44 protein-coding genes and 1 pseudogene (1 of these 45 cut by a window edge) are annotated in these 46,020 nt (G+C 70.9%); 17 read left to right on the forward strand and 28 right to left on the reverse strand.

Going from position 1 to position 46,020, the window contains the following annotated elements; all coding sequences use genetic code 11:
- From ABTX62_RS15345 to ABTX62_RS15355, 3 genes are all read right to left on the reverse strand, one after another.
- On the reverse strand, nt 1-733 hold the start of the coding sequence (locus ABTX62_RS15345) for a hypothetical protein (protein ID WP_352116617.1). It extends 1,427 nt beyond the left edge of the window; the window shows 733 of its 2,160 coding nt (coding positions 1-733); the start codon lies at nt 731-733; its stop codon lies beyond the left edge, outside the window.
- Nucleotides 730-1,500 (reverse strand): hypothetical protein, encoded by a 771-nt coding sequence (locus tag ABTX62_RS15350; RefSeq protein WP_352116618.1) that lies wholly within the window; start codon nt 1,498-1,500, stop codon nt 730-732. Before ABTX62_RS15350 ends, ABTX62_RS15345 begins: the two co-directional genes overlap by 4 nt.
- Nucleotides 1,501-1,640: 140 nt before the next feature.
- Nucleotides 1,641-2,138, reverse strand: a complete 498-nt coding sequence (locus ABTX62_RS15355; protein WP_352116619.1) for a Pycsar system effector family protein — start codon at nt 2,136-2,138, stop codon at nt 1,641-1,643.
- Between the two features lie 104 nt (nt 2,139-2,242).
- Between ABTX62_RS15355 and ABTX62_RS15360 the strand changes: the two genes are divergently transcribed.
- Complete coding sequence (locus tag ABTX62_RS15360; RefSeq protein WP_352116620.1) at nt 2,243-2,695, forward strand: nucleoside deaminase; 453 nt, start codon at nt 2,243-2,245, stop codon at nt 2,693-2,695.
- 298 nt (nt 2,696-2,993) lie between these two features.
- Here the strand turns inward: ABTX62_RS15360 and ABTX62_RS15370 are convergent, their stop codons facing one another.
- From ABTX62_RS15370 to hemL, 9 genes are all read right to left on the reverse strand, one after another.
- Nucleotides 2,994-3,431: a hypothetical protein gene (locus ABTX62_RS15370; protein ID WP_352116621.1), complete on the reverse strand. Its 438-nt coding sequence runs from the start codon at nt 3,429-3,431 to the stop codon at nt 2,994-2,996.
- Nucleotides 3,432-3,639: 208 nt separating this feature from the next.
- Nucleotides 3,640-3,855, reverse strand: a complete 216-nt coding sequence (locus ABTX62_RS15375) for a hypothetical protein (RefSeq protein ID WP_352116622.1) — start codon at nt 3,853-3,855, stop codon at nt 3,640-3,642.
- A 260-nt stretch (nt 3,856-4,115) separates the two neighbouring features.
- The gene (gene ccsB / locus ABTX62_RS15380; RefSeq protein ID WP_352116623.1) at nt 4,116-5,195 is read right to left on the reverse strand and encodes a c-type cytochrome biogenesis protein CcsB; all 1,080 of its coding nucleotides are present in this window, start codon (nt 5,193-5,195) and stop codon (nt 4,116-4,118) included.
- Nucleotides 5,192-6,934, reverse strand: coding sequence for a cytochrome c biogenesis protein ResB (gene resB, locus ABTX62_RS15385; protein WP_352116624.1), 1,743 nt, complete (start codon nt 6,932-6,934; stop codon nt 5,192-5,194). The genes ccsB and resB overlap by 4 nt, the downstream gene beginning before the upstream one ends.
- Nucleotides 6,935-6,937: 3 nt before the next feature.
- Entirely contained in the window at nt 6,938-7,711 is a 774-nt protein-coding gene (locus ABTX62_RS15390) for a cytochrome c biogenesis CcdA family protein (protein WP_352116625.1), read from the reverse strand.
- 58 nt (nt 7,712-7,769) lie between these two features.
- Complete coding sequence (locus ABTX62_RS15395; protein ID WP_352116626.1) at nt 7,770-8,417, reverse strand: TlpA family protein disulfide reductase; 648 nt, start codon at nt 8,415-8,417, stop codon at nt 7,770-7,772.
- Between the two features lie 66 nt (nt 8,418-8,483).
- A complete protein-coding gene (locus tag ABTX62_RS15400; RefSeq protein ID WP_352116627.1) occupies nt 8,484-9,782 on the reverse strand; it encodes a polysaccharide deacetylase family protein in 1,299 nt (432 codons plus the stop codon).
- A 1,019-nt stretch (nt 9,783-10,801) separates the two neighbouring features.
- Nucleotides 10,802-11,500, reverse strand: coding sequence for a histidine phosphatase family protein (locus tag ABTX62_RS15405; RefSeq protein WP_352116628.1), 699 nt, complete (start codon nt 11,498-11,500; stop codon nt 10,802-10,804).
- Entirely contained in the window at nt 11,497-12,813 is a 1,317-nt protein-coding gene (gene hemL / locus ABTX62_RS15410) for a glutamate-1-semialdehyde 2,1-aminomutase (RefSeq protein ID WP_352116629.1), read from the reverse strand. Before hemL ends, ABTX62_RS15405 begins: the two co-directional genes overlap by 4 nt.
- Before the next feature lie 508 nt (nt 12,814-13,321).
- On the opposite strand from hemL, the gene ABTX62_RS15415 reads away from it, so the two are divergent.
- Nucleotides 13,322-13,759, forward strand: a complete 438-nt coding sequence (locus ABTX62_RS15415) for a hypothetical protein (protein ID WP_003974483.1) — start codon at nt 13,322-13,324, stop codon at nt 13,757-13,759.
- Between the two features lie 120 nt (nt 13,760-13,879).
- Here the strand turns inward: ABTX62_RS15415 and ABTX62_RS15420 are convergent, their stop codons facing one another.
- Nucleotides 13,880-14,023 (reverse strand): hypothetical protein, encoded by a 144-nt coding sequence (locus ABTX62_RS15420; protein WP_352116630.1) that lies wholly within the window; start codon nt 14,021-14,023, stop codon nt 13,880-13,882.
- 702 nt (nt 14,024-14,725) lie between these two features.
- Nucleotides 14,726-15,085 (reverse strand): hypothetical protein, encoded by a 360-nt coding sequence (locus ABTX62_RS15425; protein ID WP_352116631.1) that lies wholly within the window; start codon nt 15,083-15,085, stop codon nt 14,726-14,728.
- Nucleotides 15,086-15,763: 678 nt separating this feature from the next.
- On the opposite strand from ABTX62_RS15425, the gene ABTX62_RS15430 reads away from it, so the two are divergent.
- The 3 genes from ABTX62_RS15430 to ABTX62_RS15440 all read left to right on the forward strand — a co-directional run bounded on the left by ABTX62_RS15430 (nt 15,764) and on the right by ABTX62_RS15440 (nt 17,473).
- Nucleotides 15,764-16,123 (forward strand): helix-turn-helix domain-containing protein, encoded by a 360-nt coding sequence (locus ABTX62_RS15430; protein WP_352116632.1) that lies wholly within the window; start codon nt 15,764-15,766, stop codon nt 16,121-16,123.
- Nucleotides 16,124-16,242: 119 nt separating this feature from the next.
- A complete protein-coding gene (locus ABTX62_RS15435) occupies nt 16,243-17,043 on the forward strand; it encodes a GNAT family N-acetyltransferase (protein WP_352116633.1) in 801 nt (266 codons plus the stop codon).
- Between the two features lie 100 nt (nt 17,044-17,143).
- Nucleotides 17,144-17,473 (forward strand): hypothetical protein, encoded by a 330-nt coding sequence (locus tag ABTX62_RS15440; RefSeq protein ID WP_352116634.1) that lies wholly within the window; start codon nt 17,144-17,146, stop codon nt 17,471-17,473.
- On the opposite strand, the gene ABTX62_RS15445 is transcribed toward ABTX62_RS15440, so the two are convergent.
- The 3 genes from ABTX62_RS15445 to ABTX62_RS15455 all read right to left on the reverse strand — a co-directional run bounded on the left by ABTX62_RS15445 (nt 17,448) and on the right by ABTX62_RS15455 (nt 20,780).
- A complete protein-coding gene (locus tag ABTX62_RS15445) occupies nt 17,448-18,866 on the reverse strand; it encodes a sensor histidine kinase (RefSeq protein WP_352116635.1) in 1,419 nt (472 codons plus the stop codon). The genes ABTX62_RS15440 and ABTX62_RS15445 overlap by 26 nt on opposite strands.
- Nucleotides 18,867-19,586 carry a response regulator transcription factor gene (locus tag ABTX62_RS15450; RefSeq protein WP_352116636.1) on the reverse strand — a complete coding sequence of 240 codons (720 nt, stop codon included), beginning with the start codon at nt 19,584-19,586 and terminating at the stop codon, nt 18,867-18,869.
- 117 nt (nt 19,587-19,703) lie between these two features.
- Nucleotides 19,704-20,780 carry an LLM class flavin-dependent oxidoreductase gene (locus tag ABTX62_RS15455; protein WP_352116637.1) on the reverse strand — a complete coding sequence of 359 codons (1,077 nt, stop codon included), beginning with the start codon at nt 20,778-20,780 and terminating at the stop codon, nt 19,704-19,706.
- A 581-nt stretch (nt 20,781-21,361) separates the two neighbouring features.
- Between ABTX62_RS15455 and ABTX62_RS15460 the strand changes: the two genes are divergently transcribed.
- Entirely contained in the window at nt 21,362-21,697 is a 336-nt protein-coding gene (locus ABTX62_RS15460; protein ID WP_352116638.1) for a YnfA family protein, read from the forward strand.
- Nucleotides 21,698-21,713: 16 nt separating this feature from the next.
- Here ABTX62_RS15460 and ABTX62_RS15465 read toward each other — a convergent pair whose 3' ends face one another.
- Nucleotides 21,714-22,148 carry an ester cyclase gene (locus tag ABTX62_RS15465; protein WP_352116639.1) on the reverse strand — a complete coding sequence of 145 codons (435 nt, stop codon included), beginning with the start codon at nt 22,146-22,148 and terminating at the stop codon, nt 21,714-21,716.
- Between the two features lie 125 nt (nt 22,149-22,273).
- On the opposite strand from ABTX62_RS15465, the gene ABTX62_RS15470 reads away from it, so the two are divergent.
- The gene (locus ABTX62_RS15470) at nt 22,274-23,050 is read left to right on the forward strand and encodes an SDR family NAD(P)-dependent oxidoreductase (protein ID WP_352116640.1); all 777 of its coding nucleotides are present in this window, start codon (nt 22,274-22,276) and stop codon (nt 23,048-23,050) included.
- A gap of 10 nt (nt 23,051-23,060) precedes the next feature.
- On the opposite strand, the gene ABTX62_RS15475 is transcribed toward ABTX62_RS15470, so the two are convergent.
- The gene (locus ABTX62_RS15475; protein WP_352116641.1) at nt 23,061-24,254 is read right to left on the reverse strand and encodes an RtcB family protein; all 1,194 of its coding nucleotides are present in this window, start codon (nt 24,252-24,254) and stop codon (nt 23,061-23,063) included.
- A 171-nt stretch (nt 24,255-24,425) separates the two neighbouring features.
- On the opposite strand from ABTX62_RS15475, the gene ABTX62_RS15480 reads away from it, so the two are divergent.
- The 3 genes from ABTX62_RS15480 to ABTX62_RS15490 all read left to right on the forward strand — a co-directional run bounded on the left by ABTX62_RS15480 (nt 24,426) and on the right by ABTX62_RS15490 (nt 27,677).
- Nucleotides 24,426-25,244 carry a DUF3558 domain-containing protein gene (locus ABTX62_RS15480; RefSeq protein WP_352116642.1) on the forward strand — a complete coding sequence of 273 codons (819 nt, stop codon included), beginning with the start codon at nt 24,426-24,428 and terminating at the stop codon, nt 25,242-25,244.
- Between the two features lie 119 nt (nt 25,245-25,363).
- Nucleotides 25,364-26,260 carry a DUF3558 family protein gene (locus ABTX62_RS15485; RefSeq protein ID WP_352116643.1) on the forward strand — a complete coding sequence of 299 codons (897 nt, stop codon included), beginning with the start codon at nt 25,364-25,366 and terminating at the stop codon, nt 26,258-26,260.
- Nucleotides 26,261-26,375: 115 nt separating this feature from the next.
- The gene (locus ABTX62_RS15490) at nt 26,376-27,677 is read left to right on the forward strand and encodes a DUF2637 domain-containing protein (protein ID WP_352116644.1); all 1,302 of its coding nucleotides are present in this window, start codon (nt 26,376-26,378) and stop codon (nt 27,675-27,677) included.
- Between the two features lie 120 nt (nt 27,678-27,797).
- Here the strand turns inward: ABTX62_RS15490 and lysS are convergent, their stop codons facing one another.
- Nucleotides 27,798-29,543, reverse strand: a complete 1,746-nt coding sequence (lysS, locus tag ABTX62_RS15495) for a lysine--tRNA ligase (RefSeq protein ID WP_352116645.1) — start codon at nt 29,541-29,543, stop codon at nt 27,798-27,800.
- Nucleotides 29,544-29,692: 149 nt separating this feature from the next.
- Here lysS and argS point away from each other — a divergent pair, with 149 nt between their 5' ends.
- On the forward strand, nt 29,693-31,456 hold the full coding sequence (gene argS / locus ABTX62_RS15500; RefSeq protein ID WP_352116646.1) for an arginine--tRNA ligase: 1,764 nt from the start codon (nt 29,693-29,695) through the stop codon (nt 31,454-31,456).
- A gap of 188 nt (nt 31,457-31,644) precedes the next feature.
- Here the strand turns inward: argS and ABTX62_RS15505 are convergent.
- Nucleotides 31,645-31,935 (reverse strand): annotated as a pseudogene (locus tag ABTX62_RS15505) (PLP-dependent aminotransferase family protein); the annotation flags it as partial.
- Between the two features lie 126 nt (nt 31,936-32,061).
- The gene (locus ABTX62_RS15510) at nt 32,062-32,964 is read right to left on the reverse strand and encodes an SAM-dependent methyltransferase (RefSeq protein WP_352116647.1); all 903 of its coding nucleotides are present in this window, start codon (nt 32,962-32,964) and stop codon (nt 32,062-32,064) included.
- 76 nt (nt 32,965-33,040) lie between these two features.
- On the opposite strand from ABTX62_RS15510, the gene ABTX62_RS15515 reads away from it, so the two are divergent.
- Both ABTX62_RS15515 and ABTX62_RS15520 read left to right on the forward strand, forming a co-directional pair.
- On the forward strand, nt 33,041-33,406 hold the full coding sequence (locus tag ABTX62_RS15515) for a hypothetical protein (RefSeq protein WP_352116648.1): 366 nt from the start codon (nt 33,041-33,043) through the stop codon (nt 33,404-33,406).
- Nucleotides 33,407-33,485: 79 nt separating this feature from the next.
- Nucleotides 33,486-33,788, forward strand: a complete 303-nt coding sequence (locus ABTX62_RS15520) for a DUF4232 domain-containing protein (RefSeq protein WP_352116649.1) — start codon at nt 33,486-33,488, stop codon at nt 33,786-33,788.
- On the opposite strand, the gene hemB is transcribed toward ABTX62_RS15520, so the two are convergent.
- Nucleotides 33,782-34,780, reverse strand: a complete 999-nt coding sequence (hemB, locus tag ABTX62_RS15525) for a porphobilinogen synthase (protein WP_352116650.1) — start codon at nt 34,778-34,780, stop codon at nt 33,782-33,784. The two genes, ABTX62_RS15520 and hemB, sit on opposite strands and share 7 nt — an antisense overlap.
- A gap of 191 nt (nt 34,781-34,971) precedes the next feature.
- Here hemB and ABTX62_RS15530 point away from each other — a divergent pair, with 191 nt between their 5' ends.
- Nucleotides 34,972-36,360, forward strand: a complete 1,389-nt coding sequence (locus ABTX62_RS15530; RefSeq protein ID WP_352116651.1) for an FAD-binding oxidoreductase — start codon at nt 34,972-34,974, stop codon at nt 36,358-36,360.
- Between the two features lie 24 nt (nt 36,361-36,384).
- On the opposite strand, the gene ABTX62_RS15535 is transcribed toward ABTX62_RS15530, so the two are convergent.
- The 5 genes from ABTX62_RS15535 to ABTX62_RS15555 all read right to left on the reverse strand — a co-directional run bounded on the left by ABTX62_RS15535 (nt 36,385) and on the right by ABTX62_RS15555 (nt 42,196).
- Entirely contained in the window at nt 36,385-38,091 is a 1,707-nt protein-coding gene (locus ABTX62_RS15535; RefSeq protein WP_352116652.1) for a bifunctional uroporphyrinogen-III C-methyltransferase/uroporphyrinogen-III synthase, read from the reverse strand.
- A complete protein-coding gene (gene hemC, locus ABTX62_RS15540; protein ID WP_352116653.1) occupies nt 38,088-39,083 on the reverse strand; it encodes a hydroxymethylbilane synthase in 996 nt (331 codons plus the stop codon). The genes ABTX62_RS15535 and hemC overlap by 4 nt, the downstream gene beginning before the upstream one ends.
- Nucleotides 39,080-40,852 carry a glutamyl-tRNA reductase gene (locus ABTX62_RS15545; protein ID WP_352116654.1) on the reverse strand — a complete coding sequence of 591 codons (1,773 nt, stop codon included), beginning with the start codon at nt 40,850-40,852 and terminating at the stop codon, nt 39,080-39,082. The genes hemC and ABTX62_RS15545 overlap by 4 nt, the downstream gene beginning before the upstream one ends.
- Nucleotides 40,849-41,613 (reverse strand): redox-sensing transcriptional repressor Rex, encoded by a 765-nt coding sequence (locus ABTX62_RS15550; protein WP_283973282.1) that lies wholly within the window; start codon nt 41,611-41,613, stop codon nt 40,849-40,851. Before ABTX62_RS15550 ends, ABTX62_RS15545 begins: the two co-directional genes overlap by 4 nt.
- A gap of 313 nt (nt 41,614-41,926) precedes the next feature.
- Nucleotides 41,927-42,196 (reverse strand): glutaredoxin family protein, encoded by a 270-nt coding sequence (locus ABTX62_RS15555; RefSeq protein WP_352116655.1) that lies wholly within the window; start codon nt 42,194-42,196, stop codon nt 41,927-41,929.
- 173 nt (nt 42,197-42,369) lie between these two features.
- On the opposite strand from ABTX62_RS15555, the gene ABTX62_RS15560 reads away from it, so the two are divergent.
- From ABTX62_RS15560 to ABTX62_RS15570, 3 genes are all read left to right on the forward strand, one after another.
- Nucleotides 42,370-43,287, forward strand: a complete 918-nt coding sequence (locus tag ABTX62_RS15560; protein WP_283973280.1) for an HAD family hydrolase — start codon at nt 42,370-42,372, stop codon at nt 43,285-43,287.
- 349 nt (nt 43,288-43,636) lie between these two features.
- Nucleotides 43,637-44,407 carry an ECF subfamily RNA polymerase sigma factor, BldN family gene (locus tag ABTX62_RS15565; protein WP_030840376.1) on the forward strand — a complete coding sequence of 257 codons (771 nt, stop codon included), beginning with the start codon at nt 43,637-43,639 and terminating at the stop codon, nt 44,405-44,407.
- Between the two features lie 236 nt (nt 44,408-44,643).
- Entirely contained in the window at nt 44,644-45,891 is a 1,248-nt protein-coding gene (locus ABTX62_RS15570; protein ID WP_352116656.1) for a DUF5667 domain-containing protein, read from the forward strand.
- Nucleotides 45,892-46,020 lie beyond the last annotated feature (129 nt).

The following is a 46,020-nucleotide window of genomic DNA, read 5'->3' on the forward strand; positions in this document are numbered from 1 at the left end:
GGTTGCGCAGCAACCTGGCCCCTTCGGGGCGTTCATCCACGGGGACCGTCCACGCCGCCGTGTCCGCCGGTGCAGCGGAGGCGTCGTCGACGGTCAGGACCAGATAGGACCTGCGGTCGGTGAAGACGCGCGACAGCCGAGCCAGCTCGAATCCGGTCAGGGCACGCTCCACGGTTTCCGCACTGGCCGTCAGTACGTACGCACAGCCGGGTTTCACATCACCCGCCACGAGAGCGTCCGGGCCGGTTCCCGGATGCAGAAACCGGCACTGCCCGCCCGGCTGCACGACCGTCATCGCGATGGCGGTGGCGAGGAAGCGGCGACCGCTGTGCCGAGGACCGCGCAGGACAAGCACATGGTGATGACGAAGCGTTCGCTCCGCCGCCTCCGCGCACGACGGTCGGACGTAGACCTGCTCCATCTCCATCTGTTCGGCGCCGGTGAGGCAGTACCAGCTGGGGCGGCGAGCGGTACCGCCGGACATGTTGAGGATGAACTGGTCGCCGCCGACGATCGACTCTGCCTTCACCCTGCGCCGGAAGGTCATCGAGCCGGTGCTGTCGAAGCGGCCCACGTCGCTGTCCAGTTCGGAGCGCAGGCGGTGCATCTCGCCCGGCTCGAAGTGGTCGTCGAGGGAAGCGTCGGTCAGGTCACCGGTGGCACCCGGCTCGCCGCTCGGAGCGTCTTCACTCTCGGACTCGTCGGCGGCCTCCGCCCGCCCGGCAGGGCTCACCGGATGTTCCATTGGTCACCGCTGACCACGTTCTTCGCCTTGACCCGGCCCTGGAACGTGATGCCGCCCCGGCCCGCTTGCTCCGCCTGACCAGGTGAGCCGGTTCCAGTGGTGTCCCTGGGATGCGGTGCCGCCGTCGTCCGCGCGGAGGCCCCGTCGTCCTGCGGGTGACCGCGGAACTCCGGGCTCAGCCAGGCGGTCACCGTCGCTCCGCCCTTGACCGTCAGGCACGCCGGTTCGAAGGCAGCCGGGTCGAGGTCGCCGTGGCCGTGCCGCACGACGCCGTTCCAGATCTCCTCGGATACGGCCAGCACATACGGTGCACCGCTGTCGGCCAACGCTGAGCGCAACTCCTCGGCGTCCAGCATGCCGTGCAGCAGGTTGACGTCCGCGCCGTCCGCGTCGCCGCCGTCCGGAGCGGGGACGAGGTATCCACCATGCGTTACCAGACGCAGGCCGAGTTCGAGAGCCTCCGACGACTGCTTATTGTGGCGTCTCAGCAAACTGGGCAGGGGGCCTGTCAGGGCCTCCACCACCGGCACTGGTGAAACACCCGGAAGGAATTCGTAGCGGCCGCCGTCTCCGCGGCTGCGCAGCACATAGGCGTCCTGGTCCACGCCCTGCTGCCGAAGGGCTGCAGCGACAAGGCCGGTCTGCGCCGTCCGAAGAGCCGGCAGGAGGCTGTCGTCGCGGAACCGCGCCGAGGAACCCCGCACGTCGACGCCGAGCATGACGTGATGAACGGGTAAAGGCCGGGAAGCTGTCACGCGGCTCGTCCCCCCAAGGTCAAGCGCCACAGTTGCCCCCCCTTGATGCGCCGCGGCCACCCCGTGGCTCGGTCGCACCTCAGGAAAGGATGCCCAGAGGGTAGCCAGGATCACATATATTTCGCCAATGGATCATCAGATCATACCCAAACGGTCACCATCAGCAGCACGAGCAGAGTGCCGCCTGCCGCCACCGCGCAGTGCAACGCCCTGCGGAAGGCGACGAATTTCCGCTCCGCGACAGCGGCCAGGTCGACGGCGTGCTGCCACGCCTCCGCACGCGCCCGCCCGGGTTCGGCGGAAGGCTGTGGAGCGTGGGCCCTGCGCGCGAGCGTCGGCCAGCCGTACCTCGTGGGGGTGCTCGACACCGCCCTGGGCGTCAGCGTGCGCACGATGAACCACCCGGAGGCGGTCAGCGAGATCACCACAAGATGTACGAGAACGAGGGTCAGGAACTCCCGAAACGTGTGCGGCGGTGCCATCGACCGCAAGTCGCCCGCCCGGGTCAGCAGCCCGGCCACCATCACGCCCAGACCCGCCGCGAGCAGACCGGCCTTGGTGTCGGCCGAGACGATCCACGCACTCACCTGATTGATCGCCAGCGTTACATCCGTTCCGGGCTCCCACTCGTCCGCCATCGACGCCCCTCCCCCATCCGGTACGGAATTACCAACTTTATGACCTCAGGGCGACTTTGTACGCACCCAGGGGCGGCGGAGGGCGGCCCTGCGAGAGTGACTCCATGGATCACGCACAAGCACACGCATGGCTCACCCTCGCCCTTGAAGAGGCCCGTTCCGGGCTCTCCGAGGGCGGTATCCCGATCGGCGCAGCGCTGTACGGCGCCGACGGCGCCCTGCTGGGCCGCGGCCGCAACCGCCGCGTCCAGGACGGCGATCCGTCCCTGCACGCGGAGACGGCGGCCTTCCGCGCGGCCGGGCGGCGGCGCTCCTACCGGGGCACGACGATGGTGACGACGCTGTCGCCGTGCTGGTACTGCTCCGGTCTGGTGCGGCAGTTCGGCATCTCCCGGGTGGTGATCGGCGATGCGGCCACCTTCCACGGCGGTCACGACTGGCTCGCCGAACACGGAGTGCGGATCGTGCTGTTGGACGACGCCGAGTGCGCTGGGCTGATGCGCGAGTTCATCGCGGAACACCCTGCGCTCTGGAACGAGGACATCGGCGTCAACTGAGCACACCGGACAGACCCCGGGGCGGGCCCCGCAACGCCGTTCGAGACGCCATCCGTTCCTCTGAAATGTGCCGCCGCGTTCGAGGCGTACTGCCGCCCCTACGGCGGTTTCCTGGTCGGCCTGCTGGCGGCCACCGCTCTCATCGTCCACGAGATCGGTGGCGAGCCGGTCTACCGGACGGTGGTGCCCTTCCACACCCGGGCGAAGTCCGCGTACTCGGACTCGGTGGGCTGGTACGCGGCGGCGCCCCGATCGAGGTGCCGTCGCCGAGGCGCCCGACTTCCCCGCCTTCGCGCGGCTACTCGCGGCGGCTCTCGAGGTACTCCTCGACCACATCGGGATTGCGCCTCATCGCCGCCAGCAACTGGCCGCGCCGATAGCGATTGCGCCCCTCCTCGACGCGCTTCTCCCAACCCTCGCGGCCGTCGGCCAGCCGTTCGGTGATCAGGAACTCGATGACATCCTCGATGCAGGGCCGAAAGCGTCTTCCCCCTACCGGGATGTGGAGCTTGTCCAGGGACCGCTTGTGATCGTTGTTCCTGTTGAGCGCCTCCAGTGCGGGCGACGTGCCGTACACCTGGACGTGCGCACTGGTGTACTTGTCCTTCTCGCGTTCGTAGTCCCAGTGGAGCAGACAGGTCTCCAGAGCCTCATCGGTGAAGATGCCGCAGTAGGACGAATGGACCGTCAAGAAGTCGGCCTCGTCGTCCAGACGGACCTGGAACGAGAGGTTCATCCACGATCGCGGCTTCTTCTGATCGACGCGGAGCGGGAACGCTGTCGGTTGGGTGGGATTGGCGGCGGACAGGCCATGTCCGAGAGTGAAGACAGGACCGACTGCGGAACGTGGACGCAGTACGGCGGCGATCCGCACATGCTGGCACACGGTCCCGTTGAGGGTCTCCTGTAACTCCCTGGCGAACTTGTAGGCCTGTTTCGACAGGTCAGAGGTCAACCGTGCCGCCGATGGACACCCACAGAGCATGTGCCTGCGACGAGGTGAAGTTCCCCTCCCTCGCCTGCTCTTCGAGCTCGGCGTAGGTGAGTCCGAGCTCGTCCAGGGCACGCTGCGCGGCGTCCCGGTAGTCGGCGTCGGACACGACGATGACAATGTCGTCCTCGTGGTCCGAAATCGCCCGCTCGTCAATCGTCACACTCATCGTCTACCCCCCAGATGGTTGTGGCGTGCTGCGTGACGTACACAGCATCGCGTATTCAACCGCTCGCCGACAGTTACATACCCCGGATGGCTGAATCTACTGATCGGCAGGGCTTGTCGTCGCAAACCTGTCCGTAACAGATGACGTGCCACGTCGAGATGACGTTCAGCTGTACACGCCGGTCTGGTTCGGCGGCCCGGCTCACCCGTCACGCGCGGCTCCCGTACACCGAAGGAGAGGTCGATGTACGGGAGGAGGGTTCAGACGCCCGCGTACGAGTGCTTGCCGGAGACGAAGATGTTGACGCCGTAGTAGTTGAACAGCCAGCAGCCGAAGGCGATCAGGGCCAGGTAGGCGGCCTTGCGGCCCTTCCAGCCGGCGGTCGCGCGGGCGTGCAGGTAGCAGGCGTAGGCGACCCAGGTGATGAAGGACCAGGTCTCCTTCGGGTCCCAGCCCCAGTAACGGCCCCAGGCGTCACCGGCCCAGATCGCGCCCGCGATGATCGTGAACGTCCACAGTGGGAAGACGGCCGCGTTGACGCGGTAGGAGAACTTGTCGAGGGAGGCGGAGGAGGGCAGCCGCTCCAGGACGGAGGTCGCGAAGGTGCCGGGCGTGCCGCCGCTCGCGAGCTTGTTCTCGTAGGAGTCCTTGAAGAGGTACAGGATCGTGCCGACCGCGCCCACGTAGAAGACCGCGCCACAGAAGATCGCCGTCGAGACGTGGATGTACAGCCAGTACGAGTGCAGGGCCGGGACCAGCTGGTCGCTGGCGGTGTAGAGGACCGTGACCGCCAGACCCAGGTCGAGCAGGACCGAGGTGATCAGGAACAGGCCGAGCCAGCGCACGTTCTTCTTCAGGGCCAGCAGCCCGAGGTACACGCCGACCGCGACCGTGGAGAACGTGATGTTGAACTCGTACATGTTGCCCCACGGCGCGCGCTCCACCGACAGGGCGCGGGTCAGGACACCGCCGAACTCGATCACGAAGGCGAGCACCGTGAGGGAGATGGCGATCCGGCCGTACAGGTCGCCCTGCTCGTCCCCGCCGTGCGCCCCGGGGCCGTCCGGCACGTCGCGCCGACCGGCGGCGGCCCGCACGGTGACCTTCGGCCGCTCCAGCACGGCGGTGCCGCCGGCCTGGTTCACGGTGACGGCCGGTGCCCGCTCGGCGTCCGCCTTGGTGGTGAGCGCGGCCGCGGTACGGGCGACCTTGCTGCGGCTGCCGAAGAGCCATTCGGCGATGTACGCGAAGAAGGCCAGGGTGTAGACGGCCATCGCGGAGTAGATCAGCACATTGCTGATGCTCGCGAGGTTTTCGTTGGTGGCGGCGGCGAGAGTCACTTCTCAGCCCCTTCGGCAGGTACGGGGGTTGTGGTACCCGGCTCCTGAGCGGTGTCGGGGGAATCTGCGGGGTCGTCGGCGCCGGGCGCGCCCGGTGCCTGGTCGTACAGGACTCCGGCGAGGTCGCCGAGCTCCTCGGGGACCTTGGCGGACTCGCTGCGGCCGAGGCCGGCCATCTCGACGACGGTGACGCCGTCGGCGCCCCTGACCGCGCGCACCCACACGCGGCGGCGCTGGATGAACAGGGAGGCGGCGAGGCCGCCGATCGCGGCGAGGGCACCGGCGAGGGCCCAGCCGCTGCCGGGCTGCTGGACGACCTGGAAGCCGGCCCACTCCTTGATGTCCTTGCCGAAGGTGACCGAACCGGCGCCGTTCGGGAGCGTCATGGTCTCGCCGGGCTTCAGCAGCTTCTTGAACAGCTTGCCCTGGGAGTCCTTGAACTCCTTCATGTTGCTGCGGTCCATCTGGTACACGCTCTGCGGGATGCCCGAGTCGGCCCCCAGGTCGCCGTGGTAGGCGGACAGCGCGAGCACCGGATTGTCCAGCGCGGGGAACTGCGACAGCATCGTGCCGCTGGCGGAGCCGCCGAACGTCGGCACGAAGAACGCGTTGAAGCCGAGCTGCTCCTTCTTGCCCTGCCGGTCGCGGTAGCCGTCGAGGACCTTGACGACACCGGAGGAGGTGACGTTGGCGTCCAGCGGCAGCAGCGGTACGGCGTCGTCGAAGACGACCTTGCCCTTGCCGTCCCGGACGGTGATCACGGGCGCGTAGCCGTGGCTGACGAGGTACACCTTGGAGTCGCCGATCTCCAGCGGGTGGTTCACCTCGACGGTGTCCTTCTCCTCCTTGCCGTAGGCGCCCGCGCTGTAGGTGATGTCGGACTGGAAGAGGCGCGGGGTGCCCTTGTTGGGGCCGGTGCGCTCGTAGGTGCCGGTGAACTTCTTCAGGTTGAAGCTGAACGGCACCAGGTCGTCGGACGCGAAGAGGTTGCCGGACCTGAAGTCGTCGTACTGGGTCAAGGTGTTGGAGAACCCGTCACCCTCGACGATCAGCTTGTTGCCCTCCGCCTTGTACAGCTGGCCCCAGGCGAAGGCGACCAGCATCACGATCAGGGCGATGTGGAAGACGAGGTTGCCCGTCTCGCGCAGGTAGCCCTTCTCGGCGGCGACGGCGTCCCCGGTGAGGTGGGTGCGGAAGCGGCGCTTCTTCAGCAGGGTCAGGGCGGCCTGATGGACCTGCTCGGGTTCGGCCGTGGTGCGCCAGGTGGTGTGGGCGGGCAGTCGGTTCAGCCGCCGGGGCGCGCCGGGCGGCAGACCGCGCAACTGGCCCACGAACTGCCAGGTGCGGGGCACGATGCAGCCGATGAGGGAGACGAACAGCAGGATGTAGATCGCGGAGAACCACACCGAGCTGTAGACGTGGAACATGCCGATCTTGTCGTAGACGTCCCCGAGGGTCGGGTGGGCCTTGCGGAAGGCGGCGACCTTCGTCTCGTCCTGGCCGGACTGCGGGATGAGCGAGCCGGGGATCGCGCCGAGGGAGAGCAGCAGGAGCAGCAGCAGGGCGACCCGCATGGAGGTCAGCTGCCGCCAGAACCAGCGGGCCCAGCCGATGACGCCCAGGGCCGGGAGGTTGGGCGCGTCCTCCTTGGGGGCGGTGGACAGCTGGGATCCGGCGTCACCCAGCTCCCGGTCCTCGGCGGCGGACGGGGCCGGGTCGGAGGCGGTGGTCTTGCTCATCGATCAGATCCCCACAGTGAAGCCGTCGGACCAGACCTGCATCTCCTGCACGATGCGGTCCCACGCGCCGGTCAGCAGCAGCAGACCGGTCACGATCATCATGGTGCCGCCGACCCGCATCACCCAGACGTAGTGGCGTTTGATCCAGCCGAAGGCTCCCAGGGCCTTGCGGAAGGCGACCGCGGCGAGCACGAAGGGCACGCCCAGGCCCAGACAGTACGCGAAGGTGAGTATCGCCCCGCGACCGGCGGTTCCCTGTTCCAGGGCGAGTGTCTGCACGGCGGACAGCGTGGGGCCGATGCAGGGCGTCCAGCCGATGCCGAAGAGGGCACCGAGCACGGGGGCTCCCACCAGGCCGGTCGCCGGCCTCTTGTGGAAACGGAACTCGCGCTGGGTGAGCCACGGCATCATGCCCATGAAGAAGACGCCCATGAGGATCATGAGGACGCCCAGCACCTTGGTCAGCACGCCCCGCTGCTCCTGGAGCGTCTGGCCGAAGTACCCGAAGAGGGCCCCGCCGGAGACGAACACCGCCGTGAAGCCCAGGACGAACAGCGAGGCCCCGGCGACCATCCGGCCCCGCCGGGCCTCGGCCAGGTCGGTACCGCTGACGCCGGTGACGTAGGAGAGGTAGCCGGGAACCAGGGGCAGGACGCACGGCGAGAAGAAGGAGACGAGACCGCCGAGCAGCGCTATCGGCAGAGCCACCAGCAGGGCGCCGTTGAGCACCGTGCCGTTGGGGTCCGTGACCGCGGCGAGCGTGGTGACCGCGCTCACGTCACTGCTCCGCCCACTGCCCCTGCGCCCACTGCGACTCCGCTCACTGCCACTCCGCTCACTTCTCGGCGACGACGGGCTTGAGCATCTTCAGCAGCCGTTCCTCGCTGAGCGCGGAGAGCGAGCGGGCCGCGATCTTGCCGTCCCGGTCGAGGATGAGCGTGGAGGGGATCGCCTGCGGGTTGAGCGTGCCCTTCTTGAAGCGCAGCAGCAGCTTGCCGGTGGGGTCGTAGAGGCTGGGGTAGGTGATGCCCCAGTCCTTCTCGAAGGCGAGGGCCGCGCCGGTGGAGGTGTCCCGGGTGTTGATGCCGATGAACTGCACGCCCTTGCCGGAGTAGTCCTTGGAGACCTTCGCGAAGTACTTGGCCTCGGCGCGGCAGGGGTTGCACCACGAACCCCACACGTTGAGGACGACGACCTTGCCCTTGTAGTCGGCGACGTCGAGCGTCTTGCCGGCGATGGTCTTGCCGGACAGGTCGGGTGCCGGGGTGCGCTCGCCCTCGGCGACCGTGGCGACGCCGTCGGTGCCGGTGACGAAGTTGGTGTTGCCGCCCCCGCCGGAGGTGCCGCCGGAGCCGCACGCGGAGACGAGCAGCGCGGTCGCGGCGAGACCCGCGGTCAGGGCGGCGCTGCGGCGGACACGGCGGGTGCGCTCGGTGGCACGGGTCGTGCGGTTCGAACGCTGGGGGGCGCTGTCGGCACTCATGTGAAAAGTTTCGCATGCCCGTTCTGGGGGTCTCGCCCACCCCCCTTGCGGGCGGAAAACCGCATTTCAGGCGGCGTTTTGCGAGGCGTCGCCGCCGGGTGCGGAGGCCTTGCCGGTGAACTCCCGCCAGCCACCGGCCGGCTGCTGTCCCACGCCGAGCGTGCGGAGCTTGTCCAGCACTTCGGGCTTCTGCACGTCCAGCCAGTCGGTGAACTGCCGGAAGGAGACGAGACGCACATCCGCGCCCTTCTCCTTCTCCCGTGCCATGTGCTTGAAGGCCTCTTCGACGGCGTCCATGTAGAGGCCGCCGTTCCACTGCTCGAAGTGGTTGCCGATGAAGAGGGGCGCCCGGTTTGTCTCGTATGCCCGCTTGAACCCCTGGATGTACGCCTGGGCCGACTGCTTCCGCCAGCCCGGGTAGTTGTGGGCCGGGGCCTTGGTGGAGTTGAGGGACTGGTTGGCCAGCATGTTGTAGTCCATCGACAGGACCTCGAAGCCGCGCCCGGGGAAAGGTATCTGCTGAAGGGGCAGGTCCCATATGCCCTGGCGCTTGCGCGGCCAGACCTGGAGGCCGCCGGGCGAGGAGGCGTCGTAGCGCCAGCCGAGCTCGCGGGCGGTGGGCAGCAGGTTGTCCTGGCCGAGCAGACAGGGCGTACGGCCGCCGACGAGCTCCTTGTCGTAGTCGAACGGCAGCGACGGCAGGTCGGTCCAGCCCGTGTTGGTGCGCCACTCCTTCACGAAGGACTTCGCCTGGTCGATCTCACTGCGCCACTGCTGGGGCGTCCAGTTCTTGACCGAGCCGTGGGACTCACCGCAGAAGTGCCCGTTGAAGTGGGTGCCGATCTCGTGGCCCTCCAGCCAGGCGCGGCGGACGTTCTTCAGCGTGTCCTTGACGTGCTCGTCGGTGAGATAGCCGATGTCGGAGGCGCCGCGCGGGTTGTTCGGCGGGTCGTAGAGACGCTTCTTCGACTCGGGCAGCAGATACAGCCCGGACAGGAAGAAGGTCATGCTCGCGCCGTGCTCCTTGGCGAGGTCCAGGAAGCGCGGGAAGAGGCCGTTGCCGACCTCCCCGGCGCCGTCCCAGGAGAACACGACGAACTGCGGCGGGGTCTGGCCCGGCTCCAGCGGCTCGGGCTTCGCGGGCTGGTGCGGCTGCTTGCCGGTGTGGGCGGTGGAGCCGTCACCGATGGGGCGGGCGGCGGGCTTGGGCTTCGGCTTCGATCCGTCCCGGGCGGAGTCGCCGCCGGAACCGTCGGCGTGGCCGGAATCGTCCGAGCCCGTGAGAGCGCCGCAGCCGGCGAGCGAGACAGCGGCGGCGGCTCCCGCGCCGATTCCGAGCATTCCCCTGCGGGAGAGAGCGCGCATGGCATCCCCGATTCGTCACGTCGTGCTGGTCACCCAGTGAGAGGTCGTGAAGCACGGGGAGGTTCCGCCGATATGCGCAGATTCCGTAACGAAAGAGTCGCAAACGATCATAAGGTGCCGAACGGCAGGCGCTTTCACGCCTCTCCAACGCCCCGCGCGGGGCGCCCCGCCCGCACCGACCACTCGGGCGACGAGCCCGCGAGCTTACGCGCTTACGCCGCCTCCGCGGACGCGGGTACGCCTCCGCGCGACGACGCCTCACGCCACCTCCCCGGACGCGGATACGCGTCCGCGCGACGACGCCTCACGCCACCCCCGGACGCGGATACGCCTCCGCGCGACGACGCCTCACGCCCCCCGGACGCGGATACGCCTCCGCGCGACGACGCCTCACGCGCCTCCCATCGCCTACCCGGACGCACGTACGCGTCCGCGACGCGCGACGACAGCCGGGCACCCGGCCCGCTTCCGAACACCCACGGCCGCCGTTCCCGGCAGCGGGCGCGGGGTGCCCGGGTCGCGCGCGGGAAGCCGGACCTAAAGCTGTGCGGATGGCACGGGCAGGACCCGCCAGGCGTCGAGGCCGCCAGGTCATGGGTTTCCGCCGCCGCCCCGGCCGCCGCCGGTGCGCGTTCTCCGTAACCGGGGCCGGGGGTGTCCAGCCCAGGCCTGGCAGGACCCCCCAGGCCGCCAGGCCGCCAGGCCGCCAGGTCGCCAGGCCGTGGGTTTCCGCCGCCACCCCGGCCGCCGCCGGTGCGCGTTCTCCGTAACCGGGGCCGGGGGTGTCCAGCCCAGGCCTGGCAGGACCCCCAGGCCGCCAGGCCGCGAGGTCATGCGCTTCTGCGGCCGCCCCGGCCGCCGGTGCGCGCGTCCGAGACCGGAGCTGGGGGTGTCCAGCCCCGGTACCGGACCGCATGCTGACGACTCGCGGGCCGACGACCGTCGGCCGTGGACGGCCCGCGAGTCGGCCGCTCCGGCGGCCGCCCGCGTGCCACGCGCTGCGCGCTACGCGCTACGCGCTACGCACCGAAGGCCTTGCCCTGGCCCTTGGCCGGCTTCGCACCCGCGAGGAGGTGCGCGGGGACCAGGTCGCGGGCCGGCTCGGTGTAGCCGACGGAGACGATGCGGTCACCTCGGTACGTGAACGTCGTCAGCGAGGCGAGCGTGCACTGGCGCTTGCGCGGGTCGTGCCAGAGGCGGCGGCGTTCCACGTACGACCGGACGATCCAGATGGGCAGCTGGTGGCTGACCACGACCGCCTCGTGCCCGCGGGCCTTGTCCTTCGCCGCGCCCAGCGCGCTCATCATGCGGACGACCTGGTCGACGTACGGCTCACCCCAGGACGGCCGGAACGGGTTGACCAGGTGCTTCCAGTTGCCGGGCTTGCGCAGCGCCCCGTCCCCGACGCCGAACGTCTTGCCCTGGAAGATGTTCTCGGCCTCCAGCAGCCGCTCGTCTGTCGCGAGGTCCAGCCCGTGCGCCTTGGCGATCGGCTCGGCCGTCTCCTGCGCACGTTCCAGCGGCGAGGCGACGACGTACGTCACGTCCCGGGGGGCCAGGTGCTCGGCGACCCGGTCTGCCATGCGGCGGCCCAGGTCGGAGAGGTGGTAGCCGGGCAGACGGCCGTAGAGGATGCCGTCCGGGTTGGCGACCTCGCCGTGCCGCATGAGGTGGACGACGGTGAGGTCCTCGGCGCTGTTGTTCTTCCCGTCGCTCATGCCGTCGCCTCCGCCGCCGCACGGGCCGCCGCCGGGACGGCGTCGGCGATCCGCTGCACGGCCCGTTCGTCGTGCGCGGTGGACACGAACCAGGACTCGAAGGAGGACGGCGGCAGGTAGACGCCGTTCGCGAGCAGCGAGTGGAAGAAGGCGGTGTAGCGGAAGGACTCCTGCGCCTTGGCGTCCTCGTAGTCGCGCACGGGCCGGTCGGTGAAGAACACGGAGAACATGTTGGAGGCGGTCTGCAACCGGTGCGGGACGCCCTCCTTGGTCAGGGCCCCGGTGACGAGCCCCTGGATCTCCTTCGACACGGCGTCGACCTTGGCGTACGCGGCGGCGTCGAGGAGCCGCAGCTGGGCGAGCCCGGCCGCGGTGGCGACGGGGTTGCCGGAGAGGGTCCCGGCCTGGTAGACGGGCCCGGCCGGGGCGAGGTGGGTCATGACGTCCGCGCGTCCACCGAAGGCCGCCGCGGGGAAGCCGCCGCCCATGACCTTGCCGAAGGTCATCAGGTCGGGGACCACGCCGTCGACCCCGAACCACCCGGCGCGGCTGGTCCGGAAGCCGGTCATGACCTCGTCGGAGATGTAGAGGGCGCCGTTCTCGGAGCAGATGTCCTTCAGGCCCTGGTTGAAGCCGTCCGCGGGCGGTACGACGCCCATGTTGCCCGGGGAGGCCTCGGTGATCACGCAGGCGATCTCGCCCGGGTGGGCCCGGAAGGCCTCGCGCACGGCGTCGAGGTCGTTGTACGACAGGACGATGGTGTCCCCGGCCTGGGCGCCGGTGACGCCCGGGGTGTCGGGCAGCGCGAAGGTCGCGACGCCGCTGCCGGCCGCCGCGAGCAGCGAGTCGACGTGCCCGTGGTAGCACCCGGCGAACTTGATCACCTTGGTGCGCTGCGTGAACCCGCGCGCGAGCCGGATCGCGGACATGGTCGCCTCGGTCCCGCTGGACACGAGCCGCACCTGCTCCAGCGGCGCGACGCGGGAGACCATCTCCTCGGCGAGCGCGACCTCGCCCTCACCGGGCGTCCCGAAGGACGTGCCGCGGGCGACGGCGTCCTGCACGGCGGCGATGACCTCGGGATGCGCGTGCCCGAGGATCATGGGCCCCCAGGAGCAGACGAGATCGACGTACTCCCGCCCGTCCGCGTCGGTCAGATAAGGGCCGGTGCCGGACACCATGAACCGCGGTGTGCCGCCGACGGCTCGGAAGGCCCGCACCGGTGAGTTCACGCCGCCGGGCGTGACAGCCTCCGCGCGGTCGAAAAGAGCCTGCGAGGCCGGTGCTTCATACGGATATGCCAGTTCGCTCATGAGCTGCGACTTCTCCGACCTTCTCCGACATAGTCGGGCTCCGGGTGCCAGTGACTTGTTCAGGGTAGGCCAGGGGGGTGGGCGGACGGGGCGTGGGACAACCGCCCCCCGGCGCCCGTCGTCTGCGAGACTGGTACCTGATACACACAGCTCAAGCGGCCAGGGGTGGTCGGAGGCTGCGAAGCTCCCGCGGTCAGATGTTTCGGCGCACGTTTCGGCGGGCGGCCGTGGGGGAGGTCACTGACACGATGATCGGGTTGCGCGGCAGGGGCGACGCGTCCTAGAAAAGCAGTCGGGTGGAGATATGCATCGCGGTGGCGGACTGGGCGAGGGGACTGACGACCTCGGTCCTCGGCGTGCCCGGCGGGGAAGGCACCGGCGCGAGGCGGAGGACGCTCCGGAGCCGCGTCAGACCCAGGGTCCACCGAGTGAACCGGAGCGGGCCGCCGGACGTACTGAACGGCGGGTGGACGATCTTCGGGCCGGGAGCAGCGGGAATGGTGGTCGGGTGGGGGTGACGTACAAGTACTTCGGCGCCCCCGACGGTGCGACCGCGGCCCGCGTCCCGATCTCGATGCGTCCCGAGGAACTCGGCGGCGACGAGCTCGGTATGAACGGCATGTTCACGAAGATAAAGCCGGAGACCATGGCGGCGATGGTCCTCACGGGCATCGAGGGCGTCCCCCTGCACAAGGTCCCGCCCCTGGAACTGGTCGTCCTACACCCCGACTACGCGGTGGTCAAGCTGCCCATGACGGTCGTCGACCCCCTGCGCGGCATCGGCGAGGAAGCGGTGGGCGCGGCGGCCTTCATCTGGTCGACGGTCCCGGACCGCGGCGGCCCCCGCGACGCGTTCAACGTCTACCAACTGCTGCACGAGTGGCAGGACTTCAGCCACCGGCTGCATGAGGCGGGACACCAGCCGTACTGCCTGGTGTGGCCCTGAGCCGGGGTTTCGAGGGCGTCGGGCGGGGTCTTCGGGCCTCGCCCTTTTGCGTGCCGGGGAGGGGCCGTCAGGCGGCCAGGGCACGTTGAGGGAACTGGCGGCGTGTGCCTGCCGTAGAGGTCAAGGCCGGTAAATCATTTCGATCAGGCCTGCGGCGATCAGCGCCCAGGCACCGATGCCCAACAGCCAGAACGTGTCGCTGATGACACCGGCGGTGCCCAGAAGGGCGGCGGCCAGGAACAGGGTGTACTCGATGCGCCGCATGGCATGGTCGAATACCGGCCCTTTCACTTGGCCGCCTTCAGGGGAGACGGGAACCGCTGCGGATACGTGGAACGGGGGCCGCGTGGTGGGCGCATGGCGTAAGCGTAGACACCGCAGAGAACTCAAGGCAGGGCCCGGCCCTCGATACGCGGTCAAGGTTGTCCATCGTCTCCCAGTGCGAAAAATCGTGGTGCCCTTCCGTGGAGCCGAGGGCTTGGTGTGGTGAGGCTGCGGTGGCCGCGCCTGCGGCATCCGGCGCAGGTGGTCGTGGCCGGCTTCGCCGCCGCGGTCGCCGTCGGGACCGGCCTGCTGATGCTGCCGGTGGCCAAGGCCGGGCAGCCGTTGTGGCCGATCTCGCTGCCGAGCAGCAGGCCGCGCAGGGTCTCGATGGCGGTCAGGATGTTCTTCACCAGGCGGCCGCGAGGGCACAATCCAGGGCACATCACCGGCCGTCGGGCCGGGATGTCCCTCCGTCCACGGCTGCACCTGCGCCGGCCCGCCGGCGCCCGGCGGACCGGCGGCCCTGCTCATTCCCCGGCCCACGGCCGGTGCCGAGCGGTGGGGCGAGGCGCACACCCCCGGCGGGACCTCGGAGTCCCATGCCAAGGCCTGGCCGTTCCCCGCCTCTTGAAGGGTGCGCCAGAGGACATCCACGCGGGTACGGGCTGCTCCCGCATGGATGTCCGCTGCCGGGTCGGTGGCTCAGTGGTCGGAGTAGCTGAAGTCCCCCACGGTCCAGGCGCTGACGTCCTCGATGGCGACGCGGTACATCCCGCCCGTCTCCGGGATCCCCACCGTGCCCTGGAGGATGCGGGCGACATGGAAGTGCAGATGCGTGGGCGGACCGTCCTTCTTCACTGGGGTGTCGAAGACGGTGGAGAACTCGCCGAGTCGGGCGGAGTTGGTCAGCACCTCCGAAACCCTCTGCCTCCACACGGCTTCTGGGGCCAGCCGACCGGTGATGACAGCACCACCGGCGACCACGGTCAAGGACATCTGGTTGCTCTGCCCCGACTCCACAAGGGCAGCGATGTCAACGATCAGCTCGTCAGGCTTCCGCATGGGACCGGATTCTATGCACCGGCCCGCCCGGGCGCTTCGGGCGGTGGCACTTCCGAGACGTAACGGGCGGCCCCGGTGGCGCCGCCGGAAGCCCGGATCTTCCGGGCGTCGCGGGCGGCCCCTCGGCGCGCGGAGATCGGCCGAGCCGGAACCTCACCGCCGAGCAGACCAAAATCTGTGCTCGCCAGAGTAGACATTCTTCATTCGACTCTTTATCGTTTCTCTCGTAGCCGAGATCCAGTGAGGCCCGGCAGACACGAACTGCCGGGCAGCAGTACCCGCATGACGGTGCGGTGGCGGAGTTTCGAAGCCAGGTGGTTGCACGACGGCGACGGAGCTGGCGACCGGACCGGGTGGCCCGCAGGACGAGGGGCCGCCATCAGCAGTACGCAGTTCCCGTTTGGCAAGTGATCGATTCAGAGGGAAGAACGGAGGACTCGAGCGCCATCAGGATCGCCCGGGCGCAAGACATGAGTCCGGGTGCCGCAGGACATCGATAGGCAGGTGGTCTCCGGTCACGCATTCGCGATCCCCGCACCCCCGTCGCAGTACCGGACGGCAGGGCGGAAACAGAAGGCCGGCGAGGTATTGGGGCCGGCAGATGGTGTAGCAGTCCCTTCGGGGCCCTGGTGCCGTACGGCGCCAGGGCCCCTCTACGCGTTCCACCAGAGAGGTGAGATGACAGCAGACGAGACACTGAGCCGTCTCGACGACGACCACTATCCCGCCTACACGACCGGCCGGGCCGCCGCGCTGCTCGGCACCACTCCCGGCTTTCTCCGCGCCCTCGACGAGGCCTCCCTGATCACACCCCTGCGCTCCCGGGGCGGCCACCGCCGCTACTCCCGCCACCAACTCCGCACCGCCGCCCGCGCCCGCCGGCTCGTCGACCAGGGCACGCCGATCGAGGCCGCCTGCCGGATCATCATGCTCGAAGACCAGCTCGAAGAAGCCCGGCGCCTCGACTCCGCACAGCGCCGCCCCGGCGGATCGCCCCGTCCCTCACCCGCCGCCCGAGGCGTGATGGCCGGAATGTGACGCGCAGAGCCCCTCCCCCGAAGGGCAGGATCTACGCGTCGTGGAGTCACACCGAGGCATCCCGCGACGGACGGGACGAGTACGGCGGCCGTCGCCGACCGTGATCTGAGGGGGCCCTTGTGCGCGATCTCGCGGACTCGATCGAGTCGATGGAGCAGCTCGCCACCGTCTGGCGGACCATGGTGCTCGACCGGGACCCGCAGGCCGATGTGCGGGACCTGCCCGGCATCGCCGTGCGGTGGGCCGACTGCCGGTTCGCCTTCTGGAACTGCGTGACCCTGACCGATGTCGGCGCGGACGCCGGGCTGCTGAAGCAACGGCTGAACGAGACCGCCGGGATCATGCGGTCCAAGACCCACGCCGGGTTCCTGTGGGTCTTCGAGGACCTGCTCGACCCGCAGGCACGCGCCGGGCTCGGGGAAGCCGCCGAACAGGCCGGCCTGCGCTACGCCTTTCCCGGTACCGGCATGGCGGGAGACCTGCTGCCGATCCCCGACCCCGTCCATCCCGAACTGACCTTCGTACGCGTGACCGACGACGACCTGCTGCGGGCCTACGCGGACATCAACGCGCGGGCCTACGGATTCCCGCTGGAGGACGCGCGGGACGGGCTCGCCGGGTCCGCGTTGTGGAAGAGCCGGCTGTTCGCGTACCTGGGCCTGCGGGACGGGGTCCCCGTCACCTGCGCCGCCGCGATCGAGGCCGACGGACGGCTCTTCGTCGCGCTCGTGGCCACCGATCCGGCATGGGAACGGCGGGGGTACGGCGAGGCCGTGACCCGCAAGGCGCTCCACCAAGGGGCCCGGGCCACCGGGCTGACCCGGGCGACGCTGCACGCGACCGCCGCCGGAGCGCCCGTGTACCCGCGGATCGGGTTCCGGCCCAACTCCCCGCTGCGGTTCTACGCCCTCGGTGACTGACCGGCCCACCGTGCCCACGTCCAAGCCCCCGCCCCGCTCAACGCCCCGGGGCGGGCCAGGGGATCGCGGGGGACGACCAGGAACCGCCGTACGGCAGGCGATGCCCGACTGCACAGCGCGGCTCACCCAGGGCCCGGAGGAGCCGCGCCACCGGGCCACCCGGATCGGCACCCGCTCCATGGGCGAGGCCCTGACCGGACCGTACGGCGAGCGCGATTCCGTGCCGGGCGGGTACCTGGTGCGGGCGCCCGTGCACGTGTTCACGTACCTGTGCCTGCGGGACGGGGTCCCCGTGACCTGCGCCGCCGCGAAGGTCGCCGCGTACGGATGGCCGCCCCAGCACGCGGGCGGAGTCGACGCGGGCGGGATCGCGGACAGGGACGTGATGTTCGGGGCCCGCCGAGTCAGTCGAGCCCTCCGCCCACCGTGAACCCGATCACCGTCCCGCCGCCCTCCCGCCGGAACGCGAAGGGCGCTCCCCCGTGTGCGAGGGCGACCTCGCGGACGATGGACAGGCCCAGTCCGGAACCCGGGAGGGAGCGGGCGTCGGCGGCGCGATAGAACCGGTCGAAGATCCGGGTGAGGTCGCTGTCGGCGATGCCCGGCCCGCGGTCGAGGACCTCGACCCGGATCCGGCCGGGCCGGGCCGGGCCGGAGACGACGATCTCGATGGGGGCCCGGCCTCCCTGGTCGAACTTCACCGCGTTCTCGACGAGGTTGGACAGCGCCCGGGTCAGCATCCCGGCCCGCCCGTCGGTCGTGGTGTCACCGCTCGCGCGCAGCATGATCCGCCGGCCGCTGCGGCGCCGGGCCACCCCCGCCACCTCCTCGGCGATGTCGGCGACGTCCAGCCGGCGCGGCGGCTCGGTGTCGGACTGCCCGGCCGCGAGATCCACCAGCTCGTTGACCAGGTCGGTCAGTTCCCGGGCCTCCTGGCCCAGGTCGGCGACGAGTTCCTCCCGGGTCCCGGGCGGGAGTTCGTCGATCCGGCGCAGCAGGGAGATGTTCGTGCGCAGCGAGGTGAGCGGCGTGCGCAGCTCGTGCCCCGCGTCCTGCACCAGGCGGCGCTGGTCCTCCTCGGACTGGGCGAGCCGGCCCAGCATGCGGTCGAAGGCGCGGCCGAGGCGGCCCACCTCGTCGTGGCCGGCCACCGGCACCTGGATGCCCAGCCGGCGGGTGCGGGCGACGTCCTCGGCGGCGTCGGTCAGCACGACCAGCCGGCGGGTGATCCGCCGGGCCAGCCACCAGCCGAACAGCCCCGCGCCGACCACCACGGCGGCCATCAGCAGCAGGGTCCGCTGCTGGAGCGCCCGCAGCAGGTCCTCGACATCGCTGAACTCCTGCGCCACCTGCACCGCGCCCCGGCCGTCGCCGAGGGAGACGGTCGCGACGCGGTAGACGTCGTCACCCACGTCGACGTCCTCGTGCTCGACCACCCGCCCGGAGTCGGCCGCGGCGGCGATCCGCACGTCGGCGCCGGTGACCGGCAGCCCCGGGCTGCCCGCGTCGACGACGTGCCCGTCCGGGCCGAGCACCTGCACGTCCGTGCGGGCCGGACGCACCAGGTCGTGGCCGGGCGCGGCGGACGAGAAGTCGCCGGGTGTCATGCGGTTCTGGCGCACCTCGTCGCGCAGGTCCTGCACGACCTCGTCGAACACCGTCTGCTGGTCCACCCGCACCAGCCGGGCGGCGGCGCCGTAGGACAGGATGCCGACCAGGATCGTCACAGCCGCCGTCACCGCCGCGAACGACACCGCGAAAGTGGTGCGCAGCGAGACCAGCTTCGGCCGCCGCCCGCTGAAGCGTCGGCGCGGGCGGCCCACTCAGTCCGCCCGCAGCACGTAACCCACGCCACGCACCGTGTGGATCAGCTGCGGGGCGTCCGGCTCGTCGAGCTTGCGGCGCAGATAGCCGACGTAGACGGCGAGGTTCTTGGAGCCGGGCCCGAAGTCGTAGCCCCAGATGCGGTCGTAGATCGTCGAGTGGTCGAGGACGATGCCCGCGTTGCGGACCAGCAGTTCGAGCAGCTCGAACTCGGTGCGGGTCAGCTCCAGCTCGCGCGCCCCCCGCCAGGCCCGGCGCGCCTGCGGGTCCATGCGGACGCCGGCCGCCTCGACGAACCGCTCCGGGAGCGGCCCGGGCGCCTCGGCCGCCGGTGCGCTCCCGACGCCCACCGGGCTGGTGCGGCGCAGCAGGGCGCGCAGCCGGGCGAAGACCTCCTCCACGTCGAAGGGCTTCACCACGTAGTCGTCGGCACCCGCGTCCAGGCCGGCGATCCGGTCGGCGGTCTCCACGAGGGCCGTCAGCATGAGCACCGGCGTCCGGTCGCCCTCGGCGCGCAGCACCCGGCACACCTGGAGCCCGTCGATGCCGGGCATCATCACGTCCAGGACGAGGACGTCCGGACGGTTGCGGTGGGCCTGCGCCAGCGCCTCGACGCCGTCGGCGACCGCCATGACCCGGTAGCCCTCCAGCGTCAGGGCACGCTCCAGGGCGTGGCGGATGGCGCGGTCGTCTTCGGCGAGCAGCACGGTGTGGGGCACGCGTCCAGTGTGCCAAGCCGCCGGGCCCCGGGGGCCGCATGCGCTGCGCCGGAGCGTCCTTCTTACTGCCCTCTCACCAGGGCCCACGCGACCGGGGAGCCGGGCCCTGCCGTCCTCTCACCCCCGGGCGGAGGCGAGCCGGGCCGCGTGCGTCGGGGCGTCCGGCACATCCGCCGGGCGGCCCACGGCGAACTCCTTGCGCAGCACCGGCACGACCTCCTCGCCGAGCAGGTCGATCTGCTCCAGCACGGTCTTCAGCGGCAGCCCGGCGTGGTCGACGAGGAACAGCTGCCGCTGGTAGTCGCCGGCGTACTCGCGGAAGGCCAGCGTCTTCTCGATGACCTGCTGCGGGGAACCGACGGTCAGCGGCGTCTGGTCCGTGAAGTCCTCCAGCGACGGCCCGTGCCCGTACACCGGCGCGACGTCGAAGTAGGGACGGAACTCGCGCACCGCGTCCTGGGCGTTCCTGCGCATGAACACCTGGCCGCCGAGCCCGACGATCGCCTGCTCGGGCGTGCCGTGGCCGTAGTGCGCGTACCGCTCCCTGTACAGCTCGACCATGCGCTTGGTGTGGTCGGCCGGCCAGAAGATGTTGTTGTGGAAGAAGCCGTCGCCGTAGAAGGCGGCCTGCTCGGCGATCTCCGGCGAGCGGATCGACCCGTGCCAGACGAACGGCGGTACGCCGTCCAGCGGGCGGGGCGTGGCCGTGAAGCCCTGCAGGGGCGTACGGAACGTCCCCTCCCAGTCGACGACGTCCTCGCGCCACAACCGGTGCAGCAGGGCGTAGTTCTCCACGGCGAGCGGGATGCCCTGCCGGATGTCCTGCCCGAACCAGGGGTAGACCGGGCCGGTGTTCCCGCGCCCGAGCATCAGGTCCACCCGGCCGTCGGCCAGGTGCTGGAGCATCGCGAAGTCCTCGGCGATCTTCACCGGGTCGTTGGTGGTGATCAGAGTCGTGGCCGTGGAGAGGATCAGCCGCTCGGTGCGGGCCGCGACATAGCCGAGCATCGTGGTCGGGGACGACGGCACGAACGGCGGGTTGTGGTGCTCACCGGTCGCGAAGACGTCGAGCCCCGCCTCCTCGGCCTTCAGAGCGATGGCGACCATGGCCTTGATCCGCTCGCGCTCGGTCGGTGTCCGGCCGGTGGTCGGGTCGGGCGTGACGTCGCCGACGCTGAAGATCCCGAACTGCATGGTCGCTCACCTTCCAGGTTGTTTACGGTTCAACCATACCGGGGAACGGTGACCCCTGTGGGGCTGTTCCAGGTGCGCGGCCCTGCGCGGGCCCGGCACCGGCAGCCGCCCCACCCGGGGAACGGTGACCCCCGTGGGGCTGTTCCAGGTGCGCGGTCCTGCGCGGGCCCGGCACCGGCAGCCGCCCCACCCGGGGAACGGCGACCCCCGTGGGGCTGTTCCAGGTGCGCGGTCCTGCGCGGGCCCGGCACCGGCAGCCGCCCCACCCGGGGAACGGCGACCCCCGTGGGACTGTTCCAGGTGCGCGGCCCTGCGCGAGCCCGGCACCGGCAGCCGCCCGAACACCGACGCTCACCGACATGGCGCTCACAGGCCCTCTCCACATCCTCGTCGGAAGCCCGGCTGCCGGTGCCGTGCGGCGCCTCGGCCACCAGGTCGTGCGGGCGCCCGGGCAGCCGCTCGCGCCGGCTCGCCGGACCCGCCCGCCTTCCGGGCGGTCGGCGGCGGCTCCCGCACCGCGCCGGCCGGCTCCGCCGCCTCGTCGGCGCCCGGGAAGGGGCACGCATGCCAAGCTGGCCGCCATGTCCGTCCTCCGCTCCGCCGCCCTCTTCGTCCTGGCCGCCCTCTTCGAGATCGGCGGCGCCTGGCTCGTCTGGCAGGGCGTGCGCGAGCACAGGGGCTGGCTCTGGGCGGCCGGCGGCGTCCTCGCGCTCGGCGCCTACGGCTTCGTCGCGACGTTCCAGCCCGACGCGCACTTCGGCCGCGTCCTCGCCGCCTACGGCGGGATCTTCGTCGCCGGTTCGATCCTGTGGGGCGTGGTCGCCGACGGCTACCGCCCGGACCGCTGGGACATCACGGGCGCGCTGGTCTGCCTAGCGGGCATGGCCGTCATCATGTACGCCCCACGGGGAAACTGACCGGCCCCCCGGAGCCTCAGAACGGCTCGTCGGGCAGCAGCCCCAGCTGCCCGAGGAAGTCCATCTCGTCGAAGTACAGCCGGTAGTCGACGATCCGCCCGTCCTTGACCGTGGCGATGTCCACCCCGCGGATGCGGATCTCCTTCTGCGTCGGCGGCAGCGTCTCACCGTTGGGCAGCTCCAGCGGCCCGGTGTTGCGGCCGCGGTAGATCCCCTCGTCGATGGCCGTGTCACCGGCCTCGTAGGAGTGCAGCACCTCGAACGTCGCGCCGGGAACCGCCTCCGTCATCGTCCGCCAGTACTCGACGATGCTGTCGCGCCCGCGCAGCTCGCCCTCGTCGGGCGTGAAGGCGACCGCGTCCTCGGCGTAGAGCTCGCCGACGACCTTCAGATCGGTGTGTGCGGTGACCGCGTCCGTGAGCCGGTCCATGACCTCACGTGCCTCGCCCATGATCGCCTCCGGGAGAATCAGGGGACCACCCAGCCCCATTCTCCCACCGCGGGGCCCGCCTATCCTGGCCGCGGGCCCGACGCGCACGCCGGGCCGCCGCACGCCCGAGGACCCGAGGAGCACCCATGGCCACCGCAGCCCCGCCCGCAGCCTCCCGCATCGCCGTCGTCACGGGTGCGAGCAGCGGAATCGGCGCCGCCACGGCCCGGCAGCTCGCCGCGGCGGGCTACCGCGTCGTCCTCACCGCACGCCGCAAGGACCGCATCGAGGCCCTGGCCGAGGAGATCACCGAGGCCGGCCACCAGGCCACGGCGTACGCCCTCGACGTCACCGATCGCGCCGCCGTCGACGAGTTCGCCACGGCGTTCAAGACGATCGGCGTGCTGGTCAACAACGCGGGCGGCGCGCTGGGGGCCGACCCGGTCGCGACCGGCGACCCGGCCGACTGGCGCCGGATGTACGAGACGAACGTCATCGGCACCCTCAACCTCACCCAGACCCTGTTGCCCAAGCTGATCGCGAGCGGCGACGGCACGGTCGTGGTCGTCTCCTCCACCGCCGGCCACGGCACCTACGAGGGCGGCGGTGGCTATGTAGCCGCCAAGCACGGCGCTCACGTCCTCGCCGAGACCCTCCGCCTGGAGATCGTCGGACAGCCGGTCCGCGTCATCGAGATCGCCCCCGGCATGGTCAAGACGGACGAGTTCGCCCTGACCCGCTTCGGCGGTGACGAGAACAAGGCCGCCAAGGTCTACCAGGGCGTCGCCGAGCCCCTCACGGCCGACGACGTGGCCGAGACGATCACGTGGGCGGTCACCCGCCCCGCCCACGTCAACGTCGATCTCCTGGTCCTGCGCCCCCGCGCCCAGGCGTCGAACACGAAGGTGCACCGGGAGGCGTAGAGCCGGCCGGTCAGCCCTTCACGCAGACGACCTGCTTCAGCTTCGCCACGACCTCCACCAAGTCCCGCTGCTGGTCGATGACCTGCTCGATCGGCTTGTAGGCGCCGGGGATCTCGTCGACGACACCGGAGTCCTTACGGCACTCCACCCCCTGGGTCTGCTGCTCCAGGTCCTTCGTGGTGAACCGGCGCTTGGCCGCGGTGCGGCTCATGCGCCGGCCCGCGCCGTGCGAGGCCGAGTTGAAGGACTTGGCGTTGCCCAGGCCCTTCACGATGTACGAACCCGTGCCCATGGAGCCGGGGATGATCCCGTACTCGCCGGAGCCGGCCCGGATCGCGCCCTTGCGGGTCACGAGCAGGTCCGTCCCGTCGTAGCGCTCCTCGGCCACGTAGTTGTGGTGCGCGCTGATCTCCGGCTCGAAGGTGGGCTTGGCCTTCTTGAACTCCTTGCGGACCACGTCCTTCAGGAGCGCCATCATGATCGAGCGGTTGCGCTTCGCGTACTCCTGAGCCCAGAACAGGTCGTTGCGGTAGGCCGCCATCTGCGGGGTGTCCGCGACGAAGACCGCGAGGTCGCGGTCGACCAGGTTCTGGTTGTGCGGCAGCCCCCGGGCCACGCCGATGTGATGCTCGGCCAGTTCCTTGCCGATGTTCCGGGAACCGGAGTGCAGCATCAGCCAGACAGAATCGGTCGTATCCGTGCAGACCTCGACGAAGTGGTTTCCTCCGCCGAGCGTTCCCATCTGCTTCACGGCACGTTCCTGACGGAACTTGACCGCCTCCGCCACCCCGCCGAACCGCCCCCAGAAGTCGTCCCACCCGGCGGTGGCCAGCCCGTGGAAGCGCCCCGGGTCCACGGGGTCGTCATGCATCCCCCGCCCCACCGGAATCTCCTGCTCGATCCGCGACCGCAGCCGGGACAGGTCGCCAGGCAGGTCGTTCGCCGTCAGGGACGTCCGCACCGCCGACATTCCGCAGCCGATGTCGACGCCCACCGCCGCGGGGCACACCGCACCCTGCATCGCGATGACCGAGCCGACCGTCGCGCCCTTGCCGTAGTGCACGTCGGGCATGACGGCCAGGCCCTTGATCCACGGCAGGGTGGCGACGTTCCGGAGCTGCTGGAGCGCCGACTCCTCGACCGAGGCCGGGTCGGCCCACATCCGGATCGGCACCTTCGCACCCGGCATCTCTACATACGACATAACGCCCTCAATCCCCCGTAAGCGAACAGAAGTCTTCAACAGCAAATACCGGAGCCAAGGTCGGCGAAAGGGAAATCGGACCGGCGTTCACGGCTGTGCGTGCGATACACATTGTGTTCATCGCCCGCCCTGCGGCGGCAAGCCGATATCCGTCTCGAGAGGGGCCACCACGTGCAACGGAAGGCGTACGCACCCGGTATCGCCGTGCTCCTCGCGGCGGTACTGGCCGGCTGCACCGGCGGCTCGGCCGACGGAGGCACGACGGACGACCCCAACCCGGGCGACGCCGGCACGGCGTCACCCGCGGCGGAGCCAGGCCGCTACCGCACGCTGCCCGAGCCCTGCGCTGTGGTCGGCGAGAGCACGCTCGACGAACTCCTCCCCGGCATCCGGCAGATCCGCGACGAGGAGCAGCGCGCGAAGGCCTACGAGGGCGAGCCGACGAGCACCTTCGACACCGACCGCAAGGTCGGCTGCCGCTGGAAGGTCGACTCCCCGGACGCCACCGACCATCTGTGGATCGACTTCGAGCGGGTCGTCTCCTACGACAACTCCGTCAGCGACGACGGCCAGGCCGAGCAGCTCTTCGCGGAGCAGGAGGCCTCGGCCCACCTGCCCGCGCCGACCGCCACCGGGACGGCGCCCACCGGCGGTACGCCGGCGGGCGGTTCGGCCGCCTCCCCGAGCGGTTCCCCTTCTCCGTCCGGCTCCTCCTCGCCCTCGGCGTCCCCTTCCGCGGCCCCGACCGAGCTGCAGCCCCGGGTGCTGGAGGACCTCGGCGACGAGGCCTTCCTCGACGACGGTCTGAACAGTTCGGGCTCGACGGCCGGGCAGCGGACGGTGACTGTGGCGTTCCGCACGTCCAACGTCATCGTGACCATCGAGTACGCGGAGCAGCCGACGACCGTCGGCGTCGTCCCGGACAGCAAGGAAATGCAGGACAGGGCGCAGAAACTGGCCTCCCAGCTGGCGGATTCGCTGAGCGGCTGAAGCCTCTTCACGGCCCCTTCACGCGAACCCGGAAAGCGGGGGAAGGAAGAACACACCGTCGCCTCACCGCGTACCGTGACCACCCGGACCCGTTCCGACCGCAGGGAACCACGAGCGTCATGAGTGAAGGAACCATGCAGCGACGAGCACAGCGAGACCAGCCAGCGAAGCGCCTCAACCGCGTCCTTGTCTGCGCGGCCGCCGTCCCCGTGATGCTGGTCGCCGCCGGCTGCTCCTCGGACTCCGGCTCCGGCGACAGCGCGGACACGGCCGGGAAGGCCGCGGCGTCCGCGTCCGCGAGCCCGTCCCCGACGGTGCGGGCGGCGGCGTACGGCAAGCTTCCGGAGCCGTGCAAGGCGTTCTCGAAGAAGACGCTGAAGGACCTCGTACCGGAGGGCAAGTCCGGCAAGGAGGGCACGTCGGACGACATCTCGACGCGTGCCAGCTGCTCCTGGAACAGCCTCGACAACAACGGCGTGAAGGGCTCGCAGTTCCGCTGGCTGAACGTGTCGATGCTGCGCTTCGAGTCGGACGTCACGCGCGGCCCGGCCGACGAGCTGGCCCAGGAGTACTTCGACAAGCAGGTCCAGGAGGCGCAGGCCGTCGAGGGCGCGAAGAGCGTCAAGACCGAGCCGGTGACCGGCACGGGCGACCAGGCGACGGCCGTGCGCTACGACCTGAAGAAGAAGGAAGGCACCTTCAAGCAGCAGACGATCGTGGCACGCGTCGAGAACGTCGTCGTCACGCTCGACTACAACGGCGCCGGTCTGGCCGGTGACAAGACGCCGAGCAGCGACGACCTGCTGAAGGACGCGAAGAACGCGGCCAAGGAGGCGGTGGCCGCGGTGTCCGACGCGAACGGCACCGGCGGCGGCAAGGCGAGCGCCGGCCCTTCGAAGACCGAGTCGAAGTCCCCCTCGAAGTCGCCGTCCGGGTCGGCTTCCAAGGACGCCTCGGACGAGCCCTCGAAGGACGCCTCGACGTCGCCGTCCAAGGAACCGGCGTCGAAGAGCTGAACCGTCCCGACGGGAACCGGCCACCCGCCCTCCGCACGCATGTGCCACCCTGTTGCGCGCAACAACACGCAAGGGGAGGGGAGTACGGGTGGCCGCGCCACTGCAACTGACTCGGATGCACCGCGTTCTCATCGGCGTGGTCGTGGCCGGCGCCGTGATCATCGCCGGTATCGGCTTCGCCGGTTCGTACGCGGCGGTCCGCGAATTGGCCCTGCAGAAGGGCTTCGGGAACTTCTCGTACGTCTTCCCGATCGGCATCGACGCGGGCATCTGCGTCCTGCTGGCCCTGGATCTGCTCCTCACCTGGATCAGGATCCCGTTCCCCCTGCTGCGTCAGACGGCCTGGCTGCTGACGGCGGCGACGATCGCGTTCAACGGCGCCGCGGCGTGGCCGGATCCGCTCGGTGTGGGCATGCACGGGGTGATCCCGATCCTGTTCGTGGTCTCGGTCGAGGCGGCCCGGCACGCGATCGGCCGCATCGCGGACATCACGGCCGACAAGCACATGGAGGGCGTCCGCCTCACCCGCTGGCTCCTCTCCCCCCTGCCCACGTTCCTCCTCTGGCGCCGCATGAAGCTGTGGGAGCTGCGCTCCTACGAGCAGGTCATCAAGCTGGAGCAGGAGCGTCTGGTCTACCAGGCCCGGCTGCGGTCGCGGTTCGGCCGGGCCTGGCGCCGGAAGGCACCGGTGGAGTCCCTGATGCCGCTGCGGCTGGCGCGGTACGGGGTGCCGCTGGCGGAGACGGCTCCCGCGGGACTGGCGGCGGCGGGCATAGAGCCGGCGCTGATCCCCGCGGCGCCTCAGCGGACCGAGATGGCCGCGGGCGCTCGCCCCGACGCTGCGGCGCCCGCCCCGCTGCGGGCGGCACCGCCCGTCGAGCAGCGGCCGCAGCTGGAGGGCAACGACGGCGCCGGGCAGTCGGCGAGCGTCCCGGAACCCGAGCAGAGCCCGTGGTTCAACACGCCCCGCGAGGTCGAGTACCAGGGCGGCTACGACCCCGACTACGACCCGGCGGAGCAGTACGCCCAGTGGATCGCGGAGCAGCAGGAGGCCGAGCAGTACCAGGCCCGGTTCGAGCAGGAGCCCGAGCGGTACCAGACCCGGTTCGAGCAGGAGCCCTCCCCGGAGGACACCGGCGGCTTCCCCATCCCGGTGGGCCCGGGCCGCACCCGTGAACTGGGGGACGGCGGCGGCGCCCCGCTGCCCGGCGCCGCGCCGGTCGCGGAGCCGGACGAGGAGTCGTACTACCAGGTCTTCAAGCAGTCGATCAACGGCAGTTACCCGACGCCGCGCGAGCTGATGGACAACGTTCAGGCCGAGTTCGGTATCGGCCTGCCCGCGGAGGATGCCAAGCGGATGGTCAACCGCTTCACGAACCGCCACAACGCGGAACTGGAAGAGGACCACATCGCATAACCGGGGCAATGTCGGAATCCGCACGCACACCGGCACCGAGGCGTCCGCTCGTCGACGATGCCGCTCTTCCGGAAGGCCTGACACAGAAGGGGGCCCTCCGGTGAGGGCCCCCTCAGTGGCTCAGTCCCCCAGCAGCGACCGCACCCGGTCCTGCCCCACGGCCAGCAGCAGCGTGGGCAGCCGCGGCCCGGTGTCCCGCCCGACCAGCAGGTGGTACAGCAGGGCGAAGAAGGACCGCTGGGCGGTCTTGATCTCCGGCGGCAGCTCCTTCGGCGTGGCGTCGGCGGAGAACCCGGCCTGCACCTTCGGCACGCCGTAGACCAGGTGCGTCAGCCCGTCCAGCGACCAGTGGCCGGCCAGCCCGTCGAGCAGCAGCCGCAGCGACTCGCGGCCCTGCTCGTCCAGCGACTTCAGCAGCTCGGCGTCCGGCTCGTCCCGCACGATCGTCCGCTGGTCGGCCGGGACGTGCGTGTTGATCCAGGCCTCGGCCTTGTCGTAGCGCGGGCGGGCCTCGTCGAGCGAGGTCAGCGGCTGCTCCGGGTCCAGCTCGCTGAGGATGCGCAGCGCCTGGTCCTCGTGCCCGGCGGTGATGTCCGCGACGGACGCCAGCGTCCGGTACGACAGCGGCCGGGGCGTCCGCGGCAGCGCACCGGCGGCCGTACCCACCGCACGCGCGTGCGCGGCCACGTCGGCCGGCAGGGCGCTGCCGTCGGCGACCTTGGCGTCCAGCCGGTCCCACTCGTCGTAGAGCCGCTGGATCTCCTGGTCGAAGGCGACCTTGAAGGACTGGTTCGGCCGGCGGCGCGCGTACAGCCAGCGCAGCAGCTGCGGCTCCATGATCCGCAGGGCGTCGGCCGGGGTGGGCACGCCGCCCTTCGAGGACGACATCTTCGCCATGCCGGAGATCCCGACGAAGGCGTACATCGGCCCGATCGGCTGCCTCCCGCCGAAGATCCCGACGATCTCCCCACCGACCTGGAACGACGACCCCGGCGAGGAGTGGTCGACACCGGAGGGCTCGAACACGACGCCCTCGTACGCCCACCGCATCGGCCAGTCGACCTTCCAGACCAGCTTGCCGCGGTTGAACTCGTTCAGCCGGACCGTCTCCGAGAAGCCGCACGCCGTGCAGGCGTACGTCAGCTCGGTGGATTCGTCGTCGTAGGACGTGACGGTGGTGAGGTCCTTCTCGCAGTTGCCGCAGTACGGCTTGTACGGGAAGTACCCGGCGGAGCCGGAGCCGCCGTCGTCCTCGGCGGCCGCGCCGGAGCCCTCGGCGGCCTCCAGCTCGGCCTCGTCGACCGGCTTCTGCCCCTGCTGCTTCTTGGCCGGGGCCTTCTTCGTGCGGTACTGGTCGAGGATCGCGTCGATGTCGCCGCGGTGCCTGATGGCGTGCAGGATCTGCTCGCGGTACACACCCGAGGTGTACTGCTCGGTCTGGCTGATCCCGTCGAACTCCACGCCGAGCTCGGCCAGCGACTCGATCATCGCGGCCTTGAAGTGCTCGGCCCAGCTGGCGTACGAGGAGCCCTTGGGCGCCGGTACGGACGTCAGTGGCTTGCCGATGTGCTCGGCCCACGACTCGTCCACGCCCGGGACACCGGCCGGCACCTTGCGGTACCGGTCGTAGTCGTCCCAGGAGATCAGGTGCCGCACCCGGTGGCCCCGGCGGCGGATCTCGTCGGCGACGAGGTGCGGGGTCATGACCTCCCGCAGGTTCCCCAGGTGGATGGGACCGGACGGCGAGAGGCCGGACGCGACGACGACGGGTTTGCCCGGGGCCCGGCGCTCCGACTCCTCGATGACCTCATCCGCGAAACGGGAGACCCAGTCGGTGGTCTCGGTGCTCTGAGCCACGATCGGCACGTCCTTCTTTCTGCATCGGGCAGCCGGTACGGTCGCACGGCTGACCGCACCATTGTCCCAGACCTGCTCGCGCCCGGAGAAACGGCTTTACCCCCATGGGATACTGGGCGGGTCTATCCATCCCCACGAGGAGAACGGCACCCTTACCTATGGCCTCGGTCACGTCCCTCAGCGATTCCGTCCACCAGCGCCTCGCGGCGGCCCTGTCGGCAGCCCTGCCGCAGGCCGGCTCCGCGGACCCGCTGCTGCGACGAAGCGACCGGGCCGACTTCCAGGCCAACGGGATCCTGGCCCTCGCGAAGAAGGAGAAGGCCAACCCGCGCGAGCTGGCCACGCAGGTCGTCTCCCGGGTGGAGTCGGGTGAGCTGATCAAGGACGTCGAGGTCTCCGGCCCCGGCTTCCTGAACGTCACCGTCACCGACCGCGCGATCACCCGGAACCTCGCCGCGCGCTACGCGGACGACACCGGCCGCCTCGGCGTGCCGCGCGCGGAGCGGCCGGGCACCACGGTCATCGACTACGCCCAGCCGAACGTGGCGAAGGAGATGCACGTCGGGCACCTGCGCTCCGCGGTGATCGGCGACTCGGTGGTGCAGCTGCTGGAGTTCACCGGCGAGCACGTGGTCCGGCGTCACCACATCGGCGACTGGGGCACCCAGTTCGGCATGCTCATCCAGTACCTGGAGGAGCACCCGCACGAGCTGGACCACGAGTCCGGTGAGGTGAGCGGCGAGGAGGCGATGTCGAACCTGGACCGCCTCTACAAGGCCTCGCGCAAGCTGTTCGACTCCGACGAGGAGTTCAAGACCCGTGCCCGGCGCCGGGTGGTGGACCTCCAGGCGGGCGACCCGCAGACCCTCGCCATGTGGCAGAAGTTCGTCGACGAGTCGAAGATCTACTTCTTCTCCGTCTTCGAGAAGCTGGACATGGAGATCCGCGACGAGGACATCGTCGGCGAGTCGGGGTACAACGACATGCTCGCCGAGACCTGCCGCCTCCTGGAGGAGTCGGGCGTGGCGGTCCGTTCCGAAGGCGCCCTCTGTGTCTTCTTCGACGACGTCAAGGGCCCGGACGGCAAGCCGGTCCCGCTGATCGTGCAGAAGTCGGACGGCGGCTACGGCTACGCGGCGACCGACCTCTCGGCGATCCGCGACCGGGTCTTCGACATCAAGGCGAACACGCTCCTCTACGTCGTGGACGCCCGGCAGTCGCTCCACTTCAAGATGGTCTTCGAGACGGCCCGCCGCGCCGGCTGGCTGAACGACGACGTCGAAGCGGTCCAGCTCGCCTTCGGCACGATCCTCGGCAAGGACGGCAAGCCGTTCAAGACCCGTGAGGGCGAGACGGTCCGCCTGGTCGACCTGCTCGACGAGGCGATCGACCGTGCCTCGGCCGTCGTCCGGGAGAAGGCCCAGGACCTCTCCGAGGAGGAGATCGCCGAGCGGGGCACCCAGGTGGGCATCGGCGCGGTGAAGTACGCGGACCTGTCGACGTCGGCGAACCGCGACTACAAGTTCGACCTGGACCAGATGGTCTCGCTCAACGGCGACACCTCCGTGTACCTCCAGTACGCCCACGCCCGGATCCGGTCGATCCTGCGCAAGGCCGGCGAGGCCCGTCCCGCCGCCCATCCGGAGCTGGACCTGCACGTGGCGGAGCGTGCGCTGGGCCTGCACGTCGACTCGTTCGGGGAGACGGTGGCGGAGGCGGCGGCGGAGCACGCCCCGCACAAGCTGACGGCGTATCTGTACCAGCTGGCGTCGCTCTTCACGACGTTCTACGACAAGTGCCCGGTGCTGAAGGCCGAGACGCCCGAGCAGATCGAGAACCGTCTGTTCCTCTGCGACGTCACGGCCCGCACGCTCCACCGGGGCATGGCCCTGCTGGGCATCCGGACCCCCGAGCGGCTCTGAGCGCACCCGGAAGTGAACAGGCCGAGGGCGGCACTCCCCCGGGAGTGCCGCCCTCGGTGTCTCAGGCGCCGTGATCACCGGCAGTTGCCCCAGTCCCGCGCCGCCTGCGGTGAGACCTGTGCCGCGTCGGCCGCATCCGCATCCGCATCCGCATCCGAGGCCAGCAGACCCCCGGTGAGCGCCATGCGACCGCGCGCGGTGGTGCGGACGGCGAGCGCGTCCCGCAGCGCGGGTTCGCCCTCGGTCGTGGCGTACTGCAACGCCCGCGCGGGCGCCTCGGCGAGCACCGCCTCGAACGCGGCGGCGACACCCTTCGCGTCGAACAGTTCCGGCGCCGGGAGCCCGCCCGCGAAGTTGATCACTTCGGGGCGGGCGGTGACGGCCAGGATGTCCCGTACGGGAGAGCCGCCGACGGCCCGCACCCGCGCGGCCAGGGGCGGCACGGGAGCATGGGTGGGCAGGGGTTCGGCGACGGTCATGACAGGGCTCTTTCGGCTGCGGTGACGCCTGGTGCCCCGCAGCCCAAAGAAGTACGTGCCACCTACAAGCGGGTTTCCGGGATCCGGACGCCGGCTGCGCACGGACGGGGGCCCGGGACCCACGGTTCATCCCTTGGCGCCGATGGCCGCGTAGACGTTGATGTCCGCGTCCGTGACGTCGTTGATGTCGCGGTAGCGCACCTTCTCGATCTCCTCGAGTCCGGCGAGGAAGGACTCCTCCGGCTGCTCGGGGACGGGGGCGGCGTGATCGGGCCGCCAGCGGTGCGCGGGGACGACGCCCGGGTCGGCGATCTCCAGACCGTTCTCGGTGAAGAACCGCTCGACGTCGGCCCGGGACCGCAGTACGAAGGTGAACCCGCGTTCGGTGTAGGTCCGTTGGACCGCGCGGATGTTCTCGGGGTTGAGGTCCTCGGTGAGGTGGCTCAGCACCAGCCGGCTGCCGACGGGCAGTTCGTCGAGCAGTCCGCGCACCAGCGGATAGGCCTCCTCGTCCGCGACGAAGTGCAGGATCGCCACCAGGCACAGCGCGACCGGCCGGTCGAAGTCGATGGTCTTGGCGGCCTGTTCGAGGATGCGGGCCGGGTCCCGCAGATCGGCGTCGATGTAGTCCGTACGCCCCTCGGGGCCACTGTTCAGCAGGGCGCGTGCGTGCGCGAGCACCACGGGGTCGTTGTCGACGTACACGACCCGCGACTCGGGCGTGATGCGCTGCGCGATCTGGTGCACGTTCTCGGCGGTGGGCAGGCCGGTCCCGATGTCGAGGAACTGCCGGATGCCGTCCCGCTCCACGAGCGTGGTCACCGCACGCCGCAGGAAGTCGCGGTTGTGGCGCACGTCGAGGTACCCGCGCGGGTTGGCGGCCAGCGCGGCGGCGGCCGCGTCCCGGTCGGCGGGGTAGTGGTCCTTGCCGCCGAGGAAGACGTCGTAGACCCGGGCCGGGTGCGCCTTGCTGCTGTCGATCCTCCTCTGCAGCTCGGCGGGATCCTGGCTGAGGGCGTCACCGGACATGGACGTCTCCTGGAGAGTGGGTAGTTCATTCAGCAACAACTACGGCGGTCAACAACCTAACGGTTCACCTGATTTGATGGTGCCCGTGCAGACCGGCCCGCGAGCGACGACGACCCTCTGGCGCCCCACCGGCCCCGGGGAACTGGACCTGGTCCGCGCACTCGACTGGCGCGCCTGGCCGCCCCGGCTCCCCGAGCAGCCGATCTTCTACCCGGTCCTCAACGAGGACTACGCGATCAGGATCGCCCGCGACTGGAACGTCAAGCACGACGGCGCCGGATTCGTCACCCGCTTCGAGGTCGACACGGACTTCCTGGCCCGTTACCCGGTTCAGCGGGCCGGCGGCCGCACCATCCTCGAACTGTGGGTCCCCGCCGAGGAACTCGACGAGTTCAACTCCCACATCGTCGGAGAGATCGAGCCGGTCCACGAGTTCCACTGAGCCCGCCCCTCACGACTGCTCCGTGGCCCCCTCCCTGACCAGAACACCGGCTCGAAGGCGTGCAACCTCACCTACTACGGTGCTGCGCTTCGACGAGATGCAGTGGGTCCCGCAGCCGATCAAGGACTCCAAGCCGCAGGCCGTCACGACCCTGGCCCCCGGCGAGTCCGGCGACGCGGGCGTCTCACTGTCGGCGGCCGACGGCAGCGGCGAGTGGAGCACCACGGGCCACAAGCCCACGGTCGGCTTCCAGTGCCGCACGCCCCACAGCGACGGCGGCCCCTCGGCGCTCCCCGCCCTACCCGCCAAGGGCGTCTCCTACGACAGCACCCTGACGGTCACCTACTGGCTGCACGACATGGACGACGCGCTGACCTACTGATCCTTGAGCTTCTGGGCCGCTTCGGTGGCCCAGTAGGTCAGGATGCTGCGCGCACCGGCCCGGCGGATGCCGGTCAGCGTCTCCAGGATCGCCCGGTCCCGGTCGATCCAGCCCTTCTCGGCGGCGGCCTCGACCATCGAGTACTCGCCGGAGATCTGATAGGCGGCCACCGGCACGTCCACGGCGTCCGCGACCCGGGCGAGGATGTCCAGGTAGGGCCCGGCCGGCTTGACCATCACCATGTCGGCGCCCTCCTCGAGATCGAGGGCGAGCTCACGCAGCGACTCCCGGGCGTTCGCGGGATCCTGCTGATAGGTCTTCCGGTCCCCCTTGAGCGACGAGCCGACGGCCTCCCGGAAGGGCCCGTAGAAGGCGGAGGCGTACTTCGCCGTGTAGGCGAGGATGGCGACGTCCTCCCGCCCGATCTGGTCGAGGGCGTCGCGGACGACCCCGATCTGCCCGTCCATCATCCCGCTGGGCCCGACGACATGGGCGCCGGCGTCGGCCTGTACCTGGGCCATCTCGGCGTACCGCTCCAGGGTCGCGTCGTTGTCGACCCGCCCCTCGGCGTCCAGCACCCCGCAGTGCCCGTGATCGGTGGTCTCGTCGAGACACAGATCGGACATGACGAGCAGATCATCGCCGACCTCGGCCCGCACGTCCCGGAGGGCGACCTGGAGAATCCCGTCCGGGTCGGTGCCAGGCGTCCCGAGCGCGTCCTTCTTCGACTCCTCCGGCACGCCGAACAGCATGATCCCGGAGATCCCCGCCGCGACCGCCTCCGCGGCGGCCTTCTTCAGACTGTCCCGGGTGTGCTGCACGACCCCCGGCATCGCCGCGATCGGCACGGGCTCGCTGACGCCCTCCCGCACGAAGGCCGGAAGGATGAGGTCAGCGGGGTGCAACCGGGTCTCGGCGACCATCCGACGCATCACGGGGTTGATCCGCAACCGCCGCGGCCGAGTACCGGGAAATGATCCGTACGTCGTCATGGCCTCTACGCTACGCCCGCCCCAAAAGCCCGGATGCCGACGCGATGTCGGCGTGCTCGCGCCCCGCCGGGCAGACTCACCGCCCCGCGATGCGCCCGCCACTCCCCAGGTCCATGCTGAGAACACAAGGACCCCGACGGCCCACCGCGTCGCCGCCGCCGTCCCTCCGTATCCGCCCCACGGAGGACGCGATGACCGCCCCCCACCGCATGCCCGACCTCTTCGCCCTCTCGGAGATCAACGGCCCCGTCGTCCGCCCCGGCGAACGCGGCTACGCCGACGAAGTCACCGGCTTCAACCTGGCCGCCCTGCACACCCCCGAGGTGGCCATCGGGGCGACCGGCCCCGACGACATCGTCACCGCGATGCGCTGGGCCGCCGCAACCCACACCCCCGTCGCCGTCCAGGCCACCGGCCACGGCGCGAACTTCCCGATCGAGCACGGTCTGCTGATCAACACGTCCCGCATGACGGACGTCCACGTCGACCCCACCACCCGCACCGCCACCGTCGCCGCGGGCGCGAAGTGGAGTCATGTCATGGCCGCGGGCGCACCCCACGGCCTGGCCGGTCTGTGCGGCACCTCCACCGACGCGGGCGTCATCGGCTACACCCTCGGCGGCGGACTCCCGGTCCTCGGCCGCGCTTACGGCTTCGCCGCCGACCTGGTCCGTTCCTTCCAGGTCGTCACCGCGGACGGGCGCCTGCGCGAGGCGGATCCCCGGCACGAACCGGAACTGTTCTGGGCGCTGCGCGGCGGCAAGGGCAACGTGGGCGTGGTGACCTCACTGACCACCGAACTGCTCCCGCTCCCCCGCCTCTACGGCGGCGGCCTCCACTGCCACGCCGAACACACCGAGGCCCTGCTGCGGGCCTGGACGGACTGGACCCGCACCGTCCCCGACGAGATGTGCAGCATGTTCTCGGTACTGCGCCTGCCGCCCATCCCCCAGATCCCCGAGCCGCTGCGCGGCGGCTTCTGGGCCCGGGCCGCGATCGCCTGGCCGGGCGACCCGGCCGAGGGCGAGGCACTGATCGCGCCGCTGCGCGCAGCCGCCCCCGTGGCCGTCGACATGGTCGAGGAGATGGACCACGCGGCCCTGGACCGCATCCACATGGAGCCCCAGGACCCGCTCCCGGCACGCGAGTGCTGCCTGCTCCTGCGCGACCTGCCCCAGGACGCTCTGAGCACCTTCCTGGAACAGGTCGGGCCGGCAGCCGGCGCGGAACACCCGCTGCTGGTCGCCTCACTGCGGCACATGGGCGGCGCCCTGGCCCGCCCGTCGGCCGTCGAGGACGCCGTCTGCGCCCGCGACGCCGGCTACTTCATGGAGTCGGTCGGGATCATGCCCGCACCGCCCGTGGCCGAGGCCGTCGAACAGGCGACGCGCCGCCTCTACACCGCCATGGCCCCGTACGGCACGGGCCGCACCATGGTCAACATCCACGGCACCCCGGGCGACGAACAGGACCGCGCCCGCGCCTGGACCCCCGAGGTGTACGCACGCCTGCGCCACGACAAGGCCACCTACGACCCCGCCGACCTGCTGCGCTACGGCCACGCGGTGACTCCCGCGTAGCCGCGGCGACAGAACCGGACCGGACTACGTCGTCGAACGCCGGCGCCGGGCCCCCGGCCGCCGCTCGCTCGGCCGCGTCACCGGATCCCCGGCCTCCAGGGCCGCCGCCCTGCGCTTGGCGCCGAAGTCGGCCAGGGCTTCGGCCAGCTTGTGGACGGACGGCTCGGGAGCCATCACGTCCACCCGCAGCCCATGCTCCTCGGCGGTCTTCGCCGTGGCCGGGCCGATACAGGCGATCACGGTGACGTTGTGCGGCTTGCCGGCGATGCCGACCAGGTTCCGCACGGTCGACGACGAGGTGAAGAGAACGGCGTCGAACCCGCCGCCCTTGATCGCCTCACGCGTCTCCGCCGGCGGCGGCGAGGCCCGCACGGTCCGGTAGGCCGTGACGTCGTCGACCTCCCAGCCGAGCTCGATCAGCCCGGCCACCAGCGTCTCGGTGGCGATGTCGGCGCGCGGCAGGAACACTCTGTCGATCGGGTCGAAGACCGGGTCGTAGGGCGGCCAGTCCTCCAGCAGACCGGCGGCCGACTGCTCACCACTCGGCATCAGGTCCGGCTTCACACCGAACGCGATCAGCGCCTTCGCCGTCTGCTCGCCGACGGCCGCGACCTTGATGCCCGCGAAGGCACGCGCGTCGAGCCCGTACTCCTCGAACTTCTCCCGCACCGCCTTGACCGCGTTCACCGAGGTGAAGGCGATCCACTCGTAGCGGCCCGTGACGAGCCCCTTGACCGCGCGCTCCATCTGCTGGGGCGTGCGCGGCGGCTCGACGGCGATCGTCGGCACCTCGTGCGGCACCGCCCCGTACGACTGCAGCTGGTCGGAGAGCGACGCCGCCTGCTCCTTCGTCCGCGGCACGAGCACCTTCCAGCCGAACAGCGGCTTGGACTCGAACCACGCGAGCTGGTCGCGCTGGGCGGCGGCGGAACGCTCACCGACCACGGCTATCACCGGCCGGCCGCCGTCGGGCGAGGGCAGCACCTTGGCCTGCTTCAGCGTCTGCGCGATCGTGCCGAGCGTGGCGGTCCAGGTGCGCTGCCGGGTGGTGGTGCCGGCGACGGTGACCGTCAGCGGGGTGTCCGGCTTGCGTCCGGCGGAGACCAGCTCGCCGGCCGCCGCGGCGACGGAGTCCAGCGTCGTGGAGACGACGACCGTGCCGTCCGACGCCCCGACCTCCGTCCAGCACCGGTCCGACGCCGTGCGCGCGTCGACGAACCGCACGTCCGCGCCCTGCGCGTCCCGCAGTGGCACACCGGCGTAGGCGGGGACGCCGACCGCGCTCGCGATACCGGGGACGACCTCGAAGGGCACCCCGGCGGCGGCGCACGCCAGCATCTCCTCGGCGGCGTACGTGTCGAGTCCGGGGTCCCCGGACACCGCACGCACGACCCGCCTGCCGCCCCGTGCGGCCTCCATGACAAGATGTGCGGCATCCCGCACCGCGGGGACGGGCGCGGTGGTTGACGTGCCGTCAACTACCGTCAGCTGGGGCGCTCCTGCGCCCGGAGCCGGATCCTGGGAAGGATCCGTGTCCGTGTGCACCTCGGAGACGCCCTGCCTGGCGTGCTGACGTACGACGTCGAGCACCTCGTGCTCGGCGACGAGGACGTCCGCGTGCGCCAGCGCCTCGACGGCGCGCAAGGTCAGCAGTCCCGGATCTCCGGGTCCGGCACCCAGGAAGGTGACGTGCCCGTGGTCGGGACCGGCGGAAAGGGCGGTGGGGCTCACTGTGCTCGCTCCCCCATCAGACCGGCCGCGCCCTGGGCGAGCATCTCGGCCGCGAGTTCGCGACCGAGCGCCATTGCCCCGTCGTGCGTCTCGGGCACGGGACCGGTGGTGGACAGCTGCACCATGCGCGTGCCGTCGGTGGTGCCGACGACGGCGCGCAGGCGCATTTCCTTGACAATCTGCCCGTCGGCCTGGGGGTCCCCCCGCTCGAGCGGAGCCGAGAGTGGGGGAAGGTCGGCCAGCGCACCCACAGGGGCGCTGCAACCGGCCTCCAGGGCGGCGAGCAGTGATCGCTCGGCCGTCACGGCGATCCGCGTGAACGGGTCGTCGAGTTCGGCGAGCGCGGCGACGAGGTCCGCGTTGGCCGCGGTGCACTCGATCGCCAGGGCCCCCTGGCCGGGGGCGGGCAAAACCGTGTCGACCGACAGGAAGTCGGTCACCTCATCACCGCGGCCGATCCGGTTCAGCCCGGCGGCGGCCAGCACGACGGCGTCGAGCTCTCCGCTGCGCACGAACCCGATGCGGGTGTCGACGTTGCCGCGGATCGGAACCGTCGCTATGTCCAGCCCGTGGCCGCGGGCGTACGCGTTGAGCTGCGCCATGCGGCGCGGCGAGCCCGTACCGATGCGGGCCCCGGAGGGCAGGTCGGTGAACTTCAGCGCGTCCCGGGCGACGATCACATCCCGCGGGTCCTCCCGGACGGGCACGGCGGCCACGACCAGGTCGTCGGGCTGTGTGGTCGGCAGGTCCTTCAGCGAGTGCACCGCGAAGTCGACCTCGCCCGTGAGCAGCGCGTCGCGCAGGGCGGTGACGAACACGCCGGTGCCGCCGATCTGGGCGAGCGCCTCACGCGAGACATCGCCGTACGTGGTGATCTCGACGAGCTCGACGGGCCGCCCGGTCACCCTGGTCACGGCCTCGGCCACCTGCCCGGACTGGGCCATGGCGAGCCTGCTGCGCCGGGTACCGAGCCTCAGCGTCTTGTCGTTCATGCCGGCCCTCGGTCTTTCTCGGTGGTGCTGTCCTCGGCCCGGGAGACGGCGGCAACCGTCTCGGGGTCGAGGTCGAACAGGGTCCGCAGCGCGTCCGCGTACCCGGCGCCGCCGGGTTCGGCCGCGAGTTGCTTGACCCGCACGGTCGGCGCGTGGAGCAGTTTGTCGACCACGCGCCGCACGGTCTGAGTGATCTCCGCTCGGTGTTTGTCGTCGAGGCCGGGCAGCCGCCCGTCGAGCCGGGCGATCTCGCCGGCCACGACATCGGCGGCCATGGTGCGCAGGGCGACCACGGTCGGTGTGATGTGCGCGGCCCGCAGTGCTGCCCCGAACGCCGCGACCTCGTCGGAGACGATACGCCGGACCTGGTCCACATCGGCAGCCATCGGAGCGCCCGCGGAGGCCTCCGCCAGCGATTCGATGTCCACCAGCCGCACCCCGCCCAGCCGGTGCACGGCCGCGTCGATGTCGCGCGGCATCGCCAGGTCCAGCAGGAAGAGTACGGGCTCGGGCCGCTGCGGCTCCTCGACCGGCTCGGGCCGGCGCCGCTCGGGGATGCGCCCGACGGTGGCGACGGTCGCGGCGAGCGCGGCGATGGCGCCGGTGTCCGCGGCCGGGTCGAGCGTGCCGGCCGTTCCCGGCCGGGCCGGGCCGCCCGCACGCTGGGCGCCGCCCACCGTGCCGTTGTCCACCCAGGCCGCGTGCTGCTCCAGGTCGGCGGCGGCCATTCCGGCCACGGCGGCCTCGCCCAGCACGGAGAATCCGGCGGTGCCCTGCACCGAGGACAGCTCCAGCGGACAGCCGTCCTCGCCGCCGAGGCCGGTGCCCGGAGCACCGCCCCGCTGCGCGCCGGGCCCGGCCGCGGAGCCGGACTCGCCGCCGGGCGCCCCCGGTGCGTCCTCGCCGGACACGGCCCGCGGCGCGGGCGTACGCCCCTCGACCGCGTCCGTGACCGACTCGGCCGTCAGGACCAGGCCGGTGGCGCCGGTGCACGAGACGGCGACGTCGGCACGTGTCAGCTCGGCCGGCACCGACTCCATCGGTACCGCGCGGGCCGCCACGTCCGTGTCGTCGCCCTCCATGAGGATCTGGGCGAGACGCTCGGCGCGGTCCACGGTGCGGTTGGCGACGACGATCTCGGCGACCCCGGCCCGCGCGAGCGTGGCCGCGGCCAGGGAGGACATCGACCCGGCCCCGATGACCAGGGCGTTCTTGCCCCGGGCCCACTGCTGTACATCGCCGCCCCGGGCCAGCTGTTCCAGGCCGAAGGTGACCAGGGACTGGCCGGCGCGGTCGATGCCGGTCTCGGTGTGGGCGCGCTTGCCGACCCTGAGGGCCTGCTGGAACAGGTCGTTCAGGAGGCGGCCGGCGGAGTGCAGGTCCTGCGCCCGGGCCAGGGAGTCCTTGATCTGGCCGAGGATCTGCCCCTCGCCGACGACCATCGAGTCCAGGCCGCAGGCCACCGAGAACAGGTGGTGGACGGCCCGGTCCTCGTAGTGCACGTAGAGATAGGGAGTGAGTTCCTCCAGGCCGACCCCGCTGTGCTGGGCGAGCAGCGTGGACAGCTCGGCGACACCGGCGTGGAACTTGTCCACGTCGGCGTAGAGCTCGATGCGGTTGCAGGTGGCGAGCACCGCGGCCTCGGAGGCCGGTTCGGCGGCGACCGTGTCCTGGAGCAGCTTGACCTGCGCGTCCGCGGGCAGCGCGGCCCGCTCCAGCACGCTGACCGGGGCGCTGCGGTGGCTCAGTCCGACGACGAGGAGACTCATGCCGGCATCACGGCGGGCATGTCCCCCTCGGGCCCCTGGTCGGCGGAGTCACTGCGGGCGGCGGCGGGCGGCAGGGCGCCGTCGGCGTTCGCGGCCTCCTCGCCGGCCTTGCGCTGCTCGTGGAAGGCGAGGATCTGCAGTTCGATGGAGAGGTCGACCTTGCGCACGTCGACGCCGTCCGGCACGGACAGCACGGTCGGCGCGAAATTCAGGATGGAGGTGACACCGGCGGCCACGAGCCGGTCGCAGACCGCCTGGGCGGCACCGGCGGGGGTGGCGATGACACCGATCGACACGCCGTTGTCCTGGATGATCTTCTCCAGGTCGTCGGAATGCTGCACCGGGATCCCGGCGACGGGCTTGCCGGCCATGGCCGGATCGGCGTCGATCAGCGCGGCGACCCGGAACCCGCGGGAGGCGAACCCGCCGTAGTTGGCGAGGGCGGCGCCGAGGTTGCCTATACCGACGATCACGACCGGCCAGTCCTGGGTGAGCCCCAGTTCGCGGGAGATCTGGTACACGAGATACTCGACGTCGTAGCCGACGCCCCTGGTCCCGTACGACCCGAGGTAGGAGAAGTCCTTGCGCAGCTTCGCGGAGTTGACCCCCGCGGCGGCCGCGAGCTCCTCGGAGGAGACCGTGGGAACCGAGCGCTCCGACAACGCGGTCAGAGCGCGGAGGTACAGCGGAAGCCGGGCGACGGTGGCCTCGGGAATCCCTCGGCTGCGGGTCGCCGGTCGGTGAGTTCGGCCAGTTGCCACGGTGCTCCTGCGGGTAGAGCGGGGCTGTAGGCGGTCATACGTCCCTACATGACCGCCCCGTCGAATGCAGGCTATGTCTTTGTGAACGCGTGCACAAAGGTGGTGTCCGATTTGCCCGGTCAACGTGACCGGGGTCACGCGCCCCCGGCGCACGCGCAGGGAACCGGCGCATACGCACCACCGTTCCTTGTCTTTCGGGGGCAAAACCGCACACTCTCCTCAGTGAATCCCGCCCCCGAGACCAAGTCACCATCGATCCTAAGCGACCCGGCGGCCTCTTTGGACTGGTCGGTCAGTCGCTCACGGGGTGGGATCAGTCGGTCAGCGCCTTGCGCAGGCGCCCCTCGTTCACGCGCCAGAACGTGTGCTGACGGCCGTCCACCAGCACGACCGGGATCTGCTCCCAGTACTGGTCGTGCAGTTCCCGATCCTCGGTGATGTCCTTCTGCTCCCAGGGGACTCCGAGATCACCGCACACCTTCTCCACAACGACCTGTGCGTCATCACACAGATGACAGCCGGGCTTGCGGATCAGGGTGACGAGCCGGTCCTGAGGGGGCCTGCGGCGGAAGAGGGGACTCATGTCGGCCATTGTCCCGCGCCCGCGGCCAAGCGGAACCCCCGCGAAAGCGCCAGGAGGCGCGCAAGGCCCGCATCCGCCGAGCGGGGCATCTTCGACGACACGCTTGCCGAGAGTTCACACGGTCCCAACCTCTCGGCTCCGGAACCACCGAACAAAATGGCTATGCTCACGCCATGGCCGCTCTCGGATGGCTCACTCCCCGTAGGCGCTCCGCCACGGCGCGGAGCGTTTTGGCAGGCGAGGCCTCGGCGGAGGCAGCACGCAAGTCCTCACAAGAGGTCGCCGGCTCGACCGAGGAACCGCAGTTCCCGGTCCACGGCGACGACCGGGCCGCCGCCTTCTTCGACCTGGACAACACCGTCATGCAGGGCGCCGCCCTCTTCCACTTCGGCCGCGGCCTGCACAAGCGGAAGTTCTTCGAGACGCGCGACCTCGCGAAGTTCGCCTGGCAGCAGGCGTGGTTCCGCCTCGCCGGGGTCGAGGATCCCGAGCACATGCAGGAGGCCCGCGACTCGGCCCTGTCCATCGTCAAGGGCCATCGCGTCGCCGAACTGCAGTCGATCGGCGAGGAGATCTACGACGAGTACATGGCCGAGCGCATCTGGCCCGGCACCCGCGCCCTCGCCCAGGCCCACCTGGACGCCGGCCAGAAGGTGTGGCTGGTGACGGCCGCCCCCGTCGAGATCGCCACGGTCATCGCCCGCCGCCTCGGCCTGACCGGCGCCCTCGGCACGGTCGCCGAGTCCGTCGACGGCGTCTACACCGGCAAGCTCGTCGGCGAACCGCTGCACGGCCCCGCGAAGGCCGAGGCGGTCCGCGCCCTGGCCGCCGCCGAGGGCCTGGACCTCGGCCGCTGCGCCGCCTACAGCGACTCGCACAACGACATCCCGATGCTGTCGCTGGTCGGCCACCCGTACGCCATCAACCCGGACAGCAAGCTGCGCAAGCACGCCCGCCGGCTGGAGTGGCGCCTGCGCGACTACCGCACGGGCCGCAAGGCGGCCAAGGTCGGCATTCCGGCCGCGGCGGGCGTCGGCGCGGTCGCCGGCGGCACGGCGGCCGCCATCGCCCTGCACCGCCGCCGTCGCTGACCATCCGATCAATCCGGGACACCATCGTGTGCGGGATGACAAACCCCGTCAATCCAACTGGCGTACCCCCACAACCTCGTGTCCAGTCCACTTGGCTGCACACGGCCACAACACGCCCCGGACTCAGCAGCAATCCGAACCGTTTCAATCAACAAGCGTTCACACTCGGGCACTCGATCCGGCGTCAATCGGTTACGGAAGCGACGTAATCGATGATTTGAGCAACTCGGTGTAGCAGTGCCTGCACGAAGCGTTATTCTCCTCAGACGCAATCCGGTACCCCTCCGTCGCTACGACGGGTGAAAGGTCCCGCACTGCTCGTGATGGAAGCTCTGCCTCTGGGAGTCCCGTGTACCCACACGTCGGGGTTGACGCCTCGGGCCTGGCTACGCTGCGTGCAACGGTCCAAGACCTGCTGCGCGGCTTCGTCCCCACCGCGTACGCCGTCCCCGCATTCGCCACCGCCGCGCCCGTAGGCCCTTGCTACGCACTGGCCGACGGCAGCGCCGCGGTCGGCAGACGAGGGCGCCCGTCCGGCGCGGCCACCGCACGCCGGCCTGCCGCTGACAGCGACAGCGCCCGGATGATGGATCTCGTGGAGCGTGCCCAGGCGGGCGAGTCCGACGCCTTCGGCCGTCTCTACGACCAGTACAGCGACACCGTCTACCGGTACATCTACTACCGGGTCGGAGGAAAGGCGACCGCCGAGGACCTCACCAGCGAGACCTTTCTGCGTGCCCTGCGCCGCATCGGCACCTTCACCTGGCAGGGCCGTGACTTCGGCGCCTGGCTCGTCACCATCGCCCGCAACCTCGTCGCGGACCACTTCAAGTCCAGCCGCTTCCGCCTCGAGGTCACCACCGGCGAGATGCTCGACGCCAACGAGGTCGAGCGCTCCCCCGAGGACTCCGTCCTGGAGTCCCTCTCCAACGCCGCCCTGCTCGACGCCGTACGGCGGCTCAACCCCCAGCAGCAGGAGTGCGTGACGCTCCGCTTCCTCCAGGGCCTCTCCGTGGCCGAGACCGCCCGGGTGATGGGCAAGAACGAGGGCGCCATCAAGACCCTCCAGTACCGGGCCGTCCGCACCCTCGCCCGGCTCCTCCCGGAAGACGCCCGCTGACCGCCCCACACAGACGGCGACACCCAACTCACGCTGTGTGAACGTCCGTTGACTTCGGCATCCGATCAGCCGTCGTCCGTAACCCAAGTGCCACGCCGCTCGTTGTGCGGGATGCAGGCTCCCTGTGGTCACCCCCTGGCCGACTCCGATCACTCGATCGTGTGGTCGTGGTCAGGGTGTGCAACCCTCAGGACCCCCTGGGGAGTCGACCGTCATGACGAGAGGAGGTGCCGCCAGTGATCGCGAACGTATCGGCGCACCGGCGGGCGAACGCCTTCGCCCAGGCCCTGGAGGAGCAGTCCGAGCAGGGCACGGCGGCCGAGCAGCCCGAAGGATCGGCACCGGCCCCGGCAGCCGCGGCATCGAGCGAACAGGCCCGCCATCTGGCGCTGGCCTCGGGTCTCGGCGCGTTGCCCAAGCCGGAGCTCGACCCGGAGGTCAAGGTCGTCCAGCGGGCCCAGCTGGTGGCCGCGTTCGAGGCCATGCTGCAGGAGGGCACCGTGGGCGGCGGGGCGACGGACCGCGCGGTCCCCGAGCAGCGCTCCCGGACCCGTGGCGCTCACCGCGCGAGTTCGCTGAAGAAGCTCCGGCCGCGTTCCCGGCTCGCCAGGGGCCTCACCGCGGGCGGACTCAGTGTCGGCGTGGCCGCGAGTGCCTTCGGCGGAGTCTCCGCCGCCAGCTCGGACGCCCTGCCCGGTGATTCGCTCTACGGCCTCAAGCGCGGCATCGAGGACGTCAAGCTCGGCCTCGCCGACGGGGCGGACGAGCGCGGCCGGGTCTACCTCGACCACGCCTCCACCCGGCTCAGCGAAGCCCGGCGCCTGATGGAGCGCGGCCGCAGCGGCCCCCTGGACCACGAGTCCCTCGGCGAGATCCGCCGCGCCCTGTCCGGCATGCGGCACGACGCGTCGGAGGGCCACCGGCTGCTGAGCGAGGCGTACGAGCACGACCCGGACTCCCTCGGCCCCATCCAGGCCCTGTCCGCGTTCTCCCGCTCCCACCGCGAGGCTTGGGGGGACCTGCGTGAACGACTTCCCGTCCAGCTCGGGGACGTCAGCGCGCAGGTCTCCTCGGTGTTCGACGCCATAGAGGAGGACGTCGCCCCGCTGCGTTCCCTGCTGCCCGAGCCCCCGGCCACGAGCGGCGACGACCAGCGGCAGGGCGCGTCCGAGGCGGCCCCCAGCGGCTCCTCCGGCAGCGACCGCTCGACCCGCCCCAGCGACAGCGGCGGCACGCAGAGCGACGAGGGCCGCACCGGCAGTGGCAGCCCCAGCCGCTCGGCGGGCTCCGGCAGCGACAGCGACGGCCTGCTCGGCGGCAACACCGGCGGCCTGCTCGACCCGCCGAAGGACAAGGACAGCGAGGCGAGCACCTCCCCGTCCGCGGAGGGCAGCACGCCGGTCCCCGAGCCGGACGTGACGCTCCCGCCGCTCCTGCCCGGGCTGCTGCCCGGTCTGGGCATCGACGGCGAGGACGCGGGCTAGACGGCCGCACAGCGAGAGCCGGGGGCGCCCCTTGCCCGAGGGGCCGCTCTGCTGGCCCGGTCGCACCGGCTCGGCTCCGATCCCCGGAACACCAACTACGCGGGGGGCAACGCCTCCGCCAAGGGCACC

Origin of the sequence: Streptomyces sp. NPDC096046, from assembly GCF_040303285.1 — a bacterium.
Lineage (GTDB): Bacteria > Actinomycetota > Actinomycetes > Streptomycetales > Streptomycetaceae > Streptomyces.

Coding starts and splice junctions, on each gene's coding strand:
- ABTX62_RS15560 (WP_283973280.1), top strand. CDS start 42,370: ATGGCCGCTCTCGGATGGCTCACTCCCCGTAGGCGCTCCGCCACGGCG.
- ABTX62_RS15395 (WP_352116626.1), bottom strand. CDS start 8,417: ATGAGTGCCGACAGCGCCCCCCAGCGTTCGAACCGCACGACCCGTGCC.
- hemL (WP_352116629.1), bottom strand. CDS start 12,813: ATGAGCGAACTGGCATATCCGTATGAAGCACCGGCCTCGCAGGCTCTT.
- ABTX62_RS15510 (WP_352116647.1), bottom strand. CDS start 32,964: ATGTCCGGTGACGCCCTCAGCCAGGATCCCGCCGAGCTGCAGAGGAGG.
- ABTX62_RS15420 (WP_352116630.1), bottom strand. CDS start 14,023: ATGCGGCGCATCGAGTACACCCTGTTCCTGGCCGCCGCCCTTCTGGGC.
- ABTX62_RS15425 (WP_352116631.1), bottom strand. CDS start 15,085: ATGCGGAAGCCTGACGAGCTGATCGTTGACATCGCTGCCCTTGTGGAG.
- ABTX62_RS15555 (WP_352116655.1), bottom strand. CDS start 42,196: ATGAGTCCCCTCTTCCGCCGCAGGCCCCCTCAGGACCGGCTCGTCACC.
- ABTX62_RS15370 (WP_352116621.1), bottom strand. CDS start 3,431: ATGAACCTCTCGTTCCAGGTCCGTCTGGACGACGAGGCCGACTTCTTG.
- ABTX62_RS15470 (WP_352116640.1), top strand. CDS start 22,274: ATGGCCACCGCAGCCCCGCCCGCAGCCTCCCGCATCGCCGTCGTCACG.
- ABTX62_RS15465 (WP_352116639.1), bottom strand. CDS start 22,148: ATGGGCGAGGCACGTGAGGTCATGGACCGGCTCACGGACGCGGTCACC.
- ABTX62_RS15530 (WP_352116651.1), top strand. CDS start 34,972: ATGACCGCCCCCCACCGCATGCCCGACCTCTTCGCCCTCTCGGAGATC.
- ABTX62_RS15400 (WP_352116627.1), bottom strand. CDS start 9,782: ATGCGCGCTCTCTCCCGCAGGGGAATGCTCGGAATCGGCGCGGGAGCC.
- ABTX62_RS15475 (WP_352116641.1), bottom strand. CDS start 24,254: ATGTCGTATGTAGAGATGCCGGGTGCGAAGGTGCCGATCCGGATGTGG.
- argS (WP_352116646.1), top strand. CDS start 29,693: ATGGCCTCGGTCACGTCCCTCAGCGATTCCGTCCACCAGCGCCTCGCG.
- ABTX62_RS15355 (WP_352116619.1), bottom strand. CDS start 2,138: ATGGCGGACGAGTGGGAGCCCGGAACGGATGTAACGCTGGCGATCAAT.
- ABTX62_RS15440 (WP_352116634.1), top strand. CDS start 17,144: ATGCCCGACTGCACAGCGCGGCTCACCCAGGGCCCGGAGGAGCCGCGC.
- ABTX62_RS15515 (WP_352116648.1), top strand. CDS start 33,041: ATGGTGCCCGTGCAGACCGGCCCGCGAGCGACGACGACCCTCTGGCGC.
- resB (WP_352116624.1), bottom strand. CDS start 6,934: ATGAGCAAGACCACCGCCTCCGACCCGGCCCCGTCCGCCGCCGAGGAC.
- ABTX62_RS15375 (WP_352116622.1), bottom strand. CDS start 3,855: ATGAGTGTGACGATTGACGAGCGGGCGATTTCGGACCACGAGGACGAC.
- hemB (WP_352116650.1), bottom strand. CDS start 34,780: ATGACGACGTACGGATCATTTCCCGGTACTCGGCCGCGGCGGTTGCGG.
- ABTX62_RS15460 (WP_352116638.1), top strand. CDS start 21,362: ATGTCCGTCCTCCGCTCCGCCGCCCTCTTCGTCCTGGCCGCCCTCTTC.
- ABTX62_RS15490 (WP_352116644.1), top strand. CDS start 26,376: ATGCACCGCGTTCTCATCGGCGTGGTCGTGGCCGGCGCCGTGATCATC.
- ABTX62_RS15360 (WP_352116620.1), top strand. CDS start 2,243: ATGGATCACGCACAAGCACACGCATGGCTCACCCTCGCCCTTGAAGAG.
- ABTX62_RS15430 (WP_352116632.1), top strand. CDS start 15,764: ATGACAGCAGACGAGACACTGAGCCGTCTCGACGACGACCACTATCCC.
- ABTX62_RS15455 (WP_352116637.1), bottom strand. CDS start 20,780: ATGCAGTTCGGGATCTTCAGCGTCGGCGACGTCACGCCCGACCCGACC.
- hemC (WP_352116653.1), bottom strand. CDS start 39,083: ATGAACGACAAGACGCTGAGGCTCGGTACCCGGCGCAGCAGGCTCGCC.
- ABTX62_RS15405 (WP_352116628.1), bottom strand. CDS start 11,500: ATGAGCGACGGGAAGAACAACAGCGCCGAGGACCTCACCGTCGTCCAC.
- ABTX62_RS15485 (WP_352116643.1), top strand. CDS start 25,364: ATGAGTGAAGGAACCATGCAGCGACGAGCACAGCGAGACCAGCCAGCG.
- ABTX62_RS15545 (WP_352116654.1), bottom strand. CDS start 40,852: ATGAGTCTCCTCGTCGTCGGACTGAGCCACCGCAGCGCCCCGGTCAGC.